The organism is Arthrobacter psychrolactophilus (assembly GCF_003219795.1).
Classification (GTDB): domain Bacteria; phylum Actinomycetota; class Actinomycetes; order Actinomycetales; family Micrococcaceae; genus Specibacter; species Specibacter psychrolactophilus.
In genome coordinates this window covers 230,686-288,160 of sequence record NZ_QJVC01000002.1, presented here as the reverse complement: position 1 = coordinate 288,160, position 57,475 = coordinate 230,686, and the positions used below count along the sequence as shown (strand labels likewise).

Here is a 57,475-nt window from a genome sequence, read left to right as displayed (position 1 = left end):
CAAGGGCTGGCCGTTTCGACAGGGCAGCTTTGGCTGTGGGTGCAATGAGGCAGGCAGCGACATACGCCATGTAGATGAACCCAAAGCGCATATAAAAGACGACAGACGGCTGATCAAAGAAGTCCCCCAGTCCCGTACTAGACCCCCGCAAATCAGATAAGAAGTAGGTCACCCAAATTCCCGCCGAACAGGTGACTAGAACAGTGATGCCTAAGGTACCTTGGACGAGCTTGAGTGCTAGTTCTGACTTGTAAGCCGCGGCAATCTTGGAGGAGATTAGGAAGAAGACAGAGAAGAGACTGAGCCGGAGAATGACATTGGCAAAGTTATTTCCCCCGAGAAATGCATCCACCGGAAGATAAATGGCGGGGATGCTCAAGGCGACAGACAGTGAAGCGGTCACAAAGGCCCAGAATAAACTGCGGTTGCGTCCCTTGAGCATGGCGGGGAACCTCCAGGCGGAGCACGCAATGCAGACGCCCAAGGCTGTCCACTGCAAGATATCGCTCATCCTAAGTTCTCCCAAACACTCTGTGCATCCTGTGAATCGTCCTCGACTCGCCGCAGGATGCGGCTCATAGCCTCTAATCGTTGGGCCGCCAATGATGCCAAGACGCTGTGGGGTGTGGCCCGCAAGGCGGCCGCCCGTGCCTCAGGGTCCCAGCCGGCTTCAAGTGGAGTAAGGAAGCCGGTTGCTACCAGCCCGTTGGTCAATCCGACCTGGCCAATACGCGCACTCTCGATGGCGAGTTCGGGGTTGAGCCTGTTGGCCGAGATCTGGGCCGAAAGGTTCTGGGGGGCTATGGCTGCCTGGCGTGCAAGTTTTTGGCGCAGATCTGTGGCGTCGATGGCGTCGATCCAGGATCGCACGGAGGAACGGTGCGGTGCCGGGGTCAGTGTGACGGGGTCAGGTGAACGGCCTTGTTCCGACGCGAGATTTCGGTTCAGAATCTCCGTCAGCAGGTCGACATCAGAAATCTGACTCAACAACTCGGCCTGGCCAGGAGCCTTGATGCCTTGAGGTAGATCTGCAAAGGCAGGAAAGGTCGCCAGTGATTGCACAACGGGTAAATCTAGGGAACGGCTCACCGCGGCCACCGTGCCTAAGGACACCCTGCCACGAACAAGCTGTTGGGCCAGGGTTGAGCGTTTGATACCGGCGGCCCGGCACACGGCGGCATGACTCGTGCCACCGGCGACGGCTGTGAGCCATTGTTGAAATAATTTTGCCGGAACAGTCACGGCTAAAGTCCTACTCGTCGTCTGGGGCTAGGGGTCCAGGGTGTCAACGATTCCTCGGAAACGTCCGCCTACGCCGTCGTACTCGCTGCGACGCCAGCCGGCAGGAGTGGAGGGGAGCTCGTCATTGACGTGGAAGTCGCAGATGACGTAGGTGAAGTTGGGCCACCACTTCTTGGGCCGGGCGACCTCGAGGAAGTCGCATAGGTAGCAGCGCAGCTCAACCCAGACCGGGCGCTTGCCCGTGGAGTTAGCGCGAGACTGAGCCAGCCAGGCCGGGGGATTGGCGTCGAGCGCGGCGACCTCGGAGGCCTTCATACGTGTAGGAATGCCGTTGCGGACAGCCATTTCGGGCGGAATGTTCAGTGCCTGAGCTACTTGCCGACGGTTGAGCGAAGCGCTGGAGGAAGAGTTGTTTGCCATGTTCTCTTAAGGATAAGGTGCCGGGCGCGCGGTGGCGATTCCCGGCGTCGTGCTGGGGGCGTTAAGGGGCGCTCACGGCCCAAGAATCGTGGCATGTGGGCAGTGAGAATGGACACCTTTGGATGCCGTGGTAAAGAAATTTTGCAGAAAATTTACCGAGAATACAACAAATCTGTGTGTCATCCCCTATGCTGTGGGAAAACAACGGGGTACTAAGGGTACAAATCCTACTTTCAAGGGCTATGATAAGGCGCTGAAAGACCCAGCCACTACCACCAGCACTTCAGGAGTATGAAAACCGCATGGCAACGGATTACGACGCACCCCGCAACAAGGACGAAGACCACGAGACAGAGTCGCTTCAGGCGCTTCAGGTTCAGCGTGGCGGCACTCAGACTGCCCACATCGACGTAGAAGATTCAGACACGGCCGAAGGAACCGACCTGCCGGGTGCTGATCTCTCCAACGAAGAGCTCATCATCCAGGTCATCCCGGCCCAGGACGACGAGTTCACCTGCTCCTCCTGCTTCTTGGTTCGCCACCGCAGCCAGGTAGCGCGCGAGAAGAACGGCATGTTCTTCTGCAAGGACTGCGAAGGCTAAACTGCTTTTGATGCCGCCGGCGACGGTGGCACCCTAAGAGTTTTAGTGCTGCAAGTTCCAACGCGAGGGAGCGGACCATGACGGTAAGTGTGCAGGAGCTTTTGGAGATCTTCGCTGTGCCGGGAGCTAATGCTGCCGAGCTTTTATGCGATCGGCACCCGGCCGGAGATATTGCGTTTACCGTGATCTCCGCGGACCTGAGCTCTGTCGACGTCAGTTATGGCGAGCTGCGAGAGAAATCGTCGCAGTTCGCCGCTTCCTTAGCCTCGCTTGGTGTCAAGCAAGGCGATCACGTGGCCACGCTCATGGCTAAATCTGCCGAGCTGGTCATCGCTCTGATGGGCATCTGGCGTTTGGGCGCCGTGGATGTGCCCCTCTTTACCGCCTTCGCGCACGACGCCATTGAGTTTCGGCTGCAGGCCAGCGGTGCGCGGTTGGTGATTTGCGACGCCGATCAGCGCCGCAAGCTCTTGCCGCCCGGAGAGGTCCCCACGGATGCCTCCCGCCCCGTGATTGTGGCCCGCGGCGAGGCCTTTGGTTATGACCTTTCCTTGGCCGAGATGGTGGCCGGGATCGGTGCCTTCACAGACATTCCCCCGCACGACGGCGGACCCGTCACGGTAGGTGGCGAGGGCACCCTCGTGCAACTCTTCACCTCCGGCACCACTGGCACGCCTAAGGGCGTGCCCATCACCTTGGGCGCCGTGGCCTCCTTTGTGGGATACCAAAGCTTTGCTCTCGATGTTCGCAAGGACGATGTCTTCTGGAATATGGCCGATCCGGGCTGGGCCTACGGTCTGTACTTCGCCCTGCTGGCGCCTATGGCCGTTGGTAACCGTTCCCTCTTATTAACGGCGCCGTTTAGCGCCGAACTGATCTGGGCTGTCCTGGAGAAATTCCAGGTCAGCAGCTTTGCCGCAGCACCCACCGTGTACCGGTCCCTGCGCGCAGGATCCACCCCCGAGGACCGCCATGTGCTGCGCCGTGCCTCAAGCGCCGGTGAGCCGTTGACTCCCGATGTTATTCTCTGGAGTCGAGACGCTTTGGGCGTCGAGGTACGCGATCAGTACGGGCAGACCGAGCTGGGCATGGTGGCCGGCAATGCCTGGGCCGATGGCCTGCAGGCGCCCTTACGTCCGGGCTCCATGGGTGTCTCGCTGCCTGGCTGGAACGTCGATGTTCTGGCCGACGGTGCCGATGTACCCGCCCCGGACGGCGAACCGGGCCGCGTGGCCATCAACGTTCCGGCCAGCCCCTTTATGTGGTTCACAGGCTACATCGACGCCCCCGAAAAAACCGCCGAACGTTACAGCCCCGATGGCCAGTGGTACATCACCGGCGACACCGGCCGACGTGACCCGGACGGTTTCATTTACTTCTCATCCCGGGACGACGACGTCATCATCATGGCGGGATACCGGATTGGGCCCTTCGATGTGGAATCGGTTCTCGTGACCCACCCCAGCGTCGTCGAGGCGGCCGTGATTGGCACGCCCGACGAGATCCGTGGCGAGGTGCTCGAGGCCTTCATCGTGCTGCGCGAGGGCACTCCGGCAACGGAAGAGCTTGCGGTTGAGCTGCGGCAGCTCGTCAAGACCGGCTTTGCCGCCCACGCCTACCCGCGCCGGATTCACTTTGTTCCCGAGCTGCCAAAGACGCCCAGCGGTAAAGTTCAGCGCTACATTTTGCGTCAGGAACGCGCAGCCTTGGAGAGTAATGACTGAGACGACAACGGCCAAGCCCATCGCGGTCGGCATCAATGCAGCCCTTGGCTTCGCCCTGGAGGTGGCCATGGTGTCGGCGTTCCTCTTCTGGGGTTTCAAGCAGGACAGCCCTTGGCATCTGATCCTCGGCATTGGCCTGCCGGCCGTCGTTGTGGTGTTCTGGGGAGCCTTCATGGCGCCTCGGAGTGATCGACGCCTGCCCATGACGTTGGTGCGATATCTGGCTTTGGGGCTCTTCATCGCCGCCGCACTTGCCTTGATCAGCGTTGGCTCCACTGTGCTGGGAAGCATCATGGCCATGCTGGCCCTGGCTCATTTCGTGGCCGCACTGGCGTTGCAGCAGTAACCACCGCAGCGAGGGGTGTGCTACTGAGCGTCGCTATACGGGGTCATGAGGGAGCCGCCCGTCAGCTCTTGCACGGAGCAATCCGGGTGCGCACCCTCGGAAGCCAACCACAGCGAGGCCGCCACCTCATCGCTTAACGTCAAGGGTCCGACGTCGTTCGTGGCGTCAGGGAAGGCGATCTGCAGGCCCGCGCCGAAACGCGGCTGACCCAAGACCGTCAGGCGCGTGTCGACGCCGATGCCGATGGCCTCGAGATGGCGCAGGAGGGCGGGGTCGTGATCGCTGATGCGGCTGATGCGACCGGTGTGCCCTGGGTCGAGCTCATCGAGGCGGTGCGAGGGCACCATGGTGATGCGCCCCTGGGCGTCGGGGATGGGGTCGCCGTGGGGGTCGCGGGAGGGGTGGCCGAGCTTGGCGCTCATGCGCTCGATGAAATGATCCGAGACGGCGTGCTCTAGTTGCTCCGCCTCATCGTGCACCTCATCCCAGCTGTAGCCCAGCTCGCGCACCAGATACGTTTCCAAGAGTCGATGCCGACGCACCATGGCCAGGGCGAGCGTGAGCCCCTCCGCGGTCAGGTGAATGGGGCTATAGGGTTCGTGGTCCACGAGGCCCTGGTCCTTGAGCTTGCGGACCATCTCGGAGACGGACGAGTTGGCGACGCCCAGACGAGTAGCCAGCGCGCTGGAGGTGATGGGCTTGTCCTGCCACTCCGTGTAGGCATAAATGACCTTGACGTAGTCTTCGATGCTGGAGGAGTTGGGAGAATGTTTCACGCCCTCAAGCCTACCCGTTAGCCCTGCCCTCTGAAGGTTAGCCACAACAGGAGCGCGTTCAGGGCTACGATGAGCACCACGCTCACGAGGGCTGCCAGACGTAGGGGCCAGCCGTCGCGATGTTCGCCCATGATCTCCTTGTTGGCCGTCAGGCGCAGCAGCGGAATCAAGGCAAAGGGGATACCGAAGCTCAGCACGATCTGGCTCACGATCAAGGCCCATGTGGGGTCAACGCCGACCGAGAGTAAGATGATGGCCGGCATCAGGCTGACCAGACGCCGCAACTGGAGTGGGATCCGGATCTTCAGTAGCCCGTGCATAATAGTGGCGCCCGCGTACGCGCCCACCGAGGTGGAGGCGAGCCCCGATGCCAGCAAGCCGACGGCAAACACGACGCCGATGACAGGGCCCAGGCTATTGACGATGGCGGCGTGCGCACCCTCGATGGAGTCGGTGCCGGCGATGCCACGCAAGGTGGAGGCGGCTAGCAGAAGCATCCCGATATTGACGGCACCGGCCAGCAGTAGGGCTAGGACGACGTCGGCCCGGGTCGCCTTGATGACTCTCAGCAGGCCCGCCGGAGATTTACGAGCGTTCGGATGCCGATCCTTCGCGAGTTGCGAGTGGAGGTAGATGGCGTGCGGCATGACGGTGGCCCCGAGCATTCCGGCCGCCAGCATGATGCTTTCCGCGCCTTGGAAGCGGGGGATGAGGCCGTTGGCGATGCCGGCCGGATCTGGCGGGCTGAGGACGAGCCCGGCGAGGAATCCGATCGTGATGATAATCAGCAAGAAGATGATGGCCGATTCGAAGCGTCGCTGGCCGTGACGATTCTGGACCGTCAAGAGGGCCATGGAGCACAGACCCACGATGAGCCCGCCAATGGGAAGCGGCACCTGGAACAAGAGATTCAGGGCGATGGCGCCGCCCACAACCTCGGCGAGGTCCGTGGCCATGGCGACGAGCTCGGCCTGGAGCCAGTACAGCCTGCGCGGGCCGGTCTTGAAGCGGCGGCCCAGATGTTCGGGCAGCGACAGCCCCGTCACCACGCCAAGCTTGGCTGATTGGTACTGCACCAGCATCGCCATGAAATTAGCCGCGACCAAAACCCAGACCAACAGGTAGCCGTAGCTGGCACCGGAGGTCAGATTGGCGGCGACGTTTCCGGGATCCACATAGGCGATCGCCGCCACGAAGGCAGGGCCTAGGAGCAGGATCAGCCCGCCACCTCGGCGTGGGGTCTTAGCCTTGACAGTCTCGAGCACAGTTCCAACCTTCGATAAACCTAAATTCAAAGTTTAGGTACACCGAAATAATAGACTCAGCGGTGCCGGAATGTCGAGAGATGACGGAAAGTTTGTGGCTCTAGCGTTTGGTGGCGAGCCAGGTCTGAGTCAGGTAGGGGAGCTGCACTTCTTGTCCAACCGCATAACCCAAATGCTCCAAGAGGTACCAGTTCAGATTCCCCATGACCTTTTCACGAACGTTGTCGGAGGCTTTGAGGTAGTAGCTGCGAGACTTTGCCAGCTCCATGATCTCGGCGGGAGTCATAGCTTGGCTCCACACGGTGTCGAGCGGCTCGACCAAGGCAAACTCCGGGCCGATCGCCGGACGGAAATCGGGTTTGTGAACATCGCCAGCATGCATGATGCGAGCCAGGCGATGAACCCAAGGGATGCTGACGTCGAGCTGGTTCCAGATCAGCCCCAAGGTTCCTCCGGGGCGCAGCACGCGGGCGATCTCGGTGCTGGCCGCCAGTGGATCGCACCAGTGCCACGCCTGGGCCACCACCGCCAGATCCATGCTGACATCGGCGAGTTCTAGCTGTTCGGCGGAGCCTACTACGGTGCTCACCGCCGGGAGATCGGTGGAGAGTTGGGTGAGCATATCGGCCGAAGGGTCCACGGCCGTGATGGTCCAGTCGTGCTGGGCCAGGAGTTGGGTGTATTTACCCGTTCCGGCGCCGACGTCGAGGGCGTCATGGATGCTTAATGCCGAGGAGTCCACGAGCCATGCGAGGGACTCTTCCGGGTAGCTGGGTCGGACCTTATGGTAGTGATCGCCGCCCTCGAGGAAGGCTGCCGCCATGTGCTTGCGCCGTTCCGCGTCAAAGACCGGTCCGCCGATGCCTGCCATGTGCGCTCCTGAAAAAGTTGTGCGGTTTGTGCCGTTCAACTTTACCCCGGCCCTCCAGTGCCACGGACCTGGCATGCGAACGAATGTTGCGATGTGTTGACTTAGTGCTGCCGCGGTGACAAGGATGGAGGAATACGCTTTCCCGGGCTTGTTACGCATGATCTGAGCCTCGATCAAACCACCCTCAACGCTGAAGGACTAGTTTATGTCTGAGACCCCGCTGGTAATTAATGACAATGGAGCCTGGTGCTGGTTTCAAGACGATCGTGCCCTGGTCGATCCCGTGGCCCAGGTACTTCTCGTGGGATCGGTAGCTTCTCCTCAGGGGCCGGGCGGTGATCACCGTGGCGGCAATATTGAAGTGGCCACCTACAACCTGGTCACGGGCGAGAAGGCGACTCATGTGCTCCACGAAAACCTAGAATCTGATGACCACAACGCACCTGCACTGCTGATCCGCCCGGATGGTCGATACCTGGCCATGTATGCAAAGCACAAAACCGATAACTATTCACGCTTTCGGATCAGCGTCCGCCCTCATGACGCCTCCGCATGGCAAGCCGAAGAAGTCTTTGACTGGACAGAGCTTGCCGACGGTCGCGGGGCCACCTACTCCAATGTCTATCGCTTGTCGGGTGAAGGGCGCAGCTACAACTTTGTCCGAGCCGTCAATGACGATCAATCCATCATGCTCTCCACCGACGATGGTTCCTCATGGGCCTACGGCGGAAAACTCTTCACGCGACCCAAAATTGGCTATGTCAACGGCTACACCCGTTACTACAGCGACGGTCAAGACCGCATTGACTTGATTACAACAGATCACCACCCGCGTGACTTCAACAACAATATCTACCACGGCTACCTTCAAGGCAACGCGCTGCATGCCTCGGACGGAACTATTGTCAACGGCGCGATTCTTGGCTCAAAAGGCGTCAATCAAGATCAGCTGAGCGTCATCTTTTCGGCCAACCTTGTCCACGACGGAGACGAGCTAACCCATGGCTGGACCTCGGATGTGAAGCGTCAAGGAGAGCAGATTGCGGCCGTCATTTCCTGCCGGGCCAATGACGTCAACGGTGTCTTGTATCAAGAGCAGCGGCTAGATCATGATGACCATCGCCTGCTATATGCAAAATTTGACGGAACCTCATGGGAGCTGCATCCGCTGGCCAAGGCCGGCGCGGCGCTTTTGCCTCATGAGCAGGACTACACCGGCTTGGGTGCCATCGACCCCTATGACCTCAATCGTGTTTATGTTTCTACGCCCATCGATCCTGCGAGCGGACTCGCCACCGAGCACTATGAGATTTACTCAGGGACGACTCACGACGACGGGCAAAGCTGGACATGGGAAGCCATCACCTCAGATTCGGAGGTAGATAACCTTCGTCCCATGGTGGTGGCAGGGGATCCACTCCGTCACATTGTCTGCTGGTTCCGTGGTCAGATGTCCTCTTCTCAGGACTATACGACCGAGATGGTGGCTATGATCCAGCCATATAGCTGAACCGTTCTCGCCTTGCCCCGGAGATAATTTGATTCATCACAGGGCAAGGCCAGAACGTCGCTAGAGGTATTTAGTCGGTAAAGCAGGGAGCAGCGCCGGCCGTCCCCGGTGTGTTGGGTGCCCATTCGGGGTAACTGCGCTGATCATTCGCCGGCACCCAGCGCCCTGAGTCCACCACGTAATCCCAGCCGAGCCCATCACGCAGCAACGCGGCAACGCCGTCGATGAGGCGCTGTGCATCCTCACGACGCGAGCCCACGCCGAAGCTGGCTCGCAGCGAACCAGCCGGCAGACCGAGGCGATTGAGCAGGGGGTGGGCGCAGAATTTTCCATCGCGCACACCCACTCCGTGCTCGGCCGAAAGATACGCGGCGACGAGTCCGGCGTCGTATCCTGTGACGGAAAAGTTCACCACGCCGATGCTGCCGCACTCCGCATAGCTGGCCGAGTCACTGAACAAGGAGTGCACGGTGACGCCGTCGAGATTTTGGAAACCGGCCACCAGGTGCTCCCGGAGCTGTTGCTCGTGGCTGTGCCAGTCCGAGGCGTCCAGTTCGGCCAGAATCGTGGCGGCCTTGGCCAGAGTTGCCGCACCCAAGACGTTGGGGGAGCCACCCTCATGGCGTGCCGGACCATCCGTCCAGCGGGTCGATTCGAGGCGGACCTCCTTCACGGCGCCGCCGCCGGCCAGGTGAGGTGCTCCGGCGTCGAGCCAGTCCGACCGGCCCACCAAAACACCGGCACCAAAGGGCGCGTACAACTTGTGACCCGAGAAGGCCACATAGTCAATGCCCGACGCCGCAAGGTCAATGCGTCGGTGCGGGGCCAACTGGGCAGCATCGACCACAATTCGGGCGCCGTACTGATGAGCCAGGGCGGCCAGCTGGGCGATGGGCAGCACCTCGCCCGTGACATTGGAGGCTCCCGTGACGGCCAAGAGCAGGACGTTGCCGGCGCGCAGCTGAGTCTCAACGCGAGCCAGCGTGGACTCGATGGATGATGCGGCCACCACGGAACGGTGCGGCAACTTCTGCCACGGCAAGAGATTTGCGTGGTGCTCGATGTCCAAATACAGCAGCTCGCCGTGGACATTGGAACGGCCCTCGGCGTACCCGCGGGCCTGCAAGATGCTCTCGACGCAGCCGGCCAGAAGGTTCAAGGAATCGGTGGTGTTGCGCGTGAAGATGACGGTGTCATCCGGGCGGGCGCCAACAAAATCGGCCACGATCGTGCGGGCATTTTCATACACCGAGGTGCTGACCTGCGAGGCAAAACCAGCCCCGCGGTGCACGCTGGCGTAGAACGGCAACACCTCGTTCAGGTGTGCGGCGACGTCCTCCACGGCAGGGGCGGACGCCGCGTAATCAAGATTTGCGTACCGCACGTGGCCGCCCTGGATCAAGGGTGCGGCAAGGTCCTGGCCAACGACCGGCAACAGGGGTGAATCGGCGAGGGAGGTCTTTTCCAAGAGGGCATGGCTCATGAGTAAATCCTTTGACACAAGGACTTTTGGAAGGTGCCAAGAAGTCCGCGCTTGCCATGACCGCTCCGGCCTGGCCAGGTCGTCACCCGGGGCACCCCGCCGCGAAAGGAGGGTTGCCGGCCAGCAAACCGGGGTTTAGCGCTGGCACTCGTGACCTATGCCCAAAAGATTAGCCCAAGAAATCCGCGCCCGCATTTGTTACGTCATGTAGGTCGTGCCCGGGTGAGTCCGGCCGAAGGTGAGAAAAAGAACGACGGCGGGAGGCCGCCGTCGTTCTTAACTCGCTTGTGTTACAAAAATGGACTAGCCCAAAAGGTCGTCCCAATTCGGGTTCAGGCGCCGCAAAACCTCGTTGTGCAGGATGGAATTGGTGGCCAGGGCGTTGCCGCCGAAGGGGCCGTCGGCGCCCTCAAGAGAGGTGAAGCGGCCACCGGCCTCGGTCACGATGGGGACCAGGGCCGCCATGTCGTACAGGTTCAGTTCGGGCTCGCAGGCGATGTCCACGGCACCCTCGGCGACCATACAGTAGGACCAGAAATCGCCATAGGCACGGGTACGCCACACCTCGTCGGTGAGGGAGATGAACTCGTCACGATTGCCACGCTCCTTCCAGCCGGTCAGGGAGGAGTAGGACATCGAGGCGTCCTTGAGCTCGGTGACGTTGGAAACGCGAATGCGGCTCGCGGCGGCCAACGACTTGCCCATGTAGGCGCCCGTGCCCTGCGCCGCCCACCAACGCTTACCCAAAGCGGGGGCGCTGACCAGGCCAACGACGGGAACGCCATCGTCAACGAGTGCGATCAAGGTGGCCCAGACCGGAACCCCGCGCACAAAATTCTTGGTGCCATCGATCGGGTCAATAATCCACCGACGCGAACCATGACCACTGCTGCCGAACTCCTCGCCCAGGACGGCATCGCGGGGACGCACCCGGGCCAGCTGGCTGCGGATGGACTCCTCGGCGGCCTTGTCTGCATCCGTCACGGGTGTCAGGTCAGGCTTGGTCTCAATGCTCAGATCCAGGGCCTTGAAGCGTGACATGGTGAGGGCATCGACGCTGTCGGCCAGCACGTGGGCCAGGCGGAGATCATCGTTGTACGTCTGGGGTTCGGTCGTCATATACATCACGTTATCGTGATTTTGCGAGGACTTCGGGCACGACGCCAGCCGCGGCGACGACTTCTCGCCTGCGTTTGTTCTGTTCTGCGCAAAGTTCGGCTCGAACTTGCCGCACAACACTGTTCTGCGGCAAGTTCACGCCGAACTTTGCGCAGAACGAAACATTCGCGCCCGGAGCTGCCCGGAGTACGGCCGAAACTAGTCGATGATGCCCAGTTCCTTCTCCGCCGCACGGCCTTCGGTCCGGTCACTGGTGCCAAAGAGACGGCGCAGCGATGCGAGGCGGGCCGGCCCCGATGGACCTGCGTGACCATCGGCCACATAGGGGTCCAGACCGCAGTTAACTGCGGCGGTGTCATGCTTGCAGCCGCGTTCGCAATCGTCGGTGCCGGGCTGCAGATCGGGGAAGGCCTGCAAGATCCGGTCGGGATTCACGTGAGCCAAGCCGAAGGAGCGGATGCCCGGCGTATCGATGATCCAGGAACCGGGAGCGGCATCCTGCAGGCGCAGGGCCAGCGCCGAGGAGGAGGTGTGGCGGCCGCGGCCCGTGACGGCGTTGACGCCGCCGGTGGCTCGCTGCGAACCGGTCAAGGCATTGACCATGGTGGACTTGCCCACGCCGGAGTGGCCCACGAGGACGCTGACCTTGCCGTCAAGGTAGCCGTGGAGCTGCTCAACAGCGCCTCCGGCCAACAGTGCGGAGTCGCCGTCGTCGCTGCGGGCATCAATTCCCGAGGCGCCGTCGGCGGCCGTGCGGCTGATGATGACCGTCATGTCGAGGTGCTCGTAGTTGGCCAGCAGCTCGGCGGGATCCTTGATATCGGTCTTGGTAATCAGCAGCAGGGGAGCGATGCCGGAATCGTAGGCCGCCACCAGCGCGCGGTCGATGAAGCCGGTGCGCGGTTCGGGATTAGCCGCGGCGACCACGATGACAAGCTGATCGGCGTTGGCCACGACGGCGCGTTCGACCGGATCCGTGTCATCGGCACTGCGGCGCAGCAGGGTGCGGCGCTCCTCGATGCGGACCAGCCGGGCGAGCGTGTCCGGCTTGCCCGTAACATCGCCAACCAGAGCTACGAAGTCGCCAGCCACCACGGGGTTGCGTCGTAACTCCCTGGCCCGTGCGGCAATCACGGTGCGTTCGGTGGCGAGATCCTCATCCACGATGGCCGTGTACCGGCCACGGTCCACCGTGATGATGCGGCCGATGACGGCCTCCTCGTAGGCGGGCCGGTCCTTGGTGCGCGGCCGGCTGCCCTTCTTATTGGCCCTGACGCGAACATCGGATTCGTCCCAGTTGCTGTAATCCCGTGCCATAGAACTAGGCCCCTGCCGTCTGGGACACCATGGTCGCCCACATGGCTGGGAAGTTTGGCATGGTTTTGGAGGTCGTGGCGATATTTTCAACCTCGACGCCGGACACGGCCAGTCCGATGATGGCGCCCGCCGTTGCCATGCGGTGATCGTGGTAGCTGTGGAAGACTCCGGCGTGCAGGGGAGCGGGGTTAATGATCAGGCCGTCCTCGGTTTCCTCTGCGTCACCGCCCAAAGCGTTGATCTCGGCCACGAGGGCGGCCAGTCGGTCGGTTTCATGCCCGCGCAGGTGCGCGATGCCGCTCAAGCGCGACGGCGTCGACGCCAAGGCACACAGCGCGGCCACCGAGGGGGCCAGCTCCGAGGTATCGGCTAAGTCAACGCCGCGAATCTCCTCGCCACCTGTCACTATCAGGGTGCCAGCTTCCAAGGAGACACTCGCGCCGAACTGGGGCAGGATCTCGCGCCACTTATCGCCCACCTGAGTGGTGTTGGTGGGCCAATTGGGGATGCGCACCGTGCCTCGCGTGGCCAAGGCGGCAGCTAGGAAGGGGCCGGCATTGGAGAGATCTTGCTCGAGCACCACGTCAAAGGCGGCCACGGTGCCAGGTGCAACGATCCAGTGCTTGGGTGTGGAGTCATCCACCACCACGCCCACGGAGCGCAGGATTTCCACCGTCATGGAGATGTGGTCAAGGCTGGGCACAGAATCACCCGTGTGCTCCAGATGCAGGCCATCACTGAAGCGTGCCGCGACGAGCAAGAGCGCCGAGATGAACTGCGAGGAGCTTCCGGCATCGATCTTGACATGGCCACCGGCCACCTGGCCGCTGCCCTGAACCGTGAACGGCAGGAAACCATTCTCGCCGCCTACAACCGGGACGCCGAGGCCCTGCAAGCCAGCCACAATGGGAGCCATGGGGCGCACCAAAGCCCCGGGGTCGCCGTCGAACGTCACAGACCCGTTGACCAGGGACGCCAGCGGGGGGACAAAACGCATGACCGTCCCGGCCAGGCCACAATCCACCGCAAGACCACCCTCGGGGGCGGTGAAACCGGCCGGGATGGGGGTGACCACCAGGTCCGGAACTTCTCCGCTGCCGGGAACCTCGGTGATGGACGCACCCATGACCCGCAACGCGCCAATCATGAGATCAGAGTCGCGGGACTGCAACGGCGCACGCAGGCGAGATTCGCCGTCGGCAATCGCCGCGAGTACCAGATACCTGTTGGTCAGCGATTTGGAGGCCGGAATGGTGACGGTGGCATCCAGGGGTGTTGCCAAGAAAGGTGCGGGCCAAAGGGCGGTGGTCATGGGTGATTAGTGTCCTGTCACGTCGTGGGCAAGGGCGCGGACCGACTTGTCCGCATTCTTTAGCTGGGCGGAGGCGGTCTTCTTGCCGCTCTCGATGAGCTTTTCGGTGCGCCAGGCCAGGCCCGGGCGTCCGGCGGTGTCAACGCTGGCCAGCAGCGCACCACCAATGAGGCCGATGTTCTTGGTCAATTGCGTGCGGCGCTGGGCACGATGTTCCTTCGTCGTGGTGTCGGCGCTGCGATATTCCACCACGGTGGACAGTCCCGCCGTGATGGCGAGGACGACGGCGGCGGGCCGGGCAAATTTTCCGGCTGCCAGTAAGACGCCTGCTCCTACCTGGGTGCCGGCGATGACGCGGGCCAGGGTTTTTTCGCTGGCATTGACCGGCAGGGCGGCGCTGAGTGGACGCAAAACCGGCGACAATTGCGCAACGGTGGCATCGGCGTGGCGCAGGCGGTCAAGGCCGGCGAGGATGAACGAGGACGCCAACATGGGGCGGGCGAGTACGCGAACAATGGACAAGGAAGCCTCCTTAGTGGTGCGGTCGGCCTCCCAGAACACGGCCGGGGCCGCCTCACGGGAGGCTCATGCTGTGTATAAGTCTCCCACGTTCGCGGCACACACGAGGAGTCCGCGGAATATCCTCGGGCACTTCGGAGTTGAAAAAGAGGTAGCGGCACCTTTCATCGGGGCCACGTAACGGCGGTACCCGGATCATGATCACTCTTGGAAAGGCGGCAATGCAGACACTAAGCCCAACAGCACCCCTGAAGCTGAGTCTGAGCATAGACTCGACTGTGATGAACATTTCCGAGCCTGAGCAAACTGCCACCTCAGCAGACACCGAGCCTGACGTTACAACTGTCACCGACGTGGCAGATGTTGATGTTGCCAACGAGTCCGCCGAGGAGCGACGCGTCCGTTTTGAACGCGACGCCATGGTGTACGTAGACCAGTTGTATTCGGCGGCCATGCGTATGGCCCGCAATCCCAGTGATGCCGAAGATCTGGTTCAGGAGGCCTATACCAAGGCCTTTTCCGCCTTCCATCAGTACAAGCCGGGGACTAACCTCAAGGCGTGGCTGTACCGGATCCTGACGAACACGTACATCAATCTGTACCGCAAGCGGCAGCGTGAGCCCCTGCAGTCCAACGCCGATTCGGTGGAGGATTGGCAGTTGGCGAGGGCTGAATCGCACACCTCGAGCGGCTTGCGTTCGGCCGAGGCGGATGCCTTGGACCACCTGCCCGACTCTGATGTGAAAAGTGCCTTGCAAGCCATCCCGGAGGAATTCCGGCTCGCCGTGTATTTTGCCGACGTCGAGGGTTTTGCCTACAAAGAAATCTCAGAAATTATGAACACCCCCATCGGAACCGTAATGTCACGGTTGCACCGGGGCCGAAAACTATTGCGTGACATGTTGGCTGACTACGCCGTGGATCGCGGATATATCAAAGAAGCCGACCACATGACTGAAACGGAGAAATGACCATGGGCGACTGCCAGAGCCTAGGCGATTGCGATGATCAACGCATCGGGCGAATTTACGAATACCTGGATGGTGCCCTGTCCCGCGAGGACTTAGGCGAGATCAAGGCGCACCTTGACGGCTGCACAGATTGCGCCAGCGAGTACGACCTCGAATGCGTCATCCGCTCCGTCGTGAAGCGTTCCTGCAAGGAAGCGGCCCCTGATACGCTCAAGGCCGCCATTCTCTCCCGTCTCCACGAGGGTCGCTCGGCCGCGGTCTAGCGCTCCTCGGCGCGTGCCCCCGGGCGCAGCGAGATGCGCTCGTACGCACTCGCTGATTTGCCTGTGACGCGGCGCAGCATCGAGCCGCCGATCTGATGCGCCTGGACCTTGGCGAGCTCCGCCTTTTCCCCACGGAAGAGGCCGTCGACCGTCAAGGTCCAGAGCTGTAACCACCGGTTGAAATGCTCCAGCGTCAGCGGTTCCTTGGCGTGAATATCGAAGTGGACGGCCAGGGCATTGCGCTTGTAGAGCCCGGCCTTGAACAGCACCGTTTGCCAAAAATCGGCCATGATGGGCATGTGCGCCGCTAAATCCATGTCCACCACCTCGGTAAAGATGCGCCCGATCACGGGATCGCTAAATGCCTTGGTGTAAAACGTCTCCACCAGCAGCAGCACATCGTCCCGGTCCTGGAGATCGCGGCGGTGGTCCTGCTCCTGCCTTGGTGGGCCCGGCTGGTAGCTGTCAATGTCCGACGTCGTTCTTCCGGACTTGCGCTGTTGGGCCGCCTCGGGCCGCTCCTGACCGGGCATGGCTTAGGCCGCCACGGCGAGGATAATGTGGATGCCAATAATCGGCAGCGCTACAACCTTGAAGGCTTCCGAGCCGATGTAGGCCAGATGCGTCAGTGTTCCGGTCTTGCCCTTGACGGGAGCCGTTCCGGGCTGGTTCAGGGCTGTGGCGGCAAGCGCCTTGGTGCGCTTGGCCATGGCCGGACGAAGGACCGTCATCTGCAGCGTCAGGGCGGCGGTGCACAGGACCATCAGGACGGCGGCGGTGACGCCCACAAGATCATGGCGCTGGGTCCAGCTGCCGACAAACACCACCGCCAGGGCGGCTTCAACATAGTTCAAGGCTTTAAAGACGAGTCGGCCAATACCTACGCCCAAGGCATGGGTCATGCCGGGAGCCCGGAATTTCAGGGGAGTCTCGATGAAGGAAATGGCGACAATCATGCCGCACCACATCAACGGCACCATGGTGAGTACTACGAGGGCTAGCATGTTCGGCTTTCATGGTGAAGGTGGTCTTGAGTACACAAAAGCCCGCCCCGCCAGGTGGCGAAACGGGCTGATGCTTAGTGCGACAAGAATTAAGAGTTGGGACGCTTACCGTGGTTAGCGCCGCCCTTCTTACGATCCCGACGCTTGCGTGAACGCTTCGACATAGCTGCCTCCAATCATCAAAAAAAGATCTCCAAAAACGATCCTCATCTAGTTTCGCATAGGTGGCACATGCGCACCTAACTGAGAGGGGGCAATTATTGCCTTAAAGTTTGCCTAATTGCGGTGGCTGCCTGATCCAATACCGTGCGCAGCGTGGCCAGCGACACGTCGTCGAACCCCGTACGGGCCGCGTTGAGGCGCAGTTCCACCCGGAGATCATCACGGAAGCGCTGCAGGGCGAACTCGGCCTCCTTGAGTAAAGCGGCGTTTCCCGCGGCTTCATGGCTGGGTTCCTTGTGGCTGGTCCGCGCCTGGGCACGTGCCGATTCGGCGCTGGCCGCCAACTCGGCGCGCAGCCCCCGCATGTTTTCCTTGACCTCGAGGCGAATGTCGTCGGCCAAACGACGCACCGAGGCCGTGATGTTTTCTTGCACCTCGGTCAGCTCATGACGCCTGCGATCCAGTTCCTCGCGCCCGGCGACCGTGAGGCTGTACACCGTGCGGCGCCCATCGAGGATGGTCTCCAAGAGGCCCTCCTCCTGTAGCTTCGACAGCCGCGGATACACGGTGCCGGCACTGGGGGAGTAGGTGCCACCAAAACGGTCACTGAGGGCCCGGATGATCTCGTAGCCGTGTCGGGGGCCTTCCTCGAGCACTGCGAGTAGGTACAGCCGAAGGGCGCCGTGGGCAAAGACGGGAGGCATTAGAACCCCTCCTTGATCAGTGAGGGCTTGGTGGGCTGCTCGGTGGGGCCATAGACAATCGTGACGCCACCGGAGACGGTGGTGGTGTTAGCATCCAAGCGCAGTGTGTCGGGCCCGATCGAGGCCGCCGTGTTCTGGCCGAGATTGCTGAAGCGATCCTGATCTAACAAAAGTGTCCCGGAGGCACTTGTGGCGTTGGCCCGAACGCCCATGGTGCGGGGTAGACGCACCATGATGTCTCCCGAGACGGACTTGGCATTGAGCGTCGTGGGGCCGCCGTGCAGGTCCAGGCTGATGTTGCCCGAGACGGTGCTGGAGCGGACGTCGCTAAGTTCGCCCGAGGCCATGACATCGCCGGAGACGCTCTTGGTGACGAGGGTGCCGCGATGGTCGCGGGCGATGATCTCGCCGCTGACCGTGTCCACCGTCAGCAGCCCCTCCGTGGCATCGGCCAGAAGGGCTCCGGTCACGGTGCGCAGCGTGGTCCGAGCACTTCCGCTGACCATGCCATCGGCATTGACGGTGCTCGCCGTGACGAGGGCACCTGCCGGAACGGCAATGCTGATGACGGCCGTGGCGGCTTGCTGGAAGTTGATGAGGCGCTGGAGCCAATTGGAGGCGTTAAAGTGTTCCACCTTCAAGGTGCCATTGCTGAAGCTCACTTCCAGCGGCTGCCCGTCTACCTCCGAGACCTCCAGTGTTGTGGTGGTTCCTTCCGTTACGACGATGTCGAAACGGCCCTTGACGAGGGCCACCTTGACCTCGGTGATATGACTTAGTTCAAGCGTTTGTGGTTCATTGATGGACCACTGTTCCTGGCTCATAATTACTCCTTCTCAATCGCGTTATATCGTGTCTATGAAGAACACGATATAACGCGATTCACCGAGAAACAAGATATATCGCGAGTTTTCTTGGGAAAAGAGGCTCAGGCCATTCCCTCGAGCAGCTGACGGAGGTGGTAGTCCTGACACAAGTGCCGCCGTCGTCCGCCTTTAAAAGCCGCGACGCCCCCAAACCGCTGGTTGGGGGCGTCGCGGGTGAGGATCAGGAGGCTTCGGGAATCTCGAGCCACTGGTACCAGCCACGGTGCAGCACGAGCCAGGCCATGAGCCCGTACCCGGCCTGACCGGGATGGCCAGCATTGACCGCCAGATCATTGCGCCACTGCTCATGGTTCTGTAAAGGTGTGAAGGTATCCACATAGTGGTGCTTGCGGCGCGTGGTCACGTCGGCAAAGGCGGTGTTGAGCTCGGCCAGCTTGCGATTCAGCGCCGGATCCAACGACGGGGGAGGGCCCACCACGAAAACCGGAATGTTCAGCTGCGTGGCCCCGTCGAGAATGTTGGCCAGATTCAGGCGGCTGCGTGCCGTCGAGAGACCATATTCAATGTCGCGCCCCGACAGGCCGATGACGAGCCGATTCTCATGGAAGTCATCAAAACGCCGTCCGGCCTCGTGCAACCAGCGCCCGGCCAAGGCCTCAGTGCCTTCTTTCGGAGCGGCGAGCACAAAGGATTCGACGCTCACGTGCTCTGCAGGGGTACGCGCTAGTACACGGCCCAGCCAGCCGAGCGCGCGAGGATCGCCCGCGCCGGCTACCAATTCATCGCCGACAGATACTATTCGCAGTTCCCGCTTCTCCACGGAACCCCTCTTCTTTGATCACGGTGGAAGTCAAATAAAAGATGCCCGGCCTGATAGTGCAGACCGGGCATCAGTGGTGCATTAGTTACGTTCGAAAGCCTGCTTGACCAGCAAAGTCAGCTCGACTGCGTGGTTCTTTGCCGATCCCGTTGCCGTGGCAGCAGAGGCGGGGCGTGAAATACGGCCCAGCTTCTTGTCCAGCTCGGGGGCTAGGTTCAGACCCATGAACGGCCACGGACCCTGGTTAGCGGGTTCGTCCTGTGCCCACACGATCTCCGCGTTCGGGTACTTGGCCAGCTCGGCCTTGATCTCATCGAGCGGGAGCGGGTACAGCTGCTCGACGCGGATGATGGCTACCTTGGTGTCCCCGGCCTTGTCGCGAGCTGCGAGGAGGTCGTAGTACAGGCGGCCGGAAACCAACAAGACGCGATCGACGGCGTTGTTGTCCAGGGCTGCATGCTCGGCGATGACCGGGCGGAATCCACCTGAGGTGAAGTCCTCCACCGAGGAAGCTGCGGCCTTCAGGCGCAACAGCTGCTTCGGGGTGAAGATGATCAACGGCTTGCGCGGACGGCTGTAAGCCTGACGACGCAAGAGGTGGAAGTGCGAGGCCGGAGTTGTCGGGTTAGCGACAATCATGTTTTCTTCGGCACACATCTGCATGAAGCGTTCGATGCGAGCCGAAGAGTGGTCCGGGCCCTGGCCTTCGTAGCCGTGCGGCAACATGAGTACCAGCGAAGAGTGCTGGCCCCACTTCTGCTCAGCGGAGGAGACGAATTCGTCGATGACGGTCTGCGCGCCGTTGACGAAGTCACCGAACTGAGCTTCCCACACAACCAAGGCGTCCGGGCGCTCAACGGAGTAACCGTATTCGAACGCCATGGCAGCGTATTCGCTGAGCAGGGAATCGTAGATCCACAGCTTGGCCTGGCTGTCGCTGAGTTCCGTCAGCGGGCACCAGACGTCACCGTTGGTGCGGTCGTGGAAGACCGCGTGACGCTGCACAAAGGTGCCGCGGCGGGAGTCCTGACCGGCCATACGGACGGGGACGCCTTCCATCAAGAGCGAACCAAAGGCGCTGAGCTCGCCGAAGCCCCAGTCGATACCACCCTCGCGAGACATGGCCTCACGCTTTTCCAGCAGCGGCTGGAGCTTGTGGTGAACCGTGAATCCTTCGGGAACGGCCAGGTGGGCAGCACCAATGTGGGCCAGAGTTGCCGCGCTGATGGCGGTGACTCGGGGATCGTTGACGCCCGAGTCGGCCTGCTGCGCGATGGGGCGCTCCAAGCCGGACACAGCCTGGGCATCCTTCGTGATGACCGGGATGGGTGAGGTCTGAGCTGCATGCGTTTCCGCAAAGACGCGTTCCAGGCGTTCCTGGTAGTCGCGCAGCAGCTGCGTGGCTTCCTCTTCGGTGATGTCGCCACGGCCGATGAGAGCCTCGGTGTAGAGGCGACGCACGGAGCGCTTGGCCTCGATGAGGTTGTACATCAGCGGCTGGGTCATCGAGGGATCGTCACCCTCGTTGTGGCCACGACGGCGGTAGCACACCATGTCGATGACAACGTCCTTGCGGAAGCGCTGCTGGAACTGGTATGCCAACTGAGCCGTGCGGACTACAGCCTCGGGGTCGTCACCGTTCACGTGGAAGACGGGGGCCTGAATCATCTTGGCCACGTCGGTGGAGTACACCGAGGAGCGGGATGAGGAAGGAGCCGTCGTGAAGCCAACCTGGTTGTTGACCACGATGTGAATGGTTCCACCCGTGCGGTAACCGCGCAGCTGGGACAGGTTCAAGGTCTCAGCGACAACACCCTGACCGGCGAAGGCGGCGTCACCGTGCACCATGACGGGCAGAACGGGGAAGTTCTCGCCCTGGTCCAGACGATCCTGCTTGGCGCGCACGATGCCCTCGAGGACGCCGTCGACGGCTTCCAGATGTGAGGGGTTAGCGGCCAGGTAAACCTTGGTTTCGTTGCCGGCGTCAGATGTGAAGGTGCCTTCGGTGCCGAGGTGGTACTTCACGTCACCGGAGCCCTGGACGCTGCGGGTGTCCTGGGTACCTTCAAATTCGCGGAAGACCTGAGCGTAGGTCTTGCCGGCGATGTTGGTCAGGACGTTGAGGCGACCACGGTGGGCCATGCCGATAGCGACCTCGTCGAGTCCGTCGTCGGCTGCATCGGAGATGATGGAGTCAAGCAGCGGAATCAAGGATTCGCCACCTTCGAGGGAGAAGCGCTTCTGGCCCACAAACTTGGTCTGCAGGAACGTTTCGAACGCTTCTGCCGAGTTCAGCTTGGAGACGATGCGCAGCTGCTCTTCGCGGCTCGGCTTGGAGTACGGGTGCTCCAGTTCGTTCTGGAACCACTCACGCTGTTCCGGTTCCTGAATGTGCATGTATTCCACACCCGTGGTGCGGCAGTAGGCATCACGCAGTACGCCAAGGATGTCGCGCAGGAGAAGCTTGGACTTGCCGCCGAAGCCGCCGGTGGGCCATTCGCGGTCCAGATCCCACAGCGTCAGGCCGTAGGTGAGCACGTCCAGGTCGGGGTGCTTGCGCTGCACGAATTCCAACGGGTCGGTGTCGGCCATGAGGTGGCCACGAACCCGGTAGGAGTGGATGAGCTGCTGAATGCGAGCAACCTTGTTGATCTCGTCAGCCGGGTCAACCTGGAGATCCAAGCTCCAGCGAACGGGCTCGTAGGGGATGCGCAGAGATTCAAAGATCTCATCGTAGAAGTTCTCAGCACCGAGCAACAGCTGGTGGACCTTCTTCAGAAATTCACCGGAACCGGCACCCTGGATGACGCGGTGGTCATAGGTGGAGGTCAGCGTCAGAATCTTGGAGATGGCGTTCTGGGCGATGATCTTGGCGCTGGCACCCTGGTACTCGGCCGGGTAGTCCAGCGAGCCGACGCCGATGATGGCTGCCTGGCCCTTGGAGAGACGCGGAACGGAGTGCACGGTGCCGATGCCACCGGGGTTGGTCAGGGAAACCGTGGTGCCGGAGTGGTCATCGGCGGTGAGCTTACCAGCGCGGGCGCGCTTGATAAGGTCCTCGTAGGTGTGCCAGAACTCGGCGAAGTTCATGGTCTCGGCGCGCTTGATGTTCGGCACCATGAGCAGACGCGTGCCATCAGGCTTGGGCATGTCAATGGCAATGCCAAAGTTCACATGCGGCGGCTGCACGGCGACAGGCTTGCCGTCGATCTCGTCGTAGTAGACGTTCATGGACGGGAAGGCGGCCAGGGCCCTGATGACGGCGTAACCGATCAGGTGCGTGAAAGAAACCTTGCCGCCACGAGCGCGGGCCAGATTAGAGTTGATGACAACACGGTTGTCGATGAGCAGCTTGGCCGGGATGGCACGAACGCTCGTTGCGGTAGGAACTTCAAGGCTCGAGACCATGTTGGCCGCGATGGCCTTGGCCGGTCCACGCAGAACAGTCTTCACTGACTCTTCCGGGACTGACTTGTCCTTAGCGGTTTTAGGCAACTGCGCCGGGATGGGCGTCGCGCCGGTGCGAGCCGCATCCTTTGCCGGTGCCGGCGGGCGGGGGGCTGCCGGTGCCTTAGGTGCCGCGGTGGGAGCCGCCGGAACAGCGGCAGCGGGGGCCGCCGTCGTGCTGGGGGCAGCTACGGCCGGGGTCGGAGTGGCCACAACCGGGATCTGGGCGGTGACCGGAGCTGAATTATTTGCGGTATGGCGACCGTTTCCTGCTGCATCCTCTGCAGCGAAACCTTCAAAGAGTGGCCACCATTTTGCATCTACCGCATTCTTATCGCTCTGGTAGCGCTCGTACAGTTCATCGACGAGCCACTCGTTGCCGCCAAATTCTTCTGGTAGACGGTGGATGGATTGCTCTGGCACGTGTGTTACGCCTCTTCCATGAGTTCTTGTTGCCTACTAAGCCCAGTTGACATTGTCGGCAGCACCGAAACTATTTCGCGGATGCTGACGGCGCAACTTGCGTAGCCTTTTCGAAGGATGATGGGGGTCCAAGAAACCCCTTCCGTGTCAAGTCTAGTAAGCAAGTTGGCCTCTAAGCCAATCTAAGTCCCGGCGCGCCCCATGTTATGGAGAAAAAGACTGATTTTTGCGGTGAATGACAGGGCTACGTGGTTAGACTCATTCGCGTACGGGCCCACTGGGGTTTGCTACTGCCGGACCACAGCCTCGATGTTTTCCCGCCGGAATCTTCACGAGGGCGACCAAGTCCACGCTATCTAAGGGAGTGCCATGCGTTTTCTCAACCAGCCAGCCACAGACCTGACGTACTCGGATGTGTTTCTGGTGCCCTCGCATTCCACCGTGACCTCGCGCCTAGATGTCGACCTCTCCAGCGGCGATGCAACAGGCACCACCATTCCTTTGGTTGTCGCGAATATGACGGCGGTGTCCGGAAAACGGATGGCCGAGACGGTGGCCCGACGCGGCGGCATGGCCATTTTGCCCCAAGATATTCCCCTCGAGGTGCTGCGCTCCGTCAGTGAATGGGTCAAACAGCGGGACGCCCTCTACGAGACTCCGCTCTTCCTTGGGGCGTCGGACACCGTCATCGATGCTGTGCACCTCATGAGCAAGCGCCCCCATAACGCCGTCGTCGTGGTGGAGGGCAAGAAATTTTTGGGCCTAGTGCGCGGCTCTGACTGCGAAGGGGTGGACCGTTTCTCATCCTTGGCCTCCGTCATGCGCTCCAATGTCGTCAGCTTAGATGCTGCTCCCTTTGACCTGATCCGGGTGCAGGCCGATTCCGGTGCCCTCGACTTTGCTGCAGCGAAACGGCAAACGGATGAGGCGTTGCGGGCCGCGTTTGCCGCGCTAGATGTCGCGGGGACCGACTATGCCCCCGTCCTGCGCGACGGTGAGGTGGCAGGTGTTCTGACCCGGACCGGTGCATTGCGTTCCACGATTTATCAGCCAGCCTTGGACGCTGCCGGACGCCTGCGCCTCGGCGTCGCTGTTGGCATCAACGGTGACGTGGCAGCAAAGACCGCCGCCTTGCTCGAGTTTGGCGTGGACGCCCTCGTGGTGGATACCGCCCACGGGCATCAGCAAAAAATGTTGGAGGCACTCAAGGCAGTCCGCTCCCTCTCGCCCTCCGTCCCCGTGGCGGCCGGCAATGTGGTCAGCGCTGCCGGAGTGCGCGACCTCGTGGCTGCCGGCGCCGATATCATCAAGGTGGGTGTTGGTCCGGGCGCCATGTGCACCACGCGCATGATGACGGCTGTGGGTCGGCCACAGTTCTCTGCTGTGTTGGAATGTTCGACGGCGGCCGCCGAGTTGGGTGCCCATGTGTGGGCCGACGGTGGTGTCCGATACCCGCGCGATGTGGCCCTAGCACTGGCGGCCGGCGCCAGTCAGGTCATGATCGGCTCGTGGTTCGCCGGAACTTATGAAAGCCCTGGAGATCTGCTCTCCGATGCGGGCGGACGGCTGTACAAGGAAAGCTTCGGCATGGCTTCGGCCCGCGCCGTGCAGAACCGGACCTCCTCGGAGGGTGCCTTCGAGCGTGCCCGCAAGGGCTTGTTTGAGGAAGGCATCTCCACCTCCAAGATGTACCTCGACCCGGCACGTCCGGGAGTCGAGGATCTCTTGGACATGATTACCGCCGGGCTGCGCAGTTCCTTCACCTACGCCGGTGCGGCGTCGTTGGCGGAATTCCGCGAGCGGTCCATCGTGGGCGTACAGTCCGCGGCCGGATACGAGGAAGGCCGGCCACTGCCCCAAAGCTGGTGAGCGGGGAAGGCTAGTTAGCCTTAGTCTCTCGGTAATCCTGGATGGAGGCGTTAAAACGGTGCAGTAGTTCCGCGAACGTCGTCACATCTTCATCCGACCATTCCTCCATGACGTTTTCAAGGGACTTGACGGCGTGATCACGTACGTCCTTGAGTCGGGCTTCCCCGAGAGGGGTCAGTATGAACTTACGTGCGATGCTGCCCGTGGGGTCGATCGTGCGCTCCAGCAAACCGTCGTGGATAGCCACCGTGGTCTGTCGCTGCAGGGTAGAAACATCCCTGTGGAACGCTTGACTGAGCTCGGCGATCGACATGGGACCCTGTGCATGGATCCGACTTAAGAGCAGATACACGCTGCGATCGAGCTTGTCTCCATTCTTAAACTGAGCCACCGTATAACGGCCCAGTAGCATCTGCTGATGCTCAATCTCTTCAATCTTCGCGATGCGGCGTTTCGTCATTTCAACGACCCTATCAGCTACTTTCGGCCCGCCTTTGGAATGTACAATGAATATTCTGTGTACTCTACACATTCATTCTTGAAAGGACCCAGTGGCCAAAGTAACTAAGGCTGTCAACCCCCGATTAGCGGTAGGAGTGCTCGCATCCGCTGGCATCACCGCTTCTATTACACAGACCATGGTCACACCGTTGATCCCGCTGTTCCCGGGCATCTTCGAGACCTCGGCATCCAATACCGCATGGATCATCACGGCAACACTTCTTGCAGGAGCCGTGGCCGTGCCGATCTCCGGCCGCTTGGGTGACTTGTTTGGTAAGCGCCGCATGATTCTCATTCTGGCCATTCCCCTGATCCTGGGCGCTATCATCTGCGCCTTTGCGCCATCGGTGCAGCTCATGATCGTGGGTCGTGCCCTGCAGGGTCTGGGTTCGGGCATGGTGCCCTTGGGTATTGCCATGTTGCGAGACCTGGTTCCCAGGGAACGTCTTGCCGCGGCCATTGCCACGGTCAGTGCGACGCTGGGTGTCGGTGGCGCCATCGGTATGCCGATCGCCGCCGGTGTCGTGGAGTTCTCGAACTGGCGGGTCTTGTTCCTGGGAAGTGCTGTTATCACCCTCCTCGTGGCCTTGGCCATCTGGAAGTTCATTCCGGCCATGGCTGCCGGAGCCGCCGGTCAGCGTTTCGATGGCCTCGGTGCCGTCGGCCTGACGATCGGTTTGGTCTCCTTGATCCTTGCCGTCTCTCAGGGCGCCAACTGGGGCTGGTCCTCGGCCCTGACGCTGGGCCTGTTTGCCCTGGCCGCCGTTTCTCTCGTGCTGTGGGGCCTATGGGAATCACGCACCAAGGATCCGCTGGTTGATCTGCGCACCGCCGTCATCCCGCGCGTTCTCCTGACGAACATCGCCTCGATCTTTGTTGGCTTCGGCATGTACGCGTCCATGTTGGTCATGCCGCAGATTCTGCAGATGCCCACGTCCACCGGTTATGGATTGGGTCAGTCGATCCTTGCCGCTGGCATGTGGATGGCTCCGGCCGGTTTGATGATGATGTTCCTATCACCCATGGGTGGACGCCTGACCGATGCCAAGGGGCCAAAGTTCACGCTGGTTCTGGGTGTCTGCATCATCGCCGCGGGCTACGTCGTTGGCCTGCTCGGCATGGGAAGCACCTGGGGCCTGCTGGTCACCGGTCTTGTCATCAACAGCGGGCTGGCCTTTGCCTACGGCGCCATGCCGGCGCTCATCATGGGCTCCGTTCCCATGAGCGAAACGGCTGCCGCCAACGGCTTCAACGCCTTGATGCGTTCACTTGGAACGACCATCGGCGCCGCCGTGATCGGTCTGGTCCTGGCTCAGATGACCATCGACTTCCATGGAGTCGTTATACCTTCCGAAACCGGATTCCGCATGGCCCTGATCCTCGGTGGAGGCATCTCGGTGCTCGCCGCTATCCTGGCCGCGTTCATCCCGGCCGTCGCCAAGAACCAGGCGACAACAGCGGTAGTTCTGGACCAAGAAAAGGTCTCGGCAAGCTAAGGCAAGATCCGTTGTACCTCTAGGCTCTCGTGCCGGCAGTTGGCTGCTGGCACGGGGGCCTTTTTGTTACTCATCAGCTGGGGACAGCGGCAGGGCCGGTGGATCCTCGGATCGTGAGGTGAGTTGGCAGCACAGACTGCTGCCGGGGGAGTGTGCCGAGCGTGGGATTGATCTGGCTCAACAACATCGTGACGGCCACACGCCCTGCCTGTTCAACGGGGGCCGTCACGGTCGTCAGCGGCGGGCTGCAGAAGTCGGCCCCAAAAATATCGTCACATCCTACGATGCTGATATCTTGCGGAACACGGACGCCGCGGGCTTGCAGACGCTGGAGCATGCCAATAGCAATGAGGTCATTGAAGACGATTCCAGCGGTTGCCCCAGAGTGCACGAGGGCATCCGCAGCGGCAGCTCCGGCGTACGTCCGAGGAGCAAAAGGCCCCAGCTTCAAGACCTCCACGCCACGTTCCTTGGCCGCAGCATTCAAGGCCTCCCAACGGCGGATATTGGAGTTCGACGACGCTGGCCCGCCCAGGTAGGCAATCTGCGAATGGCCTAGGGAAATGAGGTGGTCAAGAGCCTGATTTGTGGCGGTGGGGGTGTCCAGAATGACTGAAGGGATGCCTGTGACCTGGCGGTTGATCGTCACCAAAGGCATCTTGGTTGCGGACAGCGTCAGCGCCTCTTCGCTGAGGCGCGAGGCCGTCAGAATCACGCCGTCGGCCGTCTGCAACATTTGCTCGATGCTATTGGCTTCCACCTCCTCGGACTCTTCCGTGTCCACGAGGAGCTGGGTGTAACCGGCAGCCTTGAGTTGCAACTGTGTGCCCCGGATGATGTCGAAATAAAACGGGTTTGTAATATCGGCAACGAGCACCGCGACAGCCTTCGTACGGCCCGAACTAAGCGCCTTGGCCTGGGCGTTGGGAATGTACTTGAGTTCAGCTGCGGCGGCCTCGATGCGTGCTCGCGTGCGGAAATTGACGCGGCCTGGCGTGGAAAGGGCGCGTGACACCGTTGAGGCGGCGACGCCGGAAAGCGCGGCGACGTCGTGAATAGTGGCAGGCTTCCCGGCGGCAGCGTTAAAACCGCTGCTGGAGGTGCTGGGGGGAGCACTCATGAGGCACGTCCTTGTGATGAGGCGAGTGGGCGCCGTTCGGCACCAACGCTAAAAATGTGATGGACAGCACTGTCCTTAGCCGCAAGAATACGGTTTTTGGCTAGAAATGGCAATCGGTTGTCAAAAAGTTGTTTCGGGACTAAACTTTTCACAATAGCCATTGTGTGAAGTGAGTCACGGTACGCGGCGTCCCTCATGGGTCCCGCTGGTCCGAAAGCATCGCGCAACGACAAACCACTTGGAGGAATTCCCATGAGCAGCGCACAAAAACCCACCTGGATCCTTTCTGGATTTGGCGATGAAATTGATCCGGATCCGAAAATTCAGGCGGCCGTCATGCTGTCCTTGGGTGCCTCGCACATTGAGGTGCGCAGCGCTTGGGGCGTCAATGTAGTGGAACTCGATGACGCTCAGGTTGCCGAGCTGAAGAGCGTCCTCGACGCGTCAGGCCTAAAGGTCTCTGCCGTCGCCAGTCCTATCGGCAAGGTAGACATCAGCCTGCCCGCCGCTCACGAGGTAGGCCGCCTGCGCCGCATCATCGAGGTCACCAAGGCACTCGACGCTCGCTACATTCGCATGTTCTCCTACTTCCGGGCAGCCGACCAGAGCCCCGAGGATATTCGCGACGCCGTCATGGAGCGCATGACACTGCTCGCCGCAGAAGCTGAAAAAGCAGGCGTCATCTTGATCCACGAAAACGAAAAAGACATCTACGGCGATACCCCCGAGCGTGTCCTGGACCTTCTGGAAACCGTCAACTCGCCGGCCCTGCGGGCAGCCTGGGACAACGCCAACTTTGTGCAGGTCGGCGTCAAGCCCTTCACCGATGCTTACGCCATGCTGCGCCCCTACCTGGACTACCTTCAGGTCAAGGACGCCATTGCCGGCAGTGGTGAAGTAGTCCCCACGGGTCAGGGCGACGGTCAGCTCGTGGAAACCCTCACGGCCCTGAGCGAGGATGGCTACACGGGCTTTGCCTCCTTGGAACCGCACCTGGCCGCGCAGCATGAACTGGGTGGATTCTCCGGCCCGGCTGCCTTCGGTGAGGCCGCCCGCGCCTTCCGCTCGGCAACCGACGCCATCGGCATCACGCTGGCCTAAGTTGTCCGCTCTGGTTCGCGCGCAGCGATGCGCGCGAACCAGAGCTCGTTAAGGTCCTTTAATGTTCTTCCCCGACAAAGGAGTCATCATGCCCAGAGTTGCCATTATTGGTTGCGGAGACGTAGCCACCGTCCATTTCGAAGCACTTGCCGCCATTGCTGGCGCAGAGCTGGTGGCCGTCTGCGACACCGATCCGGAACGCTTGGCAGCCGCCGTGGCGGCGCACAATGTTCCGGGGTACGCGGATGTAGCGACGCTGCTGGATGAGGTGAGCCTCGACGTCGTACATATTTGCACGCCGCACCATCAGCACGCAGATCCGGCCATCGCAGCGCTGGAACGTGGCGTGAATGTCATCAGCGAAAAGCCTCTGGCGAGTACCTTGGCCGACGGCGAACGGCTGGCTGCCGCCGCGGCGGCCAGCACCGCCCGGATCGGGATTTGCTTCCAAAACCGCTACAACCAGGCGGTACAGGCCATGGCTCAGCGACTCAAGGACGGCGAATTTGGCGCCATCTTGGGCGGCTCCGGAACTGTCATGTGGCACCGGGACGCCTCGTACTATGAGAATCGTCCGTGGCGGGGGAGCTGGGTTGGCGGCGGTGGTGGCTTGCTGATGAATCAAGCCATCCACACCCTCGATCTGCTGCAGTGGATGATGGGGGAGGTGCGCTCGGTCGCCGGGCATGCCGCCACCCATGCGTTGGGCGAGACGATTGAGGTGGAGGACACTGCCGAGATCGTGCTGACGCATGACAACGGGGTGCGCAGCGTTTTCTATGCCACCCTGGCGAACTCCGTCAACGCACCGATCACGGTGGACATCGTTGCCGAGAAGGCCACCTTGCAGCTGCGTGGTGACCTACTCATTACGCACGACGACGGTCGGGTGGAAGTTATCGAGGAACGTCGTGCCGCGTCGGGCGGGCGCGACTACTGGGGTGTTTCGCACCAGCTGTACATTGCCGACTTCTATGCCCAGCTTGACCAGGAGGGTCCGTTCTGGATTGACCCTGCCGAGGCACTCAAGACGCTGCGCATCATCAAGGACGTTTATGCCCAAAGCTACCCGGAGCGTCTTGTCCACGTCGCCTGAGCTCCTGTTCCACTGAGGGTCGATGGCAATTGATTGTTATCTTTCACAACAATCAATTGCCATCTCTAGGGCATTAAAAATCCCCTAGATTGCAAGCGTCTATCTCGCGTAGGTAACAAATTACGGCATTTCATGACAATCGGTTGCCAAATGATTGCAAGGGCAGTAGCGTGTTCCTTACAACATCAAATGTGGCGCGCGACACATTGATTTTTGAATGATCCTCATCCCTTATGAACCAAGGAGCCAACAATGAAGTTTGGTCCAAAATCCACAGTCATGGCCATCCTCACGGCCGCGGCGCTTGCCCTCACCGCTTGCGGTGGTGGCGGTACGAGCACTAACGGCGGCGCAGCTACCACCACGCTGACGATCGGCCTGTTGCAGGACCTCGTGTCCTTCGAACCAGCTGATGCCCACATCGGTCACACGATGCCGTACTACCAGGCCGTTTATGACACCTTGATCCTTCGCGCACCTGACGGAGAGCTCAAGCCCATGATTGCCGAATCATGGGAGTACAACGCTGAGAACACCGTCTTGACCCTCAAGCTGCGCACCGACGTCACCTTCAATGATGGCGCAAAGCTTGACGCAACAGCCGTCAAGGCAAACCTCGACCACTTCAAGAAGGCCAAGGGTCGCGACGCTTACCAGGTCGCATCGCTGGAGAGCGTGGCCGTGGTTGATCCCGCCACCGTGGCCGTCACCCTGAGCGAGCCGGACCCGGCCTTCACGTACTACCTGAGCCTGGCCGCCGGCCTGATGGGTAGCCCCGCAGCACTGGGCACCACGGGCATCAAGACGGTTCCGGCAGGATCTGGTCCTTACGAACTGGATACCACCAACACGGTGAAGGGCTCACAATACGTCTTCACCAAGCGCGCCAATTACTGGAACAAGGACCTGCAGAAGTTTGACAAGGTCACCATGAAGTTCCTCCAGGACGTGACGGCACGCACCAACGCCATTGTTTCCGGTCAGGTGGATGCCACGCTGCTCGATCCCAAGACGTCCAAGCAGGCTGTGGCCGCCGGCTTGACCCTCACAACAAGCCAGGTTGACTGGCAGGGTCTGTTGCTCATGGACCGCGACGGCAAGGTCACCCCGGAACTGGCTAACCCCAAGGTCCGCCAGGCTATGAACTACGCCTTCGATCGCAAGACGATTCTCGAGCAGCAGTACCTGGGCGAAGGTACGCCCACCAACCAGGTCTTCGGCCCCGAAAGTGGAGCCTATGTTGACGAGTTGGATGGCAGCTACCCGTACGATCCCGCCAAGGCTAAGGCGCTCCTGGCAGAAGCAGGCTACCCCAACGGATTTGAGCTGAAGATTCCGACCATGACCGGCTTCGAAGCGATCACGGCAACCGTCCAGCAGCAGCTGGGCGACATCGGCATCAAGGTGCAGCTGGAAACCATTCCTGCTGCCAACTACGTGCCGGACCTGGCAGCAGCCAAGTACTCGGCAGCCGTCTTCAACCTGTACCAGGCAGAGCCCTGGGTTGCCATCAACCAGATGATTTCCACCTCCGCCTTGTACAACCCCTTCAAGTCAACGACGCCGGAATTGGCAACCATGATCGACGCTGTGCAGAACGGTGGCGAGCAGAGTGCCGAAAAGGCCAAGGACGTCAACAAGTACGTGACTGACAACGCCTGGTTTGTGCCGTTCTTCCGCCTCAACCAGATGTACTTGACGAACAAGAAGATCACTGTCGAGCCGCAGCTGCAGCAGGCAATCCCCTCGATCTACAACTACGCCCCCGCCAAGTAGCGGACCCAGCTCGTTGGGAGACGGAGCCCAATCCTCCGTCTCCCAACGTCCCCTTATCCTTCTGACCAGCGCACTGGAGCGACTGATGGTTACGTTTATATTGCGAAAGCTTGCCGCCGGCGTTGTTGTCTTGGCCGCAATCTCCTTCCTCACCTACTTCCTTCTCTACTTTTCCTCGGCCAACATCGCCCGAAACATCCTCGGTGAATTTGCCAGCCAGGAACAGGTTGCCGCCAAGGAAATCGAACTCGGCCTGGATCAGGCCCTCCTGCCACGCTTCTTTGCCTGGGCCGGACATGCACTGACCGGTGACCTTGGCACCTCGTGGTTCACCTCGGAGCCTGTAGCTCGAGCTCTCATGACACGCCTTCCGGTCACCTTGACCGTGGTCATCGTGTCCATCATTTTTATCGCGATTATTGCCACGGCCCTCGGCATGGCAGCCGCTGTGAAGCGCGGATGGATTGACAAGGCCGTACAGTCGGCCGCCGTCATCGGTGACGCGATCCCCAGCTTCGTCATGGCCATCATCTTGGTGACGGTCTTTGCCATTCAGCTCAAGCTCTTCCCGGCAACGAGCAGCATCTCACCGGACTCGGGCTCCGCGGCCTGGATCGCCTCCCTTGCGCTTCCTGTCCTGGCCATCGTCATCAACGGTGTGACCAGCGCGGCTCAACAGATCCGTAGTGCCGTCATCAAGCAGCTGGAAAAGGACTATGTCCGCACCCTGCGCAGCCGCGGCATCAGCGAACGCGAGATCTTGTTCAAGCACGTCCTGCGCAGTGCCGCGCCGGCCGGGCTGACCGTCTTGAGCCTGCAATTCATCGGCATGTTGGGTGGTGTCGTGATCATCGAGCAGATCTTCGCACTCCCCGGTATGGGCGCATTGGCCGTCCAATCCACCACCATGGGCGATATCCCGCTCGTCATGGGTGTGGTTCTTTACACCGTCGTCATCGTCATTATTGTCAACCTTTTGGTGGATCTCATCAACGGTTGGCTGAATCCCAAGGTGCGTGTCTCATGAGTGAAATCGAAGTCCTCGCCGATCAGAGCGACGTCGGACAAAAGGGGACCGTCGTCAGGTCCCATGTGATCAAGAAGATCCTCAAGAACCCCATGGGTCTGATCGCCGTCGGAATTTTGACCCTTGTGGTGCTTCTGGCCATCCTGGCCAATGTCCTGGCCCCCTTTGACCCGAACTTTGCCAACATTGGCAAGACCCTCGCAAACCCCGATTCCACGAACCTCCTCGGCACCGACAGCGTGGGTCGTGATGTGTGGAGCCGCCTGGTCTTTGGTGCCCGCACCACGCTGCTCTCGGCACTTCTCTGCGCCGCGGTGGCTGTGGGAATCGGCCTCCCCGCCGGTCTGATCGCTGGCTACTATGCCGGAAAGTTCGACGGCGTCGCCAACTGGGTGGTCAACATCCTCATGGCGCTGCCCGGCATCATCGTACTGTTGACGGTTCGTGCCGCCTTCGGCCCCTCCGTCTGGATCTCCATGGTCGCCTTCGGTATCTTGCTGAGCCCCGGCTACTTCCGACTGACCAGGACAGCCGTCCAGTCAGTCCGCAACGAACTCTATGTCGATGCCGCCCGAGTAGCTGGCCTGAGCGATGCCTCCATCATTGCTCGCCACATCTTCTCCGTGGTGCGTGCCCCCATCATCATCCAGACGGCGATCGTTTGCGGTGTAGCCATCAGCATTCAGTCTGGTCTGGAGTTCTTGGGCTTGGGTGATCCCACGGTTGCCACCTGGGGTGTCATGCTCAGCGAAGGCTTCAAGAACGTTTACCTCAACCCCACACTGTTGCTGTGGCCGGCCCTCGCTATCGGCCTAACCATCGGCGCCCTCGTGCTGCTGGGTAATGCGGTCCGTGACGCACTCGAAGATGCTGAGAAGATTAAGCCCGCCAAGCGTGGCTCCGTAGCAGCCTTGAACAGCCGTACGGCGCCTGGTCGCACCCAGAACGAAGCTGTTGCGGCAGGAACCGAGCACCACCTCGTCAAGGTCTCCCATCTTGGTGTTGGCTACCCGCAGGCGGATGGCTCCGTCAAGAAGGTCGTTGACGATGTGTCCTTCCACGTTGATCGTGGTGAGGTGCTGGGCATTGTGGGAGAGTCCGGATCGGGCAAGTCCCAGACCGCATTCTCGATCTTAGGGCTCTTGCCCGAGGCCGCCCGCATCGTGGGCGGTAGCATCCAGTTCGATGGTAAGTACACGGTTGCCCCCACGGATGACAGCGTCAGCCAGAGTCGCTTGAGCGAATTCCGCGGCAAGAGGATTTCCTACATTCCGCAGGAACCCATGAGCAACCTGGACCCGGCCTTCACGATCGGGCACCAGCTCGTCACCCCTATGGTGCGCGTCCTGAAGATCTCAAAATCCGAAGCCAAGAAGCGGGCACTAAAACTGCTCGACGACGTCGGCATTCGGTTCCCCGAAAAGACCTTCAACGCTTATCCGCATGAGGTCTCCGGCGGTATGGCACAGCGTGTTCTCATCGCCGGCGCCATCAGCTGTGAGCCCGATCTGATCATCGCCGATGAGCCCACCACGGCACTCGATGTGACCGTTCAGGCAGATGTCTTGGACTTGATCCGCGATCTGCAAAAGAGCCTCAATGTTGGCGTCATCTTGGTGACGCACAACTTCGGCGTCGTGGCTGACCTGTGCGACCGGGTAGCGGTCATGCAGGACGGTCGCATGGTGGAAGAGGGCGATGTTCGCGAGATCCTCCGCAACCCACAGGACCCCTATACGCAAAAGCTGCTCGGCTCCATGCTTGAGGGCAAGGAACCCATGACCATGCTGGTGAGCGCCGGCGCAAGCGCCGGTGGCGCGGACAACGAGAAGGAGGCAGGACTGTGACACGCACCCAAGGTAAGCGATCCGCCGTCGAACCTCAGGGTGAGAACATCCTGACCGTTGACAATCTCGATGTGGAATACCCACTCAAGGGATTCCGCCGCAAGCCCTTCCGGGCCCTGACGGACATCAACATCCACATCAAACCAGGGGAGACCCTGGGGCTGGTGGGGGAGTCGGGCTCCGGCAAGACCACCCTGGGCCGGGCTATTCTTGGGCTCGCCCCGATCAGCAAGGGCACGGTGGTGTTTGAAGGTAACGACATCACGCAGGCGGATCGGAAGCAGCGCCGCTCCCTCGGTCGGGATCTGCAGGTAGTGTTCCAAGACCCGTACACCTCCTTGAACCCGTCGCTGGAGATTGGCGACATCCTCGCCGAGCCACTCGGTGTTCAGGGGCAATCGCCCGAAGCGGCCCGCAAGCGCGTGCGCGAATTGCTGGATCAGGTGGGCCTGCCCTCCGACGCCATCAACCGGCTGCCCCGCGAATTCAGTGGTGGACAGCGTCAGCGCATTGCTATCGCGAGGGCTCTGGCACTGTCGCCGAAGTTGATCGTGTGCGATGAGCCCGTCAGTGCCTTGGACCTCTCGACGCAGGCCGTCGTGTTGGATTTGTTCCTGCAGATCCAAAAGGACACAGGAGTTTCGTACCTGTTCGTCTCGCACGACCTGGACGTGGTGCGTCATATTAGCCACCGTGTTGCCGTCATGTACCACGGTGAAATCGTGGAGCAGGGCACAGCCGAACAAATCACTCGTGATCCGCAGCACCCCTACACCCAGCGGCTCCTGTTGGCGTCGCCGGTGCCGGATCCGGACCGTCAGGCCAAACGCCGCGACGAGCGACACGCGCTGCTGGAAGTCCAGCGGCTCGAAGAGGCGAGTACCTTGCCGGTGTCATAACCGTCGGAGAGTTTCACCCAGGAATTACAGTGTCAAAAAAGAAGGCGCCTAGGCGCCTTCCAATGAAAGGAAAATCGTGGCAAAAATCGGTGTACAGGCAATGATGCTCAAGGACAGCTTCGCTGAGGTGGGCGCCTTCGAGACGTTGCGCAAGGTGAGCGATCTGGGCTACAACGCCGTCGAGATCTCCCAGGTCCCGATGGACGAGAAGAACGTCTCCGAGCTGGAGCGCGCGCAGACCGAATTGGGCATGGTCGTGGCTTCTTTGTCGGTCATGATGGAAAAGCCCGTGGGTCGCCCGGGGGAGTCCCTCAAGGACGACTTCGATAAGATCGTCAACGACGCTAAGCGCCTTGACACTAACCTGCTGCGCATTGGCATGCTGCCGTTTGGTGCGATGACCTCGATCGACGCCGTGGTGGACTTTGCTAAGGAAACCAACGGCTACGCCGAACGTCTGGCAGAACACGGCATCAGCCTGTACTACCACAATCACCACATCGAGTTCGCGAAGTTTGATGGCAAGTACATGCTGGACATCATCAATGAGAACTCGCCGGCCATGGGCCTGGAAATTGACGTTCACTGGGTTCAGCGCGGCGGCCTCGACCCCGTACGCACGCTCGAAAAGTACGCCGGGAACACGGCCATGGTGCACCTGAAGGACTACCGGATCGGCATGATGCCGGAGTCGGCCCTCGGGTACCTGGAAAGTGGCGACTTCGTGAACTTCATGACCGAGTTCAAGAACGTGGTCCAGTTCGCGGAGGTGGGCGAGGGCAACCTCGACTTCCCCTCGATCGTCCCCGCAGCGGAAGCTGCTGGCGCCCAGTACCTGCTCGTTGAGCAGGACGAACTCTACGGCCGCACGGTGTGGGAAGTTCTGGAAACATCGCACCGCAACCTGACTGCCATGGGCTTCGGCAACCTCTTCTAATCCCCACCCGGTCCCCAGCCTCGTACCTCGGCCGAGGACCCCTCGCGGGCGTGGGCACAACCGCCCGGCCCTCAAGAACTACATCCCGATTTTTCTGCTATGAAACGGAGTACCACCAGTGAGTAACAAAGTACGTTTGGGCATTATCGGCATCGGCCAGCAGGGCGGCGCCTATGCCAAGTTCATCACGGACGGCATGGTCCCGAACATGGTGATTGGCGCCATCACGGACACCGACCCGGCCAAGCGTGAACTCGCCTCAGCAACATACCCGGGTGTCAAGGTCTACGACGACTACCTGACCATGCTGGACAGCGGCGACGTTGACGCCGTCGTCACCTGCGTGCCGCACTTCCTGCACCCGGAAATGGGTATGGAAACGCTCAAGCGCAACATCCACGCGCTCGTCGAGAAGCCAGCAGGTGTCTACACCAAGCAGGTTGCTGAACTCAACGCATTTGCGGCCAGCAAGCCCGAGCTCTCCTTCGCCATCATGTTCAACCAGCGCAACAACCCGCTGTACCAGCGCCTGAAGGAGATCGTCGACAACGGCGAGATCGGCAATATCCTGCGCACCAACTGGATCATCACCAACTGGTGGCGTCCCCAGGGTTACTACAACTCCAGTGAATGGCGTGCAACCTGGGGCGGCGAGGGCGGCGGCGTCCTGGTCAACCAGGCTCCCCACCAGTTGGATCTCTGGCAGTGGATCTGTGGCGTGCCGAAGTCCGTCTTCGCCAAGGTCTCCTACGGCTTCCGCCGCGACATTGCCGTTGAAGATGAGGTCACCGCCTTGGTTGACTACGGCAACGGGGCCACCGGCACCTTTGTCACCGCCACGCACGACATGATCGGTACCGACCGCTTCGAGATCCTGGGCGACCAGGGAAAGATCGTCGTGGAAGGCAGCAAGACCGCCACCGTGACGCGCTTGAAGAAGCCCGAACGCGAGATCAGCGAGAGCATGGGCATGGACGATGTGATGCGTCTGTTCACCGGCCAGCTGGACATGGACGACTACCGTTCCACCGAGATTGTCGAGTTCGAGTCGGTCTGGGGCGCCCAGCACGCCGGTGTTCTGGAGAACTTTGCCGCGAACATCCTGGACGGCACCCCGCTACTGGCACCGGGTTCCGATGGCATCAAGGGCGTCCGCTTGGCCAACGCCATTCATTTGTCCAGTTGGAAGGGCGAGGAAGTTAGCCTCGACTTCGACGAGGACGAGTTCCTAGGCCTGCTCAACGATCGCATCCGCGAAGAAGGCAAGTACTCCGAACGCGCCTAAGGGTGCCGTGAGGCCTTGACGCTCATCCGGCCCGGGCCGTCTTTCGACGGCGCGGGCCGGATGTGCGTTAAGCTTGCCAATGGCAACCAATTGCGAAGGATTACCTTGACTGACACGACCCAGCCCGGCGACACATCGGCCGACACTGCCCGAACGCCCCGAACGGGCAAATCGGCACCCACCATCTACGACATTGCCGAGTTGGCTGGGGTTAACCCCTCCACCGTGTCCAGAGCCCTGAGTAAGCCCGGCCGGGTGAGCGCTAAAACCGCGCAAAAGATCATGGATGCCGCCGAAACGCTCAACTACCAGGTCAACGTCTTTGCCCGAGCACTGCCCACCGGGCGCACCCAGACGATTGGCTTGATCGTCTCCGATATCACCAACCCGGCTTACTTCGATGTGATCCGCGGCGCCGAATCGGCCGCCGCGGCCCGAGACTACACGCTCATGCTGGCCGAATCCAAGGAATCCGCAGAGCTAGAGTTGACCACAGCTCGGCGCATGCTCGCCACGGTCGACGGCCTCATCCTAGCTAGCCCGCGCCTATCCGATGAAGAGATTGGCTCCCTGTCGGAAAAGAAACCCGTCGTGGTCATCAACCGCAACGTGGCCGGGGTGCCCTCGCTGATTGCCGACACCGAGTTTGGCGTGACTGAGGCGGTGCGGCATTTGGCCGATATGGGCCACACCGAGATTTCATATGTGGCAGGTCCCGAACGCTCCTGGATGTCGCAGCGCCGCTGGGAGACCATCAAGGCTCGCTGCGATTGGCACGGCCTGAGTGCCTCCGTGGTGGCCTCAAGCGAGCCAACGGTCGACGGCGGACGGCACACCGCCGCTGCCGTGCGCGCAGGCACGGCCACGGCCGTCTTTTGCTACAACGACCTTATGGCCATCGGCCTCATGCGTGAACTGCAGGCTGCCGGCGTGGAGATCCCCAGCGAGTTGAGCATCCTGGGCTTCGATAATATCTTTGGCTCAGATTTCACCACCCCGCCGTTGTCCACGATCAAGTCGCCCCTGACCGAGTTGGGTGCCGCGGCCCTCGAGCACGTGCTGGCCGCCGTGGATCAGCTGGCGACCACTCCGCCGCTGCCCGCCTTGCCTACACAGCTGGTCTTGCGCGGTTCGACGGGACGTGTCAACGCTTCCTGACACTTTTTGGAAACTCGCATGGCAATGGTTGGCAACCGGTTGACAAAATGGGTGAATAACATGGACGATTGATCTATGTCACATTCATCTTCTTCTGCCAATCCTTCCCAGATGCCTGCCGCGACGTCGTTGTCTCCGGCCGCCGATCCGGACCGCCTGCTGCCTGCCGATCCCGGCACGCGCGCCATTGCTCGGGAGCTGTTGGCTCAGGTGGAAAACCTGCCCATCATCTCCCCGCACGGTCACGTTGATGCGGCCATGCTGGAACTGGACACTCCCTTCCCTGATCCGGCAACGTTGCTGGTCAGCCCGGATCACTACGTGACCCGTTTGATCCACGCCAGCGGTGTTCCGCTGGAAAAGCTGCGCGTCGGTGGCACCTCGGCCGTTAAGCCCCGCGAGACGTGGCGCCAGTTTGCCAAGGCCTGGCCGCTCTTTGATGGCACGGCATCGGGCTACTGGATGCGCGACTCCTTCCAGCACGTCTTTGGCCTCACGCGAGAGGTCAACGAGGAAAATGCCGATGCGCTCTTCGACGAACTCGATGCCAAAATCAAGAGCCCCGCGTTCCGTCCTCGCCAGCTGTTCAAGGACTTCAACATTGAGGTTCTCGCCACCACGGATGACCCGCTGGATGATCTGGCACCCCACGCGGCCATCGCGAAGGATCCCACCTTCACCGGTCGCGTGCTCCCCACCTTCCGTCCGGATGCTTACATCAAGTTCGCCGCCGCCGGCTGGGCAGAGCGCGTCGAGACGCTGATCAGCGTCGCAGGCGACGGCTTGAGCGGCTATGCCGGCTACATCCGCGCCCTGGAAAACCGCCGCCAGTACTTCGTCGAGCACGGCGCCGTCTCCGCAGATCATGGCGTTCGCACGGCGCAGACCCTGCGCCTGGATGACAGCACCGCGGAGGCCTTGTTTGAGAAGGCCCGCAAGGGCGAGGCCAACGCCGTCGACGCCGACGTATTCGAAGCCCACATGACCTACCAAATGGCCCGCATGTCGGTGGCCGATGGCCTCGTCATGACCATCCACCCCGGCGTATTCCGCAACCACCACACGGAATCGTTCAACAAGTTCGGCGCCGACACCGGCCATGACATCCCGTTTGGCGTCAGCTACACCGAGGCCCTGCGCCCCATGCTTGAGGACTTCGGCACGGCCCCCGGCTTCCACTTCATCCCGTTCACGATCGACGAGACCGCCTTCTCCCGCGAAATTGCGCCTCTGGCCGGCTTCTACCCCTCAGTCTTCATCGGCGCCCCGTGGTGGTTCCTTGACGCCCCCGATGCCATGCTGCGCTTCCGCGGTGCCGTCACCGAAACGGCCGGCTTCTCACGCTCCTCTGGCTTCATCGACGACACGCGCGCCTTCTGCTCCATCCCGGCCCGCCACAACACCTCACGCCGCATCGAAGCCGCCTTCCTGGCCCGTCTCGTCGCCGAAAGTCGCGTCAGCGAGGCCCGCGCCCACGAAATCATTGTCGACATCGTAGACGCAGCTCCTCGCCGCGCCTTCAAGCTCTAAGGCCGGCCATGACTACCTTTGAAACGGATACTGCACCCGCTATGAGCCCCACACAGACCCTGCACCGCACCACGCCGGCCGCCCCGATCCGCATCGTTCACCTCGGCCTGGGCGCCTTCCATCGCGCCCATCAGGCGTGGTACACCCAGCACGCCAGCGATGGTGCGCAGTGGGGGATCGCGGCCTTCACGGGTCGCCGTCCCGATGCTGCCCTTGCCTTGTCCGCTCAGGATGGCCTGTTCACGCTGATTGAGCGTGGCGGCAGCGGCGATAAGTTCGAGCTCATGACGAGCATTGTCGAGGCTCACGACGGCGCGGATGTTGCCACACTGTCCCGCCTCGTCGCCGCCCCGAGCACGGCCATGGTCACCCTGACCATCACGGAGGCCGCCTACAATTTGGCCGCCGACGGCAGTCTCGACCTCAGTAACCCCGCGGTCCAGGCCGATGTTGACGCCTTGCGCGCCTTGACGGCCCACACCACGGACGACGCCGGACACCTCGCCGACGCTGTCACGGCGGCGGGCCGTCTGGTCCAGGCCCTGACGGCCCGCCGTGCGGCTGGGACCGGGCCCCTCGCCGTCGTATCTTGCGATAACCTGGCCAACAACGCGACTGCCGCGCGCGCCGCGATTGGTGGTCTGGCCGACGTCGTCGATCCTGATCTGGGTGCCTGGATTGAGGCTAATGTCAGCTTTGTGGGCACCTCGATTGACCGGATCACCCCGCGCACCACCGCGGCGGAGATCGCCCTCGTGGCGGCCGAATGTGGCTACGCGGATTCCTCACCTGTTGTGACGGAACCCTTCAGCGACTGGGTCCTCAGCGGCGACTTCCCGGCAGGTCGACCCGACTGGGCCAGCGCCGGTGCGGTGTTTGTTGACGAGATCGAGCACTTTGAGAACCGCAAGCTGTGGCTGCTCAACGGCGCGCACTCGCTCATGGCCTATGCGGGCCAGTTGCGGGGTCATGCGACCGTGGCCGAGGCTCTCGCCGATCCCAGCTGTGCCGCCTGGATCACCGAGTTCTGGGATGAGGCGGAGGCGAATCTGCCGTCCGAGGGTTTGGCCATTCCGGCCTACCGCGCCGCGCTCCTCGAGCGCTTTAGTAACGCCCGGATTGCCCATCACCTGGCGCAGATTGCCATGGATGGCTCCAGCAAGCTGCGCATGCGTGCCGTTCCGGTGCTCAAGGCCGAACTGGCCGCAGGGCGCTCCGGCGCCGGAGCGGCCCGCATGATCGCCGCCTGGGTGACGTTCCTGCGGGGCGCGCACACGGCAGGGGCTGTCATTGCCGACTCTGCAGTCTCGGAGCTCGAGGTGGCTCTCGCCCTGGAGCCCGGCGCGGATCTGAAGGCACTCGTGGCCGTTTTGGACGGTCCGCTGGCCGCCGACGAGGCCGCTATGGCTGCTATCGCGACACGCATCGAGGAGCTCACAGCCTAAAGCTGCGGTGATTTTTCGCGATTCTGCGCACCCCTGAACGGGCGGTCGCTGCCGGTGTTTCTTCCACGCACCGGCAACGACCGCCCGTTCTGCCGTACCGAGATCGGTCGTCGGCTGGGGGAGGCGGGGAAAGAAATGTGAAAGAACTTAAAGAAAATAATGGCAAGCGGTTGCCATTTGTTGTATTAACTGGTTAACTAGTAGGTAATACAGCTCACACGCCAGCTGACCAGCTGCGGACGGCCACTCCTTGAGGGAATGGCCACGTGGTGGTCCACCGTAGGGCCACGTACCAGGACGTAGTGGGTATTGTCCGGAGCAGCGCAACTGCGAAGGATTTGGGTAAAGGAGCCCACATTGACCATGACTTCACAAAAGCAAGCAGACGGGTCCACTCAGGTGGCGTCGAAAGGCTCAGGACCGCTGCCTAAGATCAGCATCCTTGGCTATGGTGCCGGCGATGCCGCAAACAACCTGGCCTTCACCACGGCCACCATGTTTCTCCTGCTCTACTACACAGACGTTGTCGGCATCAGTGCCGCAGCCGCAGGAACTCTGCTGCTCGTTGTTCGCATCTTTGATGCCTTCGCCGACGTTTTTGCCGGCCGCATGGTCGATAAGACCTACCACAAGAAGCTCGGCAAGTTCCGTCCCTTCATCATGTTTGGCTCCATCCCGCTGCTGCTGCTGAGCGTTGCGACGTTCTCCATCCCGCAGATCGGCCAAACTGGGATGCTCATCTGGGCCTACGCGAGCTACACGCTCCTAGGCCTGGCCTACAGCTTCGTGAACATCCCCTTCGGCTCCCTCGCTGGCGCCATGACGCAGGTTTCGGCCGAACGCGCCAAGCTCGCCAGCGCCCGCACCATTGGTGCCGTCGCCGTTGGATCCTTCCTTGGTATCTTCATCGCTCCCTTGATGAAGAACGGTGAAAACCTCCAACCGCTCTTCACCACCTTGACCATCGTCTTCGCCGTGGTGGGAACTGGCCTGTACATGTTCACCGTGTTCACCGCCAAGGAACGTGTGGTTCGCGAGGTTCCCAAGGTTTCACTCAAGCAAAGCGTGTCAACGCTCAAGGGCAACAAGCCGCTCCTGCTCCTGTGCATCAGCTCCTTCTTGTTCCTGACCGGCCAGTTGGCCATCAGCTCCATTCAGATCTACTACTTCCGCGATGTGCTGGACTCCCTGCCGCTCTACGCGGTCATGTCGATCGTCAACATCTTCCTGACCTTCGGCCTCGCGGCTGCCTTGCCCCGCGTAGTTGCCCTGGTCGGCAAGAAGCGTCTCTACCTCGTGGCCGGATTGCTCATGGCCGCCGGTGGTCTGATCGTCTTCTTCGCACCCGCCACCATGGTGTGGCTGGCCTTCACCGGTGTTCTCATCAGCCAGATGGGCATCATGCTCGTCAGCATGCTCGTCTGGGCCATGGAAGCCGACACCGTGGAATACGGCGAATGGCGCACCGGGGTTCGCTCAGAAGGTATTACCTACGCACTGTTCTCCTTCACCCGTAAGACCGGCCAAGCGGTGGGTGGCGCTCTCGCCGCCTACGCCCTGGCTTGGGGTGGTTACGCTTCCGGTGGCGGCGAGCAAAGCGCACAAGCCATCCTCGGTATCCGCGCCGGCTCCGGTCTACTCCCCATGGTGTTCGCACTCCTGGCCATCGCTGTCATGATCGCCTACCCGCTGACAGATGCCAAGCACAAGGAAATCGTCGCCGAGATCAACGCCCGCCGGGCAAATCGCCTCGAAAACGCTCTCGAAGCGCGGGACGCGGACGAGAAGGCCTAGGCCACATAACTCTTTACCGAACCACAGCTTCACCAGCACCACCTGTCTGACCCGATTGCTCCGAGTTTCTGTCTTGAGTTACTCGGAGCGCACACACCATTTCCTGGAAGGAATCCCTCGTGAAAATTGTTTCCGCAGAAGTTTTTGTCACCAGTCCCAGCCGTAACTTTGTGACGTTGAAGGTCACGACCGATGAGGGCGTGGTGGGTATCGGTGATGCGACCCTGAACGGGCGTGAGCTCGCGGTGGCCGCGTACTTGAAGGAGCATGTTGCCCAGCTGCTCATTGGCAAGGATCCGCACCGTATCGAGGACACCTGGCAGTTCCTGTACCGCAGCTCTTACTGGCGCCGCGGCCCGGTCACGATGGCCGCGATTGCCGCCGTTGACATGGCGTTGTGGGACATCAAGGGCAAGATCGCCGGGATGCCCGTCTACCAGCTCCTCGGCGGCGCATCACGTAACGGCCTGCGGGCCTATGGCCACGCTTCCGGAGCTGACATTCCCCAGCTCTTCGACTCCGTGCGTGAGCACCTGGAACTGGGCTACAAGTCCGTCCGCATTCAGACAGCTATCCCCGGCATCAAGGCCGTCTACGGTGTTGCTGCTCAGGCCCAGGCCTCCGGTGAACGCTACGACTACGAGCCTGCTGGCCGCGGTGCATTCCCGCAGGAAGAAGACTGGGACACCCGCGCCTACCTACGCCACCTGCCCACAGTCTTCGAGGCAGTTCGCAACGAGTTTGGTCCCGAGCTTCCCCTGCTCCACGACGGTCACCACCGCATGACCCCGATCCAGGCCGCAAAGCTGGGCAAGTCGCTGGAACCGTATGACTTGTTCTGGTTGGAAGACTGCACCCCGGCCGAGAACCAGGAAGCGCTGCGCTGGGTCCGTCACCACACCACCACGCCGCTGGCTATCGGTGAAATCTTCAACACAGTCTACGACTACCAGACCATCATCAAGGAACAGCTCATTGACTACGTCCGTGCAGCTTCCACCCACTTCGGCGGTATTTCCCCGCTGAAGAAGGTCATGGACTTCGCAGCCCAGTACCAGATCAAGTCCGGTTTCCACGGCCCCACCGATATCTCCCCGATCGGTTTCGCCGCTCAGTTGCATGTTGGCCTGGCCATCCACAACTACGGCATCCAGGAATACATGCAGCACTCGGACAAGACCAACGAGGTCTTCCAGCAGTCCATGACGTTCAAGGACGGCTACCTGCACCCCGGCGACACCCCCGGCATCGGTGTGGAATTCAACGAGGAAGCCGCTAAGGCCTTCCCGTACCAGCAGGCCTACCTGCCCTACAACCGCCTCGTTGACGGAACGGTCCACGACTGGTGATCGACGCCTCACACGCTGCCAAAACGCAGCACATTGTGGTCATGGGAGTCTCCGGCTGCGGCAAGACGACGATCGGCGCCCTCGTGGCGCACGAGCTCGGCCTGCCGTTCACGGACGGGGACTCCCTGCACCCCGTGTCCAATATTGCCAAGATGGCGGCCGGCACACCCCTGAACGACGACGACCGGGAACCCTGGCTCCAAATCGTCGGCCAGGAACTGGCGGCCTCAGCCAACGGACTCGTCGTGGCCTGTTCCGCACTTAAGCGCAGCTACCGCGACGCCATCAGGGCCAAGGCGCCCGATGTGGTGTTCCTGCATCTGGACGGCAGCAGGGAAGTGTTGGGGGCGCGGCTCGAGGGCCGCTCCGGACACTTCATGCCCACTGGGTTGCTCGATTCCCAACTGGCAACGCTGGAACCCATCGCCGATGACGAACGCGCCGTGGTGATTGACATTTCGGCGCCGGTCCCCGCACTGGTGAGTGACGCCGTCGTACGTCTTGCGCAAACTGTCTAAAGACCACAGGAAACATCAGGAGAAGTAATGAGTTACGCAGTGGATTTGCGCGCCGCACCGTTCAATCTGGACGATGCGGGCGTGGCCTGGGTGGAATCGACGATTGGGTCGATGACGCTGGAAGAGAAGATCGGCCAGCTGTTCATCAACCACAACAACAGCTACGCCCCCGAATACCTCGATGAGGTGCTCGAGAAGTTCCACGTGGGCGGCATGCGGTACCGGCCGGGCCCCTCGGGAGCCGTGCAGGAACACATTCGCCACGCGCAGGCCACCACGAAGATCCCGCTGCTCATCGCCTCCAACCCGGAAATGGGCGGGGCCGGCAGCTGCGACGACGGCACCTTTGTCTCGACGCATCTGCAGGCCGGCTCGCACCCGGATAAGTCGATCGCGCGCCAGATGGGTCAGGTGGCCGGCGTGGAAACCGCTGCGCTGGGCTGCAACTGGGCCTTCGCGCCGATCGTGGACATTCATTACAACTGGCGCAACACCGTCATCTCCACGCGTTCCTTCGGCAACACGCCCGAGGTAGTGGTGGAGCGGGCCAAGGAATACTTCGACGGTATTAGCGAGTCGCCGACCGCCTGCGCCATGAAGCACTTCCCGGGCGATGGCATCGACGAGCGCGATCAGCACGTGGTCACCTCGTACAACACCCTCGGTTATGAGGAGTGGAATAAGACGTACGGCCATGTGTACCGCGAGATGATCGGGCACGGCGTGCAGTCGATCATGATCGGGCACATTGGTGCGCCGGAGCTTTCCCGCCGCTTCCGCCCGGGACTGAGCGACGCCGAGGTGCTCCCCGCAACTTTGGCGCCGGAGCTGCTCGGTGAACTGCTGCGTGGCGAGTTGGGCTTCAATGGTTTGATCCTGACCGATGCCTCGCAGATGATCGGCATGACCCAGGCCATGAAGCGCCGCGACCTGGTGCCCGCCGCCATCGCCGCCGGCTGCGATATGTTCTTGTTCTTCCGCAACCCGGAAGAGGACTTTGGCTACATGCTGGACGGCTACCGCAACGGCGTCATTACAGAGGAGCGTTTGCAGGATGCCCTGCGCCGCATCCTCGCGTTGAAGGCGTCGCTGGGCCTGCACATCAAAGCTCGCGAATCGCTGGTTCCCCCGGCTGATCAGCTGGCCGTGATTGGTTCGGCTGAGCACCGCGCCATTGCCGCTGAGATCGCCGACAAGACGGTCACCTTGGTCAAGGACACGCAGGGCAACCTGCCGCTGACCCCGGCCACACACAAGAAGATCCGTTTGTACGGTATCTCCGGCGGCTCGGACTTCACCATGGCGGACCCGCTGGGTTACCTGGACACAGTGGCCGACGAGCTTGAGCGTGTGGGTTTTGAGGTGCACATCTTCAAGACCGCAGCTCAGCGCAAGGCCGCGGGGGAGGAAGGCGTGAACTTCATGTCCGTCATCTCCGAGGAGGCCACGGACGATTACTCCGAGAAGTACGACGCCGCGTTGGTGTTCGCCAATGTGAAGGGCTTCGCCCAGGAGGCGGCCATCCGCGTCAAGTGGTCCACCCCGATGGCTGCGGAGATCCCGTGGTACGTCACCGAGGTCCCCACCGTCTTTGTCTCGCTGAACCAGCCCAACCACCTCATCGATGTGCCGATGGTCAAGACCGCCATCCACACCCACGCCGACTCCCGCGAAGCCATCCGGGCCACGGTGGAAAAGATCCAGGGACTCTCCGAATTCCAGGGCACGTTCAACGAGAACGTCTTCTGCAATTCCTTCGACACCCGGCTCTAGGACTCACATAAAGGCCGCTTGCCACTTCCGGAAAATCGGACGTGGCAAGCGGCCTTTTTGATAGGGCAATTTACCAGTCGTGGATGGTTCCATCGAGCAGGCGGTTCACCGGCAGGTATGCGGATGTGTAGGCGTAGCTGTCTGCAAGCTCGTCGTTGTAATCGACGCCCTGCGCAATGAACTCACCACCGTGATGGCGGAGGCGCGGCGCTACCGCGAGGTCAATAATCTGGTCGGTGATGAACAGCAGCAGCAGCACCGAAGAATAGCCGCCGCCATCCGGGCCGGGGATGCCGAAGCCGCTGAAGACGCCATGTGTGAACATATGAAAACTTCCGAAGGTTACGTCCGCATGATTGAAGAGTCCCTCCTTGAAGTGGGTGAGGGCTCTCTGCGTGAGGTGTTGACCAGACACGCCCGCACCGTTCAGTCACGACCCACAGCCAACCACTAGAAAGGTGCCACTCATGAACCACGAAAACCTTGTCATCCCACCTGCCCGGCCCGCGCCGTCGGACATTCTGCTCGCAAGCCGAGTCATTGCCGTACTACGCGCAGGGCATGCCTGGGAATACGCCCCGGTTATCCGGGCCCTGGTAGATGGCGGCGTGGTGAGTATTGAATTGACGCTCAGCACTGAGGGGGTCATCGCCGAGCTTCCGGCGCTGCGGGCCACTTTTGGTGCCGGCGTTGAAATTGGCGTGGGCACTGTGACAACCGTGGAACAGGCGGAGGCGGCAATGTCTGCCGGGGCGGACTATCTGGTGACACCGATTACGCACCCTGACGTCATTAAGGCGGCGGTGCAACGCGGTGTTCCCATATTTCCCGGCGGCTTGACGCCTACCGAACTGCACACCGGATGGAGTCTGGGCAGCACAGCCGTCAAGCTGTTCCCGGCGTCAACGGTTGGCCCGGAGTACATCTCCCAGTTGCGCAGCCCATTCCCTGACCTGGCCGTGGTGCCATCGGGTGGGATCAGCATTGACGATGCTCCATTCTGGATTCGGGCCGGCGCCCTTGCGGTGAGCATGGGCGGGCCGTTGCTAGGCGATGCATTCAAGGGTGGATCGCTGCCGGGACTCACGCAGCGGGCGGAACGGGTTCGCCGTCTGGTAGATGAAGCTGGGGCGGGGCAATGAGCACAGCAGCTGGCACGCCCTACGTCCTCACATTTGGTGAGACCATGGCCCTGATCAAGGCAGATACTCCCGGTCCGCTGGCCCACGCAACCTCCATGAGCCCGGGAATGGGTGGCTCAGAATCCAACGTGGCCATTGGATTGCAGCGTTTGGGCACCTCCGCGCAGTGGTGTGGGCGGGTAGGCAATGATGCCTTGGGTGAGTTGGTGCTACGGGAAATTCGGGCCGAAGGCGTTCAAGTTCATGCCACGCTCGATCACGGCGCCCCTACAGGCTTGATGATCAAGGAGCGCCGCACCGCCGCACTTCAAAACGTGATTTATTACCGGAAGGGCAGTGCAGGTTCGCGGCTTTCGTCCACCGATGTTCCGGAACAGCTGATTACTGGCGCCGCACTGGTGCATATTAGTGGGATTACTCCGGCACTTTCGGATCAGGCTGCTGCCACGGTTCACTACGCCATTGCTGCAGCCAGGGCTGCCGGAGTGCCCATTTCCCTAGATTTGAACTACCGCCGCGCGCTCTGGAACGCGGAGGATGCCGCCGCTGCCTACCAAAAGCTGATTCCCTTGGTGGATATTGTTTTTGCGGGCGACGACGAGGCCACCATTGCGGTGGGTGAGGCTCCTGGCCCTGCCGCACTGGCTCAGCGAATCGCTGCGTTGGGGCCTTCGCAAGTCATTATCAAACTTGGTTCTGAGGGTGCCGTTGCGATAATCAACGGCGGCCACTACAGCCAGCGGCCCATCGCCATTGACGCGCTGGATACCGTGGGGGCTGGAGATGCCTTTGTGGCAGGGTATTTGGCAGAGCTGGTAGCAGGCAAGACTCCGGAAGAGCGGCTGCTGACGGCGGCTCAAACGGGGGCTTTTGCCTGCCTGGTGTCTGGAGACTGGGAGGGTGCACCCCGCCGCAGCGAGTTGGGGCTATTGGGTGGCAAAGAGCCTGTTAGCCGCTGAATTCTAGTGCCTTGAAGATGAACTAATGCGCCACCTTGGGCGGTAGTGAAGCAGTTCATTACTGTGATCTCTGACAACCTTTGATATAACAGGAAGCTATGACGACCTCTGAAATTTCTGCCGATCCTGCCGGACTTACACCGAACGCCACCCGTGTTGTGGTCATGGGCGTCTCGGGCGCTGGCAAGAGCACGATCGGAACCCTCGTGGCTGATGCCATGGGCTTCCCCTTTGTGGATGCCGATTCCCTGCATCCCCTCGCCAACATCCGCAAGATGGCCGCGGGTACGCCCCTCAATGATGATGACCGCTGGCCCTGGCTTGAGCTCGTGGGGCATGAGTTGGCGACGACTCGCTCCGCTGGCATCGTGGTTGCCTGCTCTGCACTCAAGCGACGCTACCGCGACGCTATCCGGGCCAAGGCTCCCGACACCATCTTCTTGCACCTCAATGGTTCCCTCGAGGTCCTCAGTTCCCGTCTCGAAGGCCGCTCCGGTCACTTCATGCCGCCGAACCTGCTGGCCTCACAACTCGATGCCCTGGAACCCATGGAAGCGGACGAGGCCGCCGTGATCGTCGATATTGCTGGCAGCATGAATGAAATTCTCGACGAGGCCGTTGCCGGGATCCGCAAGATCTCCGATCACTAAGGTGGTGCTTCCACCTGACACCTCCGACGGCGTTCCCGCCCAACGCTCTCAGGAACTGTTGAGCGTGGGTCAGGTTGCGCAGCGCGGAGGCGTGAGTGTCTCGGCGTTGCACTTTTATGAACGCCAGGGCCTGATCTTCAGCAGCCGCACCTCGGGAAACCAGCGGCGATATCCACGCTCGGTCCTCCGGAGGGTGGCCGTTATCAGGGCCGCCCAAAGAGCCGGAATTCCCCTGGCCTTGGTAGCCACCGTCTTTGAAGAGTTACCGGACCACGGCGTGCCAACGCAAGCCGATTGGCAGCGGCTCTCCGAACATTGGCAGGCCGAGCTGACGGCGCGCATCGAGGCACTGGAACGGCTCCGCGGCAGCCTCGGCGGCTGTATTGGCTGCGGCTGCCTGTCCCTAGCCGAGTGCGGCTTTGTGAATCCCGAGGATCAAGTGGCGCAAGCCGGCCCCGGCGCCCGGGTCTTCGACGGGGCACATCTGCCCGACGCTTCCGGGATGGGCACAGCCTCCTCGATTTGACCTCAACTATGGTTGAGGTTCTAGAGTCACTTGAAGACTCAGCCGCAAGGGCTGCGGTTCGAGAGGATTGATTAGCCCATGACTGTGCAGCTTCAGACACCTCCCTTGACGGATGCCTTCAAAACAGCTTTCGGCGGGCACCCGGCGGGCGTGGCTGTCATTACGGCAGACTCCGGCAGCGGCCCTGTGGGCATTACGGCATCGTCGGTAGCCTCCGTCTCGGCCGAGCCGCCCCTACTGGCCTTCTCCCTCGCCGCCAATAGCGGATCTGCTGCCGCGATTGCCATCGCCGATTCCGTGGTGGTCCATCTGCTCAGTGCCACAAATCTTAACCTGGCCAGGATCTTCGCCGACGCACGCTCGGAACGCTTTACCGACTCCATGGCGTGGAGCCGCATGGACAGCGGGGAGCCCCTCCTAGTCCACGACGGATACAGCCTACGGTGCACGATTCTCAGCCGAACTCCCGCCGGCGGCTCACTACTTCTGGCGGCCGAGGTTGTAGAGATTATTGCGCCCCTGACCGTGGGTTCTCCCATGGTTTATCACCGCCGCGCGTTCCATTCTTTGGGGGAGCACAGCGTGCTGGCTGGCTAACTCGTGGGTACGCTGATGTAGACTGAAAATCCTATGGAAAGTAAATCTAGGGGCCGGCGCAACGGTTTGCAGAGTTCACAAACGAACTCCCGCAAACGTGTTGACAATGCCGGCAAACCCCGCACTCGTGCCCACCATTGCCCTTCTACTTCCTCTGCGGCCGGCCTCAGCGCTGACCACCCTCCGCCGGCGGCCAACCCCCGCTGCAGCGCAGTTTCTCTGCGCGAAATAGCTCAGGGGGTGCAGTAATCATGGAATGGATCCTTCTTGCAGCAGGTTTGCTGCTTATCCTCGGAACCGGCTTCTTTGTCGCCGTGGAGTTTGCCCTCGTAGCCCTCGATCAGGCCTACGTTCAAAGAGCCGTGAACGACGGCGACAAGGGTGCGGTGCCGTTGTTGCGCTGTTTGAAATCACTCTCAACCCAGCTCTCTAGTTGCCAGCTGGGCATTACCTTGACAACCCTCCTGACCGGTTTCTTAATGGAACCCTCACTCGGTGCGTTGTTGCTGGGCCCCTTGGGTGGTCTGGGGCTTCCCGAGGCTGCCGTGTCCAGCATTGCCCTCATTGTGGCGATGGTGATCGCAACCCTGCTCTCTATGCTGATCGGCGAGCTGGTGCCCAAGAACATGGCCATCGCCAAGTCCTTTGAGATTGGCAAGGCGCTTGCCCGCCCGCAGCTGGTCTTCACCGCTATCTTCAAGCCGTTCATTATTATCTTGAACGGTTTCTCCAACAAGGTGCTGAATCTCTTTGGCATGGAAGCCAAGGAAGAAATTTCCGGAGCACGCTCTCCCGCCGAACTGGCCTCCCTGGTGCGCCGTTCGGCAGAAATGGGAACCCTCGACGAGGGTACTGCCACGTTTGTGGCTCGCACCCTGCGCTTTTCCGAGCGTACGGCCGCCGACGTCATGACCCCGCGTATGCGTGTTGAAACCATTGAAAGCACCCAGTCCGTCGCGGAAATAATTGATCTGGCCCGCCGTACGGGTTACTCCCGCTTCCCGGTCATCGGGGAATCGTCGGACGACGTGTTGGGTGTTGTGCACTTAAAGAGTGCCGTCTCGATTCCGTTCCGCAAGCGTGATCAGCTCGAGGTAGGCGTCATCATGACAGACGTTTTGCGCGTCCCCGAGACGGTTCACCTCGACGCCTTGATACTTGAACTGCGCGAAGGAAATCTCCAAATGGCCGTGGTGCAGGACGAATACGGTGGAACCGCCGGTGTGACAACTCTGGAAGACCTCGTCGAGGAAATCGTCGGGGAAGTCTCCGATGAACACGACCGCATCAAGCCCGGCATTTTGCTCTCCGCCGATGGCGCCTGGTTCTTCCCGGGGCTCATGCGTCCCGACGAGGTCTCCGAGCGCATCGGGCCGCTGTCCGTCCCGGATGAGGCGAGCTACGAAACCGTCGGTGGCTTCATGATGGCCGAACTTGGCCGCATCGCGCTAGTTGGTGACACTGTCGCCGTCGAAGGTGGATCGTTGGTGGTGGACCGGGTAGAACGACGGCGGATCGACCGGATTAAGTTCATCCCGGCACCTTCTCCTTCCCTCTCGGATGCAACGGACGAAGCAGGTGATGCACTGTGAGTCCCTGGGCTGGAATTGCCTGGCTTGTCATCTTGCTTCTCGGCAACGCCTTTTTTGTCGCGGCAGAATTTGCCGTCATGACCGCCCGGCGCAGCCAGATTGAACCCCTGGCCGACGCCGGATCCAAGCGCGCCAAGGTCACCCTGGGCGCCATGGAAAATGTCTCCTTGATGCTGGCGTGTTCGCAACTGGGTATCACGGTGTGTTCGCTGCTGATCCTGAACGTTGCCGAACCCGCCATCCATCACCTCTTGGCCGAACCGCTGCACGTCATTGGGCTGGATGACAACATTGCCGGACCCGTGGCGTTTGTCTTTACCCTGGCGCTCGTGACGTTCCTGCACGTGACCTTTGGCGAAATGGTGCCCAAGAACATGTCTGTCTCGGCCGCGGACAAGGCTGCGTTGCTGTTGGCTCCGCCGCTCGTGCTCATCAGCAAGGTGGTACGTCCGCTCATCGTGGCACTGAACTGGTTGGCAAATCACATTGTGCGCTTGTTCGGGATCGTGCCGCAGGACGAGGTCACCTCTGCCTTCACCTTGAAAGAGGTGCAGTCGATCGTTGAGGAATCTACCCGCAGCGGGCTCGTGGATGACCAGACAGGGTTGATCACCGGCGCCCTCGAGTTCTCCTCGCAAACAGCTGGCGGGATCATGGTTCCCCTGGACTCGGTGGTCACCATGGCACCCGAAGCTACCCCGGTGGACTTTGAGCGCATGGTGGGTAAGACCGGATTCTCCCGCTTTGTGTTTGCCGACGATGCTGGAAACCTCCTGGGTTATCTACACCTCAAGGACGTACTGCGTATTCCTCTGGAACGCTACGAGATGGCGATCGGCGAGGGGCGCGTGCGCTCCATGGTTAACATCGCAGCAAGCGAGGAAATCGAAGACGTGCTCGCTGTCATGCAGCGTTCCGGATCGCACATGGCGCGCGTCATGGACCCTTCCGAGCAGGCCGTGGGTGTGTTGTTCCTGGAGGATGTGATTGAGCAGTTGGTGGGCGAGATTCGCGACGCCACGCAGACGCAGATTCAGGACCGACGCCGCTCTTGATGCGAACGGTTCCCAATATGAGCTATGCTGGTTCTTATTGGTAACTGTTCTCATTAGCACGTCGATAAGGAAAAACTATGTTTCAGCCCCGCCGCTCCGTCCTACTTCTCGGTGCAACTCTGTTTGCATCCGTAGCGTTGACGGCTTGCGGCGGGGGTGAAACTGCCCCTGCCGCCGCGGGCACGGTCTCCGTTGTAGCCAGCACCAACGTCTACGCCGATATCGCCAAGGCCGTGGGCGGCAGCTACGTCGATGTGCACTCCATCATCTCGGACCCCGCGGCGGACCCGCACGGCTACGAGGCCAACGCCCAAGACAAGCTGGCGGTCTCCAAAGCTCAGGTTGGTCTGGAAAACGGTGGCGGCTACGACGACTTCTTCACGCAGCTCGCCAAGGGCCAGCTTGATGCAGACAAGATTGTCAACGTCAGCGAGCTGTCCGGCCTAGATACCGGGACCGACTTCAATGAGCACGTCTGGTACTCACTTCCCACCATGGAGAAGCTGGCTGACGAGCTCGCAACACGCTTTAGCGCGGCCCTTCCCGCCCAATCGGCAGCCTTTGATTCGCAGGCCGCCGCGTTCAAGGAAAAACTCACCGGGCTCGAGGCTCGCCTGGCTACCTTGAAGGCGAGCCGCGGTGGCGAGGGTGCGGCCGTGACCGAGCCCGTGCCGCTGTACCTGCTCAGCGAGGCCGGTCTGGTCAACAAGACCCCCGAGAAATTCACCTCTGCCGTTGAAAATGGGGCCGATGTTCCGGCCGCCACCATGGTGGAAACGCAGGCCCTGGTGACCGCCAAGCAGGTAGCCCTGCTGGCCTACAATACGCAGACTGAAAGTGCCCAGACGCAGGAGCTGAAGGCCGCCGCTGAAGCCGCGGGAGTCGCCGTCGTCGATTTCTCCGAGACGCTGCCGGCCAACACGAGCTACCTCGACTGGATGCTTGGTAATGTTGATGACTTGGAACAAGGACTAAATTCAGCGGCCGGCAAATGACCCAAGCGGCACCATCTGTCATCACACTCAAGCGCGCCACCTTGGCCTATGGCGCGCGCACACTGTGGCAAGATCTCAACCTTGACGTCCGGGCCGGTGAATTCCTCGCCGTCCTGGGCGCCAATGGCAGCGGCAAGACCAGCTTCCTGAAGATTTTGTTGGGCATGTCCACCTTGAGTTCCGGGCAGATTATGCTCGACGGCGTCCCCGTCAAACGCGGTAGTCGCGCCATTGGCTATGTGCCCCAGCAAAAACACTTTGCACCCGATACCGCCATGCGCGCCCGCGACCTCGTGGGGCTGGGCGTTGACGGCGACAAGTGGGGCTTTCGGCTCCATGGGCGCGCGTATCGCCAACGCGTCGACGAGCTCCTCGAGATGGTGGGCGCCTCCAGCTACGGGAAGATCCCTGTCGGAATGCTCTCCGGCGGCGAGCAGCAGCGCCTGCGCATTGCCCAGGCGCTGGCGTCCAATCCTAAGGTGCTGCTGTGCGATGAACCGCTGCTGTCCTTGGATATGCATCATCAAAAGGCCGTCAGTGCGCTCGTGGCCCAACAAGCTCAGGCGAACGGGACCGCCGTCGTTTTTGTCACGCATGAAATCAACCCGATTCTGGAGCATGTGGACCGGGTGCTGTACCTGGCTGGTGGCCGCTTTACTCTTGGTACACCGGAAGAGGTCATGCGCACGGAGGTACTCTCCGCGCTGTACGGCACACATGTTCAGGTGCTCAATGTTGAGGGGCGTCTGGTGGTTGTGGGGCGTCCGGACACCGTGATTGACGGGCACCTCAGCGAGGAACTGCTCGGCGAAACAGTGCACCAGCACGGTGCACACGAATTAGGAAATTCATGAACTGGGCGGACTTCAGCAGCGCTGTCTTTAACTTCTCCAACTACGGTGAGTTACTTCCGCTCTTCCGGGACACGCTCCTAGCCGGTGCGATTCTGGGCCTCGTCGGTGGCCTCGTGGGCACCTTTGTCATGATGCGCGATCTTGCCTTTGCCGTGCATGGCATCGCCGAGCTGTCCTTTGCCGGTGCGGCCTTCGCGCTGCTCATTGGCGCCGACGTCATGTTTGGCTCGCTCGCTGGCTCCATCACCGCCGCCTTACTCCTCGGAGCCATGGGCGTCCGGGCGCGCGAGAAAAACTCGGTCATTGGCGTCATCATGCCCTTTGGGCTCGGGCTCGGCATCTTATTTCTCTCGCTCTACCAAGGGCGTTCGGCCAATAAATTTGGGCTGCTGACGGGGCAGATTGTCTCGGTGGATTCCACGCAGCTTTCGGTGCTGGCTGGCACCGCGCTCATTGTGATTGTGGGCCTGGCGCTCATCTGGCGCCCGCTGACCTTCGCCAGTGTTGACGCCGACATCGCCGCCGCGCGTGGCGTTCCCGTGCGGACGCTCTCGCTGGCCTTCATGTTCCTGCTGGGAATCGCCGTCGCGTTGTCCATTCAGGTGGTGGGCTCGCTTCTGGTCTTGGCCCTGCTCATCACGCCTGCGGCCGCAGCCTTGCAGGTTACGGCGGCACCGCGCATGGTGGTCTTGCTCAGCGTGGCCTTCGCCATGATCTCCACCGTGGGAGGCATCATGCTGGCCCTGGGTGGCAGCATCCCCATCAGCCCCTACGTCACGACGTTGTCCTTCGCGATCTACGTGGTCTGCCGTGTGGCCGGAGCCTGGCGGAAGCGCCGCGGCTGGTCCTCGCGACCGTCCATGGCTGCCTAGTACCCTTTTTCGCACACGGGCCGCCCATACCGGGGCTATGTGGCGCCCTCGGGGCCCTGAATGTTTTGTCCTGCGCAAAGTTCGGCTCGAACGTGCCGCACAACAGTGTTCTGCGGCACGTTCACCGTGAACTTTGCGCAGAACAGAACATACGCAGCAGCAATCGCGGCCTGAGAGCTACTCCGCCGCGTTATAGCGGGCCAATGCGGCCGCGAAGCTCGTGATTTCCGCATCAGTCCACCCTGTTAGGCGTTCCTGCACCACGTTTTGATGCGCCGCCGTGGATGACGCCAATTGGGAGTGCCCACGCTCCGTCAAGGCCAGAATTTTGCCCCGCCCTGAGGGTCCATGCGTGGGGGACTCGGCGGAGTTTTCTGAATCCTGATACTGGACTAATTCCAATCTGATCAGCGTGTTGATCTGCCTCGACACCGTGGAGCGATTGAGCGAGAACGCCGTGGCAATATCCGTGGCCCGGGCGCCCTCCGTCGTGGCGATGAAACGCAGCAGCGAATGCTCCACAAAGGTCAGCGGGTGGTCGATGATGCGCGAGCGAGCGTTGGAGCGGCGCGAAATCTCGCGGAG

55 protein-coding genes and 1 riboswitch (2 of these 56 running past the window's edge) are annotated in these 57,475 nt (G+C 61.3%); of the genes, 34 read left to right on the top strand and 21 right to left on the bottom strand.

The genetic code is table 11. The features are described from left to right. The 3 genes from CVS30_RS03675 to CVS30_RS03665 form a co-directional block, all read right to left on the bottom strand. Window positions 1–442, bottom strand: the 5' portion of a protein-coding gene (locus tag CVS30_RS03675) for a hypothetical protein (protein WP_146233324.1). It extends 197 nt beyond the left edge of the window; only the first 442 of its 639 coding nucleotides appear in the window; its start codon is at window positions 440–442; its stop codon lies off the left edge, out of view. 65 nt (window positions 443–507) lie between these two features. Continuing rightward, window positions 508–1,242 (bottom strand): hypothetical protein, encoded by a 735-nt coding sequence (locus CVS30_RS03670; protein ID WP_110483946.1) that lies wholly within the window; start codon window positions 1,240–1,242, stop codon window positions 508–510. 27 nt (window positions 1,243–1,269) lie between these two features. Next, a complete protein-coding gene (locus tag CVS30_RS03665) occupies window positions 1,270–1,662 on the bottom strand; it encodes a hypothetical protein (protein WP_110483945.1) in 393 nt (130 codons plus the stop codon). 302 nt (window positions 1,663–1,964) lie between these two features. Here CVS30_RS03665 and CVS30_RS03660 point away from each other — a divergent pair, with 302 nt between their 5' ends. The 3 genes from CVS30_RS03660 (at window position 1,965) to CVS30_RS03650 (ending at window position 4,334) form a co-directional block, all read left to right on the top strand. Beyond that, window positions 1,965–2,264 (top strand): DUF4193 domain-containing protein, encoded by a 300-nt coding sequence (locus CVS30_RS03660; RefSeq protein ID WP_110483944.1) that lies wholly within the window; start codon window positions 1,965–1,967, stop codon window positions 2,262–2,264. Window positions 2,265–2,341: 77 nt separating this feature from the next. Then, on the top strand, window positions 2,342–3,988 hold the full coding sequence (locus tag CVS30_RS03655) for an AMP-binding protein (RefSeq protein ID WP_110483943.1): 1,647 nt from the start codon (window positions 2,342–2,344) through the stop codon (window positions 3,986–3,988). After that, the gene (locus CVS30_RS03650) at window positions 3,981–4,334 is read left to right on the top strand and encodes a YrdB family protein (protein WP_110483942.1); all 354 of its coding nucleotides are present in this window, start codon (window positions 3,981–3,983) and stop codon (window positions 4,332–4,334) included. The genes CVS30_RS03655 and CVS30_RS03650 overlap by 8 nt, the downstream gene beginning before the upstream one ends. Window positions 4,335–4,354: 20 nt before the next feature. On the opposite strand, the gene CVS30_RS03645 is transcribed toward CVS30_RS03650, so the two are convergent. From CVS30_RS03645 to CVS30_RS03635, 3 genes are all read right to left on the bottom strand, one after another. After that, complete coding sequence (locus CVS30_RS03645) at window positions 4,355–5,110, bottom strand: metal-dependent transcriptional regulator (RefSeq protein ID WP_110483941.1); 756 nt, start codon at window positions 5,108–5,110, stop codon at window positions 4,355–4,357. A 17-nt stretch (window positions 5,111–5,127) separates the two neighbouring features. After that, complete coding sequence (locus CVS30_RS03640) at window positions 5,128–6,375, bottom strand: Nramp family divalent metal transporter (protein ID WP_110483940.1); 1,248 nt, start codon at window positions 6,373–6,375, stop codon at window positions 5,128–5,130. A 100-nt stretch (window positions 6,376–6,475) separates the two neighbouring features. Further along, a complete protein-coding gene (locus CVS30_RS03635; protein WP_110483939.1) occupies window positions 6,476–7,246 on the bottom strand; it encodes a class I SAM-dependent methyltransferase in 771 nt (256 codons plus the stop codon). Window positions 7,247–7,451: 205 nt separating this feature from the next. On the opposite strand from CVS30_RS03635, the gene CVS30_RS03630 reads away from it, so the two are divergent. After that, entirely contained in the window at window positions 7,452–8,756 is a 1,305-nt protein-coding gene (locus tag CVS30_RS03630; protein ID WP_110483938.1) for a BNR-4 repeat-containing protein, read from the top strand. A gap of 70 nt (window positions 8,757–8,826) precedes the next feature. Here the strand turns inward: CVS30_RS03630 and CVS30_RS03625 are convergent, their stop codons facing one another. From CVS30_RS03625 to CVS30_RS03605, 5 genes are all read right to left on the bottom strand, one after another. After that, window positions 8,827–10,239: an aminotransferase class V-fold PLP-dependent enzyme gene (locus CVS30_RS03625; protein WP_110483937.1), complete on the bottom strand. Its 1,413-nt coding sequence runs from the start codon at window positions 10,237–10,239 to the stop codon at window positions 8,827–8,829. Window positions 10,240–10,281: 42 nt separating this feature from the next. Then, window positions 10,282–10,395: riboswitch (SAM riboswitch) on the bottom strand. Between the two features lie 147 nt (window positions 10,396–10,542). Further along, window positions 10,543–11,358 carry a histidinol-phosphatase gene (gene hisN / locus CVS30_RS03620; RefSeq protein ID WP_110484123.1) on the bottom strand — a complete coding sequence of 272 codons (816 nt, stop codon included), beginning with the start codon at window positions 11,356–11,358 and terminating at the stop codon, window positions 10,543–10,545. A gap of 198 nt (window positions 11,359–11,556) precedes the next feature. Next, window positions 11,557–12,675, bottom strand: a complete 1,119-nt coding sequence (rsgA, locus tag CVS30_RS03615; protein WP_110483936.1) for a ribosome small subunit-dependent GTPase A — start codon at window positions 12,673–12,675, stop codon at window positions 11,557–11,559. A 4-nt stretch (window positions 12,676–12,679) separates the two neighbouring features. Continuing rightward, window positions 12,680–13,987 (bottom strand): 3-phosphoshikimate 1-carboxyvinyltransferase, encoded by a 1,308-nt coding sequence (gene aroA, locus CVS30_RS03610; protein WP_110483935.1) that lies wholly within the window; start codon window positions 13,985–13,987, stop codon window positions 12,680–12,682. A 6-nt stretch (window positions 13,988–13,993) separates the two neighbouring features. Continuing rightward, entirely contained in the window at window positions 13,994–14,509 is a 516-nt protein-coding gene (locus tag CVS30_RS03605) for a DoxX family protein (RefSeq protein WP_110484122.1), read from the bottom strand. 194 nt (window positions 14,510–14,703) lie between these two features. Here CVS30_RS03605 and CVS30_RS03600 point away from each other — a divergent pair, with 194 nt between their 5' ends. Together CVS30_RS03600 and rsrA are read left to right on the top strand one after the other, a co-directional pair. Next, window positions 14,704–15,477 (top strand): sigma-70 family RNA polymerase sigma factor, encoded by a 774-nt coding sequence (locus CVS30_RS03600; RefSeq protein ID WP_370800336.1) that lies wholly within the window; start codon window positions 14,704–14,706, stop codon window positions 15,475–15,477. A gap of 2 nt (window positions 15,478–15,479) precedes the next feature. Continuing rightward, on the top strand, window positions 15,480–15,740 hold the full coding sequence (gene rsrA, locus CVS30_RS03595) for a mycothiol system anti-sigma-R factor (protein WP_110484121.1): 261 nt from the start codon (window positions 15,480–15,482) through the stop codon (window positions 15,738–15,740). On the opposite strand, the gene CVS30_RS03590 is transcribed toward rsrA, so the two are convergent. From CVS30_RS03590 to CVS30_RS03565, 7 genes are all read right to left on the bottom strand, one after another. Then, complete coding sequence (locus CVS30_RS03590; protein ID WP_220033856.1) at window positions 15,737–16,273, bottom strand: group III truncated hemoglobin; 537 nt, start codon at window positions 16,271–16,273, stop codon at window positions 15,737–15,739. The two genes, rsrA and CVS30_RS03590, sit on opposite strands and share 4 nt — an antisense overlap. 3 nt (window positions 16,274–16,276) lie before the next feature. Next, complete coding sequence (locus tag CVS30_RS03585) at window positions 16,277–16,744, bottom strand: hypothetical protein (RefSeq protein ID WP_110483934.1); 468 nt, start codon at window positions 16,742–16,744, stop codon at window positions 16,277–16,279. Between the two features lie 89 nt (window positions 16,745–16,833). Beyond that, window positions 16,834–16,908, bottom strand: a complete 75-nt coding sequence (locus CVS30_RS18520) for a 50S ribosomal protein bL37 (RefSeq protein WP_370800376.1) — start codon at window positions 16,906–16,908, stop codon at window positions 16,834–16,836. Window positions 16,909–17,001: 93 nt separating this feature from the next. Then, window positions 17,002–17,610: a PadR family transcriptional regulator gene (locus CVS30_RS03580; RefSeq protein ID WP_110483933.1), complete on the bottom strand. Its 609-nt coding sequence runs from the start codon at window positions 17,608–17,610 to the stop codon at window positions 17,002–17,004. Next, window positions 17,610–18,434, bottom strand: a complete 825-nt coding sequence (locus tag CVS30_RS03575) for a DUF4097 family beta strand repeat-containing protein (protein WP_110483932.1) — start codon at window positions 18,432–18,434, stop codon at window positions 17,610–17,612. The genes CVS30_RS03580 and CVS30_RS03575 overlap by 1 nt, the downstream gene beginning before the upstream one ends. A gap of 223 nt (window positions 18,435–18,657) precedes the next feature. Then, entirely contained in the window at window positions 18,658–19,257 is a 600-nt protein-coding gene (locus CVS30_RS03570; protein ID WP_110483931.1) for a GDSL-type esterase/lipase family protein, read from the bottom strand. Window positions 19,258–19,338: 81 nt separating this feature from the next. Continuing rightward, window positions 19,339–23,127, bottom strand: a complete 3,789-nt coding sequence (locus tag CVS30_RS03565; RefSeq protein WP_110483930.1) for a multifunctional oxoglutarate decarboxylase/oxoglutarate dehydrogenase thiamine pyrophosphate-binding subunit/dihydrolipoyllysine-residue succinyltransferase subunit — start codon at window positions 23,125–23,127, stop codon at window positions 19,339–19,341. Between the two features lie 369 nt (window positions 23,128–23,496). On the opposite strand from CVS30_RS03565, the gene guaB1 reads away from it, so the two are divergent. Beyond that, window positions 23,497–24,996, top strand: coding sequence for a GMP reductase (guaB1, locus tag CVS30_RS03560; protein WP_110483929.1), 1,500 nt, complete (start codon window positions 23,497–23,499; stop codon window positions 24,994–24,996). A 10-nt stretch (window positions 24,997–25,006) separates the two neighbouring features. Here the strand turns inward: guaB1 and CVS30_RS03555 are convergent, their stop codons facing one another. Then, the gene (locus CVS30_RS03555) at window positions 25,007–25,456 is read right to left on the bottom strand and encodes a MarR family winged helix-turn-helix transcriptional regulator (RefSeq protein ID WP_110483928.1); all 450 of its coding nucleotides are present in this window, start codon (window positions 25,454–25,456) and stop codon (window positions 25,007–25,009) included. Window positions 25,457–25,547: 91 nt separating this feature from the next. On the opposite strand from CVS30_RS03555, the gene CVS30_RS03550 reads away from it, so the two are divergent. After that, window positions 25,548–26,993, top strand: coding sequence for an MFS transporter (locus CVS30_RS03550; RefSeq protein WP_220033855.1), 1,446 nt, complete (start codon window positions 25,548–25,550; stop codon window positions 26,991–26,993). Between the two features lie 73 nt (window positions 26,994–27,066). On the opposite strand, the gene CVS30_RS03545 is transcribed toward CVS30_RS03550, so the two are convergent. Then, a complete protein-coding gene (locus CVS30_RS03545; protein WP_110483927.1) occupies window positions 27,067–28,113 on the bottom strand; it encodes a LacI family DNA-binding transcriptional regulator in 1,047 nt (348 codons plus the stop codon). A gap of 252 nt (window positions 28,114–28,365) precedes the next feature. On the opposite strand from CVS30_RS03545, the gene CVS30_RS03540 reads away from it, so the two are divergent. The 26 genes from CVS30_RS03540 to CVS30_RS03420 all read left to right on the top strand — a co-directional run bounded on the left by CVS30_RS03540 (window position 28,366) and on the right by CVS30_RS03420 (window position 56,890). Further along, window positions 28,366–29,214, top strand: a complete 849-nt coding sequence (locus CVS30_RS03540; RefSeq protein WP_110483926.1) for a sugar phosphate isomerase/epimerase family protein — start codon at window positions 28,366–28,368, stop codon at window positions 29,212–29,214. Between the two features lie 88 nt (window positions 29,215–29,302). After that, on the top strand, window positions 29,303–30,310 hold the full coding sequence (locus CVS30_RS03535) for a Gfo/Idh/MocA family protein (protein ID WP_110483925.1): 1,008 nt from the start codon (window positions 29,303–29,305) through the stop codon (window positions 30,308–30,310). 252 nt (window positions 30,311–30,562) lie between these two features. Beyond that, entirely contained in the window at window positions 30,563–32,086 is a 1,524-nt protein-coding gene (locus tag CVS30_RS03530) for an ABC transporter substrate-binding protein (RefSeq protein WP_110483924.1), read from the top strand. Between the two features lie 85 nt (window positions 32,087–32,171). Continuing rightward, a complete protein-coding gene (locus CVS30_RS03525) occupies window positions 32,172–33,113 on the top strand; it encodes an ABC transporter permease (RefSeq protein WP_110483923.1) in 942 nt (313 codons plus the stop codon). Next, window positions 33,110–34,960 carry a dipeptide/oligopeptide/nickel ABC transporter permease/ATP-binding protein gene (locus tag CVS30_RS03520; protein ID WP_110483922.1) on the top strand — a complete coding sequence of 617 codons (1,851 nt, stop codon included), beginning with the start codon at window positions 33,110–33,112 and terminating at the stop codon, window positions 34,958–34,960. The genes CVS30_RS03525 and CVS30_RS03520 overlap by 4 nt, the downstream gene beginning before the upstream one ends. Next, window positions 34,957–35,859 carry an ATP-binding cassette domain-containing protein gene (locus CVS30_RS03515; protein ID WP_110483921.1) on the top strand — a complete coding sequence of 301 codons (903 nt, stop codon included), beginning with the start codon at window positions 34,957–34,959 and terminating at the stop codon, window positions 35,857–35,859. The genes CVS30_RS03520 and CVS30_RS03515 overlap by 4 nt, the downstream gene beginning before the upstream one ends. Before the next feature lie 76 nt (window positions 35,860–35,935). Beyond that, entirely contained in the window at window positions 35,936–36,796 is an 861-nt protein-coding gene (locus CVS30_RS03510) for a sugar phosphate isomerase/epimerase family protein (protein WP_245934415.1), read from the top strand. Between the two features lie 118 nt (window positions 36,797–36,914). Beyond that, on the top strand, window positions 36,915–38,081 hold the full coding sequence (locus tag CVS30_RS03505; RefSeq protein ID WP_110483919.1) for a Gfo/Idh/MocA family protein: 1,167 nt from the start codon (window positions 36,915–36,917) through the stop codon (window positions 38,079–38,081). 105 nt (window positions 38,082–38,186) lie between these two features. Next, the gene (locus CVS30_RS03500; RefSeq protein ID WP_245934414.1) at window positions 38,187–39,239 is read left to right on the top strand and encodes a LacI family DNA-binding transcriptional regulator; all 1,053 of its coding nucleotides are present in this window, start codon (window positions 38,187–38,189) and stop codon (window positions 39,237–39,239) included. A 111-nt stretch (window positions 39,240–39,350) separates the two neighbouring features. After that, complete coding sequence (uxaC, locus tag CVS30_RS03495) at window positions 39,351–40,769, top strand: glucuronate isomerase (RefSeq protein ID WP_110484118.1); 1,419 nt, start codon at window positions 39,351–39,353, stop codon at window positions 40,767–40,769. Window positions 40,770–40,777: 8 nt separating this feature from the next. Continuing rightward, entirely contained in the window at window positions 40,778–42,214 is a 1,437-nt protein-coding gene (locus CVS30_RS03490) for a mannitol dehydrogenase family protein (protein ID WP_370800329.1), read from the top strand. A gap of 363 nt (window positions 42,215–42,577) precedes the next feature. Next, a complete protein-coding gene (gene uidB, locus CVS30_RS03485) occupies window positions 42,578–44,008 on the top strand; it encodes a glucuronide transporter (RefSeq protein WP_110483916.1) in 1,431 nt (476 codons plus the stop codon). A 119-nt stretch (window positions 44,009–44,127) separates the two neighbouring features. Continuing rightward, a complete protein-coding gene (gene manD / locus CVS30_RS03480; RefSeq protein WP_110483915.1) occupies window positions 44,128–45,357 on the top strand; it encodes a D-mannonate dehydratase ManD in 1,230 nt (409 codons plus the stop codon). Further along, on the top strand, window positions 45,354–45,875 hold the full coding sequence (locus CVS30_RS18240) for a gluconokinase (RefSeq protein WP_245934413.1): 522 nt from the start codon (window positions 45,354–45,356) through the stop codon (window positions 45,873–45,875). The genes manD and CVS30_RS18240 overlap by 4 nt, the downstream gene beginning before the upstream one ends. A 27-nt stretch (window positions 45,876–45,902) precedes the next feature. Then, window positions 45,903–47,648 carry a glycoside hydrolase family 3 protein gene (locus CVS30_RS03475; RefSeq protein WP_245934412.1) on the top strand — a complete coding sequence of 582 codons (1,746 nt, stop codon included), beginning with the start codon at window positions 45,903–45,905 and terminating at the stop codon, window positions 47,646–47,648. Between the two features lie 193 nt (window positions 47,649–47,841). Beyond that, window positions 47,842–48,102 carry an FCD domain-containing protein gene (locus CVS30_RS18515; protein WP_370800375.1) on the top strand — a complete coding sequence of 87 codons (261 nt, stop codon included), beginning with the start codon at window positions 47,842–47,844 and terminating at the stop codon, window positions 48,100–48,102. Between the two features lie 13 nt (window positions 48,103–48,115). Next, complete coding sequence (locus CVS30_RS03465; protein WP_110483913.1) at window positions 48,116–48,790, top strand: bifunctional 4-hydroxy-2-oxoglutarate aldolase/2-dehydro-3-deoxy-phosphogluconate aldolase; 675 nt, start codon at window positions 48,116–48,118, stop codon at window positions 48,788–48,790. Next, the gene (locus CVS30_RS03460) at window positions 48,787–49,749 is read left to right on the top strand and encodes a sugar kinase (RefSeq protein ID WP_110483912.1); all 963 of its coding nucleotides are present in this window, start codon (window positions 48,787–48,789) and stop codon (window positions 49,747–49,749) included. Before CVS30_RS03465 ends, CVS30_RS03460 begins: the two co-directional genes overlap by 4 nt. 98 nt (window positions 49,750–49,847) lie before the next feature. Next, entirely contained in the window at window positions 49,848–50,399 is a 552-nt protein-coding gene (locus CVS30_RS03455) for a gluconokinase (RefSeq protein WP_110483911.1), read from the top strand. A gap of 1 nt (window position 50,400) precedes the next feature. Then, entirely contained in the window at window positions 50,401–50,925 is a 525-nt protein-coding gene (gene soxR, locus CVS30_RS03450; protein WP_245934411.1) for a redox-sensitive transcriptional activator SoxR, read from the top strand. Between the two features lie 78 nt (window positions 50,926–51,003). Further along, complete coding sequence (locus CVS30_RS03445) at window positions 51,004–51,522, top strand: flavin reductase family protein (RefSeq protein WP_110483909.1); 519 nt, start codon at window positions 51,004–51,006, stop codon at window positions 51,520–51,522. 251 nt (window positions 51,523–51,773) lie between these two features. Then, on the top strand, window positions 51,774–53,114 hold the full coding sequence (locus CVS30_RS03440; protein ID WP_110483908.1) for a hemolysin family protein: 1,341 nt from the start codon (window positions 51,774–51,776) through the stop codon (window positions 53,112–53,114). Then, a complete protein-coding gene (locus CVS30_RS03435) occupies window positions 53,111–54,169 on the top strand; it encodes a hemolysin family protein (RefSeq protein ID WP_110483907.1) in 1,059 nt (352 codons plus the stop codon). The genes CVS30_RS03440 and CVS30_RS03435 overlap by 4 nt, the downstream gene beginning before the upstream one ends. Before the next feature lie 77 nt (window positions 54,170–54,246). After that, entirely contained in the window at window positions 54,247–55,164 is a 918-nt protein-coding gene (locus tag CVS30_RS03430) for a metal ABC transporter solute-binding protein, Zn/Mn family (protein ID WP_110483906.1), read from the top strand. Next, complete coding sequence (locus tag CVS30_RS03425) at window positions 55,161–56,018, top strand: metal ABC transporter ATP-binding protein (RefSeq protein ID WP_110483905.1); 858 nt, start codon at window positions 55,161–55,163, stop codon at window positions 56,016–56,018. The genes CVS30_RS03430 and CVS30_RS03425 overlap by 4 nt, the downstream gene beginning before the upstream one ends. Beyond that, window positions 56,015–56,890: a metal ABC transporter permease gene (locus CVS30_RS03420; RefSeq protein WP_110483904.1), complete on the top strand. Its 876-nt coding sequence runs from the start codon at window positions 56,015–56,017 to the stop codon at window positions 56,888–56,890. The genes CVS30_RS03425 and CVS30_RS03420 overlap by 4 nt, the downstream gene beginning before the upstream one ends. A 177-nt stretch (window positions 56,891–57,067) precedes the next feature. Here CVS30_RS03420 and CVS30_RS03415 read toward each other — a convergent pair whose 3' ends face one another. Further along, window positions 57,068–57,475, bottom strand: partial view of a MarR family winged helix-turn-helix transcriptional regulator gene (locus tag CVS30_RS03415; RefSeq protein WP_110483903.1) — the 3' portion only. 48 nt of this gene lie beyond the right edge of the window; the window shows 408 of its 456 coding nt (coding positions 49–456); the start codon falls outside the window, past its right edge — the gene reads right to left on this strand; it ends in the stop codon at window positions 57,068–57,070.

What these genes read in the sequence shown, in the direction of transcription:
- CVS30_RS03475 (WP_245934412.1), top strand. Translation starts at nt 45,903, where the DNA reads ATGAGTTACGCAGTGGATTTGCGCGCCGCACCGTTCAATCTGGACGAT.
- uidB (WP_110483916.1), top strand. Translation starts at nt 42,578, where the DNA reads ATGACTTCACAAAAGCAAGCAGACGGGTCCACTCAGGTGGCGTCGAAA.
- CVS30_RS03535 (WP_110483925.1), top strand. Translation starts at nt 29,303, where the DNA reads ATGCCCAGAGTTGCCATTATTGGTTGCGGAGACGTAGCCACCGTCCAT.
- CVS30_RS03600 (WP_370800336.1), top strand. Translation starts at nt 14,704, where the DNA reads ATGATCACTCTTGGAAAGGCGGCAATGCAGACACTAAGCCCAACAGCA.
- CVS30_RS03490 (WP_370800329.1), top strand. Translation starts at nt 40,778, where the DNA reads ATGACTACCTTTGAAACGGATACTGCACCCGCTATGAGCCCCACACAG.
- guaB1 (WP_110483929.1), top strand. Translation starts at nt 23,497, where the DNA reads ATGCGTTTTCTCAACCAGCCAGCCACAGACCTGACGTACTCGGATGTG.
- CVS30_RS03530 (WP_110483924.1), top strand. Translation starts at nt 30,563, where the DNA reads ATGAAGTTTGGTCCAAAATCCACAGTCATGGCCATCCTCACGGCCGCG.
- CVS30_RS03580 (WP_110483933.1), bottom strand. Translation starts at nt 17,610, where the DNA reads ATGCCTCCCGTCTTTGCCCACGGCGCCCTTCGGCTGTACCTACTCGCA.
- CVS30_RS03665 (WP_110483945.1), bottom strand. Translation starts at nt 1,662, where the DNA reads ATGGCAAACAACTCTTCCTCCAGCGCTTCGCTCAACCGTCGGCAAGTA.
- CVS30_RS03445 (WP_110483909.1), top strand. Translation starts at nt 51,004, where the DNA reads ATGACTGTGCAGCTTCAGACACCTCCCTTGACGGATGCCTTCAAAACA.
- aroA (WP_110483935.1), bottom strand. Translation starts at nt 13,987, where the DNA reads ATGACCACCGCCCTTTGGCCCGCACCTTTCTTGGCAACACCCCTGGAT.
- CVS30_RS03430 (WP_110483906.1), top strand. Translation starts at nt 54,247, where the DNA reads ATGTTTCAGCCCCGCCGCTCCGTCCTACTTCTCGGTGCAACTCTGTTT.
- CVS30_RS03575 (WP_110483932.1), bottom strand. Translation starts at nt 18,434, where the DNA reads ATGAGCCAGGAACAGTGGTCCATCAATGAACCACAAACGCTTGAACTA.
- CVS30_RS03455 (WP_110483911.1), top strand. Translation starts at nt 49,848, where the DNA reads ATGACGACCTCTGAAATTTCTGCCGATCCTGCCGGACTTACACCGAAC.
- CVS30_RS03520 (WP_110483922.1), top strand. Translation starts at nt 33,110, where the DNA reads ATGAGTGAAATCGAAGTCCTCGCCGATCAGAGCGACGTCGGACAAAAG.
- CVS30_RS03585 (WP_110483934.1), bottom strand. Translation starts at nt 16,744, where the DNA reads ATGCTAGCCCTCGTAGTACTCACCATGGTGCCGTTGATGTGGTGCGGC.
- CVS30_RS03540 (WP_110483926.1), top strand. Translation starts at nt 28,366, where the DNA reads ATGAGCAGCGCACAAAAACCCACCTGGATCCTTTCTGGATTTGGCGAT.
- CVS30_RS03635 (WP_110483939.1), bottom strand. Translation starts at nt 7,246, where the DNA reads ATGGCAGGCATCGGCGGACCGGTCTTTGACGCGGAACGGCGCAAGCAC.
- CVS30_RS03650 (WP_110483942.1), top strand. Translation starts at nt 3,981, where the DNA reads ATGACTGAGACGACAACGGCCAAGCCCATCGCGGTCGGCATCAATGCA.
- CVS30_RS03625 (WP_110483937.1), bottom strand. Translation starts at nt 10,239, where the DNA reads ATGAGCCATGCCCTCTTGGAAAAGACCTCCCTCGCCGATTCACCCCTG.
- CVS30_RS03630 (WP_110483938.1), top strand. Translation starts at nt 7,452, where the DNA reads ATGTCTGAGACCCCGCTGGTAATTAATGACAATGGAGCCTGGTGCTGG.
- rsgA (WP_110483936.1), bottom strand. Translation starts at nt 12,675, where the DNA reads ATGGCACGGGATTACAGCAACTGGGACGAATCCGATGTTCGCGTCAGG.
- CVS30_RS03465 (WP_110483913.1), top strand. Translation starts at nt 48,116, where the DNA reads ATGAACCACGAAAACCTTGTCATCCCACCTGCCCGGCCCGCGCCGTCG.
- CVS30_RS03590 (WP_220033856.1), bottom strand. Translation starts at nt 16,273, where the DNA reads ATGCCCGGTCAGGAGCGGCCCGAGGCGGCCCAACAGCGCAAGTCCGGA.
- CVS30_RS03425 (WP_110483905.1), top strand. Translation starts at nt 55,161, where the DNA reads ATGACCCAAGCGGCACCATCTGTCATCACACTCAAGCGCGCCACCTTG.
- uxaC (WP_110484118.1), top strand. Translation starts at nt 39,351, where the DNA reads ATGCCTGCCGCGACGTCGTTGTCTCCGGCCGCCGATCCGGACCGCCTG.
- CVS30_RS03545 (WP_110483927.1), bottom strand. Translation starts at nt 28,113, where the DNA reads ATGAGTGCTCCCCCCAGCACCTCCAGCAGCGGTTTTAACGCTGCCGCC.
- CVS30_RS03420 (WP_110483904.1), top strand. Translation starts at nt 56,015, where the DNA reads ATGAACTGGGCGGACTTCAGCAGCGCTGTCTTTAACTTCTCCAACTAC.
- CVS30_RS18515 (WP_370800375.1), top strand. Translation starts at nt 47,842, where the DNA reads ATGGCGGAGGCGCGGCGCTACCGCGAGGTCAATAATCTGGTCGGTGAT.
- hisN (WP_110484123.1), bottom strand. Translation starts at nt 11,358, where the DNA reads ATGACGACCGAACCCCAGACGTACAACGATGATCTCCGCCTGGCCCAC.
- CVS30_RS03655 (WP_110483943.1), top strand. Translation starts at nt 2,342, where the DNA reads ATGACGGTAAGTGTGCAGGAGCTTTTGGAGATCTTCGCTGTGCCGGGA.
- rsrA (WP_110484121.1), top strand. Translation starts at nt 15,480, where the DNA reads ATGGGCGACTGCCAGAGCCTAGGCGATTGCGATGATCAACGCATCGGG.
- CVS30_RS03660 (WP_110483944.1), top strand. Translation starts at nt 1,965, where the DNA reads ATGGCAACGGATTACGACGCACCCCGCAACAAGGACGAAGACCACGAG.
- CVS30_RS03525 (WP_110483923.1), top strand. Translation starts at nt 32,172, where the DNA reads ATGGTTACGTTTATATTGCGAAAGCTTGCCGCCGGCGTTGTTGTCTTG.
- CVS30_RS03460 (WP_110483912.1), top strand. Translation starts at nt 48,787, where the DNA reads ATGAGCACAGCAGCTGGCACGCCCTACGTCCTCACATTTGGTGAGACC.
- CVS30_RS03440 (WP_110483908.1), top strand. Translation starts at nt 51,774, where the DNA reads ATGGAATGGATCCTTCTTGCAGCAGGTTTGCTGCTTATCCTCGGAACC.
- CVS30_RS03555 (WP_110483928.1), bottom strand. Translation starts at nt 25,456, where the DNA reads ATGACGAAACGCCGCATCGCGAAGATTGAAGAGATTGAGCATCAGCAG.